Annotated in this window: 54 protein-coding genes (2 of these 54 running past the window's edge); 26 read left to right on the top strand and 28 right to left on the bottom strand. The window is 61.4% G+C overall.

Annotated features, from left to right (window positions below; translation table 11 throughout):
- From AC1DUY_RS06000 to AC1DUY_RS05990, 3 genes are all read right to left on the bottom strand, one after another.
- Positions 1–49, bottom strand: the start of a protein-coding gene (locus tag AC1DUY_RS06000; RefSeq protein WP_068734514.1) for a CinA family protein. It extends 440 nt beyond the left edge of the window; the window shows 49 of its 489 coding nt (coding positions 1–49); it begins with the start codon at positions 47–49; its stop codon lies beyond the left edge, outside the window.
- Positions 46–1,017 carry an MBL fold metallo-hydrolase gene (locus tag AC1DUY_RS05995; RefSeq protein WP_478112992.1) on the bottom strand — a complete coding sequence of 324 codons (972 nt, stop codon included), beginning with the start codon at positions 1,015–1,017 and terminating at the stop codon, positions 46–48. Before AC1DUY_RS05995 ends, AC1DUY_RS06000 begins: the two co-directional genes overlap by 4 nt.
- A gap of 86 nt (positions 1,018–1,103) precedes the next feature.
- On the bottom strand, positions 1,104–2,018 hold the full coding sequence (locus tag AC1DUY_RS05990; RefSeq protein WP_478112990.1) for a transcriptional regulator GcvA: 915 nt from the start codon (positions 2,016–2,018) through the stop codon (positions 1,104–1,106).
- 136 nt (positions 2,019–2,154) lie between these two features.
- Here AC1DUY_RS05990 and AC1DUY_RS05985 point away from each other — a divergent pair, with 136 nt between their 5' ends.
- Both AC1DUY_RS05985 and AC1DUY_RS05980 read left to right on the top strand, forming a co-directional pair.
- The gene (locus AC1DUY_RS05985) at positions 2,155–2,358 is read left to right on the top strand and encodes a DUF1127 domain-containing protein (protein WP_120287053.1); all 204 of its coding nucleotides are present in this window, start codon (positions 2,155–2,157) and stop codon (positions 2,356–2,358) included.
- Positions 2,359–2,388: 30 nt separating this feature from the next.
- Positions 2,389–3,000 carry an N-acetyltransferase family protein gene (locus tag AC1DUY_RS05980; RefSeq protein WP_478112988.1) on the top strand — a complete coding sequence of 204 codons (612 nt, stop codon included), beginning with the start codon at positions 2,389–2,391 and terminating at the stop codon, positions 2,998–3,000.
- A gap of 108 nt (positions 3,001–3,108) precedes the next feature.
- Here the strand turns inward: AC1DUY_RS05980 and AC1DUY_RS05975 are convergent, their stop codons facing one another.
- Positions 3,109–3,948 carry an oxidoreductase gene (locus AC1DUY_RS05975; protein WP_093757049.1) on the bottom strand — a complete coding sequence of 280 codons (840 nt, stop codon included), beginning with the start codon at positions 3,946–3,948 and terminating at the stop codon, positions 3,109–3,111.
- 118 nt (positions 3,949–4,066) lie between these two features.
- Here AC1DUY_RS05975 and AC1DUY_RS05970 point away from each other — a divergent pair, with 118 nt between their 5' ends.
- Complete coding sequence (locus AC1DUY_RS05970; protein ID WP_478112985.1) at positions 4,067–4,957, top strand: LysR family transcriptional regulator; 891 nt, start codon at positions 4,067–4,069, stop codon at positions 4,955–4,957.
- A gap of 131 nt (positions 4,958–5,088) precedes the next feature.
- Here the strand turns inward: AC1DUY_RS05970 and AC1DUY_RS05965 are convergent, their stop codons facing one another.
- Together AC1DUY_RS05965 and AC1DUY_RS05960 are read right to left on the bottom strand one after the other, a co-directional pair.
- Complete coding sequence (locus AC1DUY_RS05965) at positions 5,089–5,922, bottom strand: enoyl-CoA hydratase (RefSeq protein WP_478112983.1); 834 nt, start codon at positions 5,920–5,922, stop codon at positions 5,089–5,091.
- Positions 5,923–5,943: 21 nt separating this feature from the next.
- Positions 5,944–6,645: an SDR family NAD(P)-dependent oxidoreductase gene (locus tag AC1DUY_RS05960; RefSeq protein WP_478112981.1), complete on the bottom strand. Its 702-nt coding sequence runs from the start codon at positions 6,643–6,645 to the stop codon at positions 5,944–5,946.
- Between the two features lie 90 nt (positions 6,646–6,735).
- Here AC1DUY_RS05960 and AC1DUY_RS05955 point away from each other — a divergent pair, with 90 nt between their 5' ends.
- Complete coding sequence (locus AC1DUY_RS05955; RefSeq protein ID WP_478112979.1) at positions 6,736–8,493, top strand: acyl-CoA dehydrogenase family protein; 1,758 nt, start codon at positions 6,736–6,738, stop codon at positions 8,491–8,493.
- A 14-nt stretch (positions 8,494–8,507) separates the two neighbouring features.
- Here the strand turns inward: AC1DUY_RS05955 and AC1DUY_RS05950 are convergent, their stop codons facing one another.
- The 8 genes from AC1DUY_RS05950 to AC1DUY_RS05915 form a co-directional block, all read right to left on the bottom strand.
- Complete coding sequence (locus tag AC1DUY_RS05950; RefSeq protein WP_478113380.1) at positions 8,508–9,653, bottom strand: alpha/beta fold hydrolase; 1,146 nt, start codon at positions 9,651–9,653, stop codon at positions 8,508–8,510.
- Between the two features lie 76 nt (positions 9,654–9,729).
- A complete protein-coding gene (locus AC1DUY_RS05945) occupies positions 9,730–10,968 on the bottom strand; it encodes a class I SAM-dependent RNA methyltransferase (RefSeq protein WP_478112977.1) in 1,239 nt (412 codons plus the stop codon).
- Positions 10,961–11,716 (bottom strand): TlyA family RNA methyltransferase, encoded by a 756-nt coding sequence (locus AC1DUY_RS05940; protein ID WP_478112975.1) that lies wholly within the window; start codon positions 11,714–11,716, stop codon positions 10,961–10,963. Before AC1DUY_RS05940 ends, AC1DUY_RS05945 begins: the two co-directional genes overlap by 8 nt.
- Before the next feature lie 2 nt (positions 11,717–11,718).
- On the bottom strand, positions 11,719–12,261 hold the full coding sequence (locus AC1DUY_RS05935) for a nucleoside 2-deoxyribosyltransferase (RefSeq protein WP_439064957.1): 543 nt from the start codon (positions 12,259–12,261) through the stop codon (positions 11,719–11,721).
- A 134-nt stretch (positions 12,262–12,395) separates the two neighbouring features.
- A complete protein-coding gene (gene dxs, locus AC1DUY_RS05930; RefSeq protein WP_089265987.1) occupies positions 12,396–14,321 on the bottom strand; it encodes a 1-deoxy-D-xylulose-5-phosphate synthase in 1,926 nt (641 codons plus the stop codon).
- 343 nt (positions 14,322–14,664) lie between these two features.
- A complete protein-coding gene (locus AC1DUY_RS05925; protein ID WP_478112973.1) occupies positions 14,665–15,972 on the bottom strand; it encodes a hypothetical protein in 1,308 nt (435 codons plus the stop codon).
- A gap of 101 nt (positions 15,973–16,073) precedes the next feature.
- Positions 16,074–16,325, bottom strand: coding sequence for an exodeoxyribonuclease VII small subunit (locus tag AC1DUY_RS05920; RefSeq protein WP_068734542.1), 252 nt, complete (start codon positions 16,323–16,325; stop codon positions 16,074–16,076).
- A 91-nt stretch (positions 16,326–16,416) separates the two neighbouring features.
- Positions 16,417–17,352 carry a histone deacetylase family protein gene (locus AC1DUY_RS05915; RefSeq protein ID WP_089265990.1) on the bottom strand — a complete coding sequence of 312 codons (936 nt, stop codon included), beginning with the start codon at positions 17,350–17,352 and terminating at the stop codon, positions 16,417–16,419.
- Between the two features lie 309 nt (positions 17,353–17,661).
- Here AC1DUY_RS05915 and AC1DUY_RS05910 point away from each other — a divergent pair, with 309 nt between their 5' ends.
- The gene (locus tag AC1DUY_RS05910; RefSeq protein ID WP_478112970.1) at positions 17,662–19,737 is read left to right on the top strand and encodes a putative bifunctional diguanylate cyclase/phosphodiesterase; all 2,076 of its coding nucleotides are present in this window, start codon (positions 17,662–17,664) and stop codon (positions 19,735–19,737) included.
- A 1,060-nt stretch (positions 19,738–20,797) separates the two neighbouring features.
- Here AC1DUY_RS05910 and AC1DUY_RS05905 read toward each other — a convergent pair.
- The 3 genes from AC1DUY_RS05905 to AC1DUY_RS05895 all read right to left on the bottom strand — a co-directional run bounded on the left by AC1DUY_RS05905 (position 20,798) and on the right by AC1DUY_RS05895 (position 25,404).
- Entirely contained in the window at positions 20,798–22,573 is a 1,776-nt protein-coding gene (locus AC1DUY_RS05905; protein WP_478112968.1) for a bifunctional metallophosphatase/5'-nucleotidase, read from the bottom strand.
- 180 nt (positions 22,574–22,753) lie between these two features.
- Positions 22,754–23,515 (bottom strand): crotonase/enoyl-CoA hydratase family protein, encoded by a 762-nt coding sequence (locus tag AC1DUY_RS05900; RefSeq protein ID WP_439087744.1) that lies wholly within the window; start codon positions 23,513–23,515, stop codon positions 22,754–22,756.
- Between the two features lie 107 nt (positions 23,516–23,622).
- Entirely contained in the window at positions 23,623–25,404 is a 1,782-nt protein-coding gene (locus tag AC1DUY_RS05895) for an acyl-CoA dehydrogenase (protein ID WP_478112965.1), read from the bottom strand.
- 218 nt (positions 25,405–25,622) lie between these two features.
- On the opposite strand from AC1DUY_RS05895, the gene AC1DUY_RS05890 reads away from it, so the two are divergent.
- Complete coding sequence (locus tag AC1DUY_RS05890) at positions 25,623–26,006, top strand: YkvA family protein (RefSeq protein WP_478112963.1); 384 nt, start codon at positions 25,623–25,625, stop codon at positions 26,004–26,006.
- Between the two features lie 13 nt (positions 26,007–26,019).
- On the opposite strand, the gene AC1DUY_RS05885 is transcribed toward AC1DUY_RS05890, so the two are convergent.
- Together AC1DUY_RS05885 and AC1DUY_RS05880 are read right to left on the bottom strand one after the other, a co-directional pair.
- Positions 26,020–28,437 (bottom strand): TonB-dependent receptor, encoded by a 2,418-nt coding sequence (locus AC1DUY_RS05885; protein WP_478112961.1) that lies wholly within the window; start codon positions 28,435–28,437, stop codon positions 26,020–26,022.
- Positions 28,438–28,543: 106 nt separating this feature from the next.
- Entirely contained in the window at positions 28,544–29,965 is a 1,422-nt protein-coding gene (locus tag AC1DUY_RS05880; RefSeq protein WP_478112959.1) for an ATP-binding protein, read from the bottom strand.
- Between the two features lie 206 nt (positions 29,966–30,171).
- Here AC1DUY_RS05880 and AC1DUY_RS05875 point away from each other — a divergent pair, with 206 nt between their 5' ends.
- Positions 30,172–30,792 (top strand): response regulator transcription factor, encoded by a 621-nt coding sequence (locus AC1DUY_RS05875; RefSeq protein WP_068734560.1) that lies wholly within the window; start codon positions 30,172–30,174, stop codon positions 30,790–30,792.
- 71 nt (positions 30,793–30,863) lie between these two features.
- Complete coding sequence (gene fghA, locus AC1DUY_RS05870; protein ID WP_478112957.1) at positions 30,864–31,709, top strand: S-formylglutathione hydrolase; 846 nt, start codon at positions 30,864–30,866, stop codon at positions 31,707–31,709.
- A 13-nt stretch (positions 31,710–31,722) separates the two neighbouring features.
- Here the strand turns inward: fghA and AC1DUY_RS05865 are convergent, their stop codons facing one another.
- A complete protein-coding gene (locus AC1DUY_RS05865; protein WP_478112955.1) occupies positions 31,723–32,202 on the bottom strand; it encodes a DUF3280 domain-containing protein in 480 nt (159 codons plus the stop codon).
- 163 nt (positions 32,203–32,365) lie between these two features.
- Between AC1DUY_RS05865 and AC1DUY_RS05860 the strand changes: the two genes are divergently transcribed.
- The 5 genes from AC1DUY_RS05860 to AC1DUY_RS05840 are packed head-to-tail and all read left to right on the top strand — an operon-like array spanning position 32,366 to position 36,804.
- Complete coding sequence (locus AC1DUY_RS05860) at positions 32,366–33,547, top strand: ABC transporter substrate-binding protein (protein WP_478112953.1); 1,182 nt, start codon at positions 32,366–32,368, stop codon at positions 33,545–33,547.
- Complete coding sequence (locus AC1DUY_RS05855; RefSeq protein ID WP_478112951.1) at positions 33,544–34,536, top strand: YVTN family beta-propeller repeat protein; 993 nt, start codon at positions 33,544–33,546, stop codon at positions 34,534–34,536. The genes AC1DUY_RS05860 and AC1DUY_RS05855 overlap by 4 nt, the downstream gene beginning before the upstream one ends.
- Complete coding sequence (locus tag AC1DUY_RS05850) at positions 34,533–35,354, top strand: ABC transporter ATP-binding protein (RefSeq protein ID WP_478112949.1); 822 nt, start codon at positions 34,533–34,535, stop codon at positions 35,352–35,354. Before AC1DUY_RS05855 ends, AC1DUY_RS05850 begins: the two co-directional genes overlap by 4 nt.
- Positions 35,351–36,199: an ABC transporter permease gene (locus AC1DUY_RS05845; RefSeq protein ID WP_478112947.1), complete on the top strand. Its 849-nt coding sequence runs from the start codon at positions 35,351–35,353 to the stop codon at positions 36,197–36,199. The genes AC1DUY_RS05850 and AC1DUY_RS05845 overlap by 4 nt, the downstream gene beginning before the upstream one ends.
- Positions 36,196–36,804 carry a hypothetical protein gene (locus AC1DUY_RS05840; protein ID WP_478112945.1) on the top strand — a complete coding sequence of 203 codons (609 nt, stop codon included), beginning with the start codon at positions 36,196–36,198 and terminating at the stop codon, positions 36,802–36,804. Before AC1DUY_RS05845 ends, AC1DUY_RS05840 begins: the two co-directional genes overlap by 4 nt.
- Positions 36,805–36,946: 142 nt before the next feature.
- On the opposite strand, the gene AC1DUY_RS05835 is transcribed toward AC1DUY_RS05840, so the two are convergent.
- The 3 genes from AC1DUY_RS05835 to AC1DUY_RS05825 form a co-directional block, all read right to left on the bottom strand.
- Entirely contained in the window at positions 36,947–37,447 is a 501-nt protein-coding gene (locus AC1DUY_RS05835) for a GrpB family protein (protein WP_478112943.1), read from the bottom strand.
- A gap of 139 nt (positions 37,448–37,586) precedes the next feature.
- A complete protein-coding gene (locus tag AC1DUY_RS05830) occupies positions 37,587–38,141 on the bottom strand; it encodes a PQQ-dependent catabolism-associated CXXCW motif protein (protein WP_478113378.1) in 555 nt (184 codons plus the stop codon).
- 2 nt (positions 38,142–38,143) lie between these two features.
- The gene (locus AC1DUY_RS05825) at positions 38,144–39,040 is read right to left on the bottom strand and encodes a substrate-binding domain-containing protein (RefSeq protein ID WP_478112941.1); all 897 of its coding nucleotides are present in this window, start codon (positions 39,038–39,040) and stop codon (positions 38,144–38,146) included.
- Positions 39,041–39,196: 156 nt separating this feature from the next.
- Here AC1DUY_RS05825 and AC1DUY_RS05820 point away from each other — a divergent pair, with 156 nt between their 5' ends.
- Together AC1DUY_RS05820 and AC1DUY_RS05815 are read left to right on the top strand one after the other, a co-directional pair.
- Positions 39,197–40,123, top strand: coding sequence for a quinoprotein relay system zinc metallohydrolase 2 (locus AC1DUY_RS05820; RefSeq protein ID WP_478112939.1), 927 nt, complete (start codon positions 39,197–39,199; stop codon positions 40,121–40,123).
- A gap of 55 nt (positions 40,124–40,178) precedes the next feature.
- Positions 40,179–41,009 (top strand): quinoprotein dehydrogenase-associated SoxYZ-like carrier, encoded by an 831-nt coding sequence (locus AC1DUY_RS05815; RefSeq protein WP_478112937.1) that lies wholly within the window; start codon positions 40,179–40,181, stop codon positions 41,007–41,009.
- Between the two features lie 26 nt (positions 41,010–41,035).
- Here the strand turns inward: AC1DUY_RS05815 and AC1DUY_RS05810 are convergent, their stop codons facing one another.
- Entirely contained in the window at positions 41,036–41,377 is a 342-nt protein-coding gene (locus AC1DUY_RS05810; protein WP_175366352.1) for a hypothetical protein, read from the bottom strand.
- A gap of 103 nt (positions 41,378–41,480) precedes the next feature.
- Here AC1DUY_RS05810 and AC1DUY_RS05805 point away from each other — a divergent pair, with 103 nt between their 5' ends.
- Positions 41,481–41,837 carry a hypothetical protein gene (locus AC1DUY_RS05805; protein WP_089266005.1) on the top strand — a complete coding sequence of 119 codons (357 nt, stop codon included), beginning with the start codon at positions 41,481–41,483 and terminating at the stop codon, positions 41,835–41,837.
- A gap of 3 nt (positions 41,838–41,840) precedes the next feature.
- On the opposite strand, the gene AC1DUY_RS05800 is transcribed toward AC1DUY_RS05805, so the two are convergent.
- Together AC1DUY_RS05800 and AC1DUY_RS05795 are read right to left on the bottom strand one after the other, a co-directional pair.
- Positions 41,841–42,050: a hypothetical protein gene (locus AC1DUY_RS05800; RefSeq protein ID WP_478112935.1), complete on the bottom strand. Its 210-nt coding sequence runs from the start codon at positions 42,048–42,050 to the stop codon at positions 41,841–41,843.
- Between the two features lie 79 nt (positions 42,051–42,129).
- Positions 42,130–43,002, bottom strand: a complete 873-nt coding sequence (locus AC1DUY_RS05795) for a hypothetical protein (protein WP_478112933.1) — start codon at positions 43,000–43,002, stop codon at positions 42,130–42,132.
- Positions 43,003–43,184: 182 nt separating this feature from the next.
- Here AC1DUY_RS05795 and AC1DUY_RS05790 point away from each other — a divergent pair, with 182 nt between their 5' ends.
- Entirely contained in the window at positions 43,185–43,493 is a 309-nt protein-coding gene (locus AC1DUY_RS05790) for an EthD family reductase (RefSeq protein ID WP_175366351.1), read from the top strand.
- Positions 43,494–43,580: 87 nt separating this feature from the next.
- Here AC1DUY_RS05790 and pqqA read toward each other — a convergent pair whose 3' ends face one another.
- Positions 43,581–43,661, bottom strand: a complete 81-nt coding sequence (pqqA, locus tag AC1DUY_RS05785; protein WP_081421972.1) for a pyrroloquinoline quinone precursor peptide PqqA — start codon at positions 43,659–43,661, stop codon at positions 43,581–43,583.
- Positions 43,662–43,779: 118 nt separating this feature from the next.
- Positions 43,780–44,757, bottom strand: a complete 978-nt coding sequence (locus tag AC1DUY_RS05780; protein WP_170849575.1) for a helix-turn-helix domain-containing protein — start codon at positions 44,755–44,757, stop codon at positions 43,780–43,782.
- Between the two features lie 447 nt (positions 44,758–45,204).
- On the opposite strand from AC1DUY_RS05780, the gene xoxF5 reads away from it, so the two are divergent.
- From xoxF5 to AC1DUY_RS05735, 9 genes are all read left to right on the top strand, one after another.
- Positions 45,205–47,010, top strand: coding sequence for a lanthanide-dependent methanol dehydrogenase XoxF5 (gene xoxF5, locus AC1DUY_RS05775; RefSeq protein ID WP_089266008.1), 1,806 nt, complete (start codon positions 45,205–45,207; stop codon positions 47,008–47,010).
- A 107-nt stretch (positions 47,011–47,117) separates the two neighbouring features.
- Positions 47,118–47,609, top strand: a complete 492-nt coding sequence (locus tag AC1DUY_RS05770) for a c-type cytochrome, methanol metabolism-related (protein ID WP_244628663.1) — start codon at positions 47,118–47,120, stop codon at positions 47,607–47,609.
- Positions 47,610–47,706: 97 nt separating this feature from the next.
- On the top strand, positions 47,707–48,816 hold the full coding sequence (locus AC1DUY_RS05765) for an S-(hydroxymethyl)glutathione dehydrogenase/class III alcohol dehydrogenase (protein ID WP_478112930.1): 1,110 nt from the start codon (positions 47,707–47,709) through the stop codon (positions 48,814–48,816).
- A 76-nt stretch (positions 48,817–48,892) separates the two neighbouring features.
- Positions 48,893–49,456 (top strand): S-(hydroxymethyl)glutathione synthase, encoded by a 564-nt coding sequence (gfa, locus tag AC1DUY_RS05760; RefSeq protein ID WP_478112928.1) that lies wholly within the window; start codon positions 48,893–48,895, stop codon positions 49,454–49,456.
- 444 nt (positions 49,457–49,900) lie between these two features.
- Positions 49,901–50,767 (top strand): ABC transporter substrate-binding protein, encoded by an 867-nt coding sequence (locus AC1DUY_RS05755; RefSeq protein WP_244527955.1) that lies wholly within the window; start codon positions 49,901–49,903, stop codon positions 50,765–50,767.
- A gap of 49 nt (positions 50,768–50,816) precedes the next feature.
- Complete coding sequence (locus AC1DUY_RS05750) at positions 50,817–52,427, top strand: amino acid ABC transporter permease/ATP-binding protein (protein WP_478112926.1); 1,611 nt, start codon at positions 50,817–50,819, stop codon at positions 52,425–52,427.
- Between the two features lie 45 nt (positions 52,428–52,472).
- Entirely contained in the window at positions 52,473–53,714 is a 1,242-nt protein-coding gene (locus tag AC1DUY_RS05745; protein ID WP_478112924.1) for an acetamidase/formamidase family protein, read from the top strand.
- Between the two features lie 128 nt (positions 53,715–53,842).
- Positions 53,843–56,203: an acetamidase/formamidase family protein gene (locus tag AC1DUY_RS05740; RefSeq protein ID WP_478112922.1), complete on the top strand. Its 2,361-nt coding sequence runs from the start codon at positions 53,843–53,845 to the stop codon at positions 56,201–56,203.
- 18 nt (positions 56,204–56,221) lie between these two features.
- On the top strand, positions 56,222–56,400 hold the 5' portion of the coding sequence (locus AC1DUY_RS05735) for a RidA family protein (RefSeq protein WP_478112920.1). 208 nt of this gene lie beyond the right edge of the window; the window shows 179 of its 387 coding nt (coding positions 1–179); the start codon lies at positions 56,222–56,224; the stop codon falls past the right edge of the window.

Genomic DNA, 56,400 nt, shown 5'->3' with positions numbered 1-56,400 from the left:
CGATCAGCTCAATCGCGATCTTCTCGGCGAGGGGAATGAGATCTCTCATGACTTCTTCCCCCAAGGTTTTGACCAGGGCCTGATCCAAGGCTTCTTCGCCATTGATCCATAGACAGCGCGAATGAAATTCTTGCTGGCGGTTTCGTTCGGCGCCCATTTGGCGTCGAGATCGGCGAATGGCTTGGCCGCCAGAACCTCGTCCTCGGTCTTGCCGTCCTTGATCAGCTTGGTCATGCGATCGCGCGCCGTCACCAGCATGGTGCGATAGTCGACCAGCGCAGCCTTGTTCGCGAGTGGACCGTGGCCGGGAACGATCTTGGTGGTGTCATTCGCCAGTTTCAGATAGGCGTCGGTCGCCGCGATCATGCCCTTGATATTGCCGCCGTTGAGGACGTCGATATTGGGATAGCGGCCGTTGGTGAATGTATCACCGGTCGCAATGACATTGGCGCTCTTGAAGTAGACATAGGTGTCGCCATCGGTATGCGCGTTGTCGGGATGGCGCAGTTCAGCGATGCGGCCGCGCAGGCTGAGCTTGAGCTGATGCGTGTAGGTGTTGGTCGGGAGCGCCGCCTTCGGCGCAGGCGGATTCTGTGCACCGGTCAGGAAGTTCGTGGTGCCTTTTTTCAGGCGGGTTCTGACCTTGACGTTGGCGACGATGGTCGCGCCTTCATTGGCAAAGGCCTCGTTGCCGCCGGTGTGGTCACCGTGGAAATGCGTGTTGACGAGATACTTGACCGGCTGCGGTGTCACCGCGGCGATGGCCGCCTTGATCTTGTCGTGCAGCGGCGCGAATTGGCTGTCGACGAGGATCGCGCCCGACTTGGCCGTGGCCAGCGTCATGTTGCCACCCTGGCCTTCGAGCATGTAAACGCCGTCACCAAGGTCGGTGGTCTTGATCTCGACCTTTGAGAAGTCGGGCGGCGGCGGTGCTGCCGGCGGTGTGGACGCCTGCTGTGCGAGCGCAGGCGCCAGCGCCAGAAGGGTGAAAACCGCAGCCAGTGTCGTCCGATTCATCGCAAGCTCCATTTCGAAACAGGCCAGACTTCTAGCATGTTTCGGATGGCGATCTGCTCGCGAACACGTGATGTCGACAATGCCGATCAGCGGCCAGGACGGTCACGTTCCGGCGGGACCTGGGAGAGCAGCCAGTCGCGAAAAGCCTTGAGTTTTCGCGAGTCCGAAGAGGCCTCGGGCGACACCAGATAGAAGCCGGCATCGGCGGGCATGCGCATGTCGAAGGGCACCACCAGCCGGCCCTTGGCGAGATCGCCCTCCACATAGGTGGTGCGGCCGATGGCGACGCCGAGGCCGTCGATCGCCGCCTGCAACGTCATGAAAATCATGTCGAAGGTCAGGCCCGGCTGTTTCGAAATATCGGCCGGCAATCCAGCTGCGGTGAGCCAGAGTCGCCAATCATCGTCATAGCCGCCGCTCGAATGCAGCAGCGTATAGTCCGCGAGATCCTGCGGCTTCAGCAGCGCGTTCTTTCCGGTGCGAAGCGCCGGGCTGCAGACCGGAAACAGATCATCCGCCGTCAGCCAGTCGGCGCGGAGGCCAGGCCATTGGCCGCGACCGTAACGGATCGCGGCATCGACATCGCCGCTCTTGAAATCGACCATGCTTGTCGACGTGGTGATGCGCACATCGATATCGGGATGGGCTCTCTGGAACGCTGAGATGCGCGGCAGGAGCCATTTCGATGCCATCGATGCGAGCGTGCTCACCGTCAGCACGTGGTCATTGTCGCGGCGCTTGAGCCGGTCTGTGGCAAGACGCAGATCGTTGAAGGCCGCGCGTACGCCCGGCAGATAGTCGTGTCCTTGCGGGGTGAGCGCGAGGGCGCGATTCTGCCGAATGAACAGTTTGAGACCGAGCTCTTCTTCCAGCCGCTTGATCTGATGGCTGATCGCCGTCTGCGTGACGTTCAGCTCGCTTGCCGCATTGGTGAAGCTCAGATGGCGTGCGGCTGCTTCGAAGGCGCGCAGTCCGTTGAGTGACGGCAACCGGGTGCTCATCCACGCTCTCTCCCTGGCCACTCACTCCTCGGCCTATCCATGAGTTTGTCTCATGTGACGCGGTGCACAATGTCGTTTGTGCAATGTGAGAATGAAGCCGATATTTCCTAAGTAAATTTAGCTTCAGGAGAGCAAAATGTCTACTTGCACCCATGAATCGATGACAAATCATCATGCTCCGCTCAGCGTGGCGGCCATCGCCGAGACGTTCCACGTCTGGCGGGAGCGCGCCCATCAACGCCGCGAACTGGCCCATTGGAGCGAGCGTGACATTCACGACGCCGGCCTTTCGGTGGGCGACGTGATGGCCGAGGCCAGCAAGCCGTTCTGGCGCGCGTAAGGACGGTCCGATCGTCCGGGAGCAACTGTCATGCAACATCTCAACCTCGATGACCTCGGTCAGTATTCCGATGTGGTGTTGTCACGCAGCGGCGCTGCGGTGACGGTTCGGTTTGTCGAGCTTCACGATGCGGACGCGTTGCAGGCCTATTTCCGAGGCCTGTCGGTGCGGTCGCGCTACAATCGCCTGATGGGCGCCGCCAGCGAATTGCCGGCCGGGCAACTCGACAAGTTCATCCATGTCGGCGAAGCCGACAGTTTCTCGGTCGTCGCGACGATCTCGCGCGATGGCTCGGAGATCATTGTCGGCGAGGCCCGCTACGCGTTCGATGAAGCGACGTCCCGTTTCGAATTGGGCCTGTCCGTAGCCGATTCCATGCAAGGGCAGGGCATCGGTGTGGCACTTATGTCCAATTTGGAATGCCGTGCTGCTGCGCTCGGAGCCGACCAGCTCTTCGGGGATACATTGCGCTCAAACGAGGCAATGCTCGCACTGGCCCGCAAGGCCGGCTTCACATTCGCGCCGACGCCGGGCGATTGGAAGCAGGTGCGCTTCGTAAAGCAGATCGATGCGGCGCCAACCGCAAACCCATGTGCGGTCTGGCGCCTCGCAGCGCAATCCCTGCAGCAGATACTTGCCTAAGCGCGGCAACGCTCGCCACGTTCAGGCAAGGTATGATGCGACGAAGCAATTCAATCCCTCTCTAGCTCAGGATTGCTTCGTCGCATCTGCGTGTCCTGAAGACGGCGCCTATGCCGTTCCTTTCGCGAAGTCTGTTGATGTGGCCACGTCGCGCCACGCAGCCAGTTCCTTTTCGACAAAAGCATGCTTGCTCTCAATCCGCGCAACCGTGTCGCTGCCCAGCGGCAAGCGGACTGGAGGGGTCTTGGCAGCCGCGAGCTGCATGAAGGCCTTTGCCAGCTTGCTGGGATCGCCGGGCTGCGCATGATTGGCGTCGGCGGCATGGCCGCGAGTCTTGCCGACGGTGGCGTGATAGTCGCTGATCTCGAGTGCGGTGCGCACCAGCGAGTTATCGTCCAGAAAGTCGGTGCGGAAGAAGCCGGGCTCGACCACGGTCACATGGATGCCGAGCGGCGCGACTTCGGCGGCCAGTGCTTCACTGATGCCTTCGACCGCGAACTTGGTCGAGCCATAGACGCCCCAGCCCGGAAAGCCTGCATATCCGCCGACGGATGAAATGTTCATGATGTGACCGGAGCCCTGTCGGCGCATATGCGGCAGCACGGCGCGGGTGACGCCGAGCAGGCCGAATACGTTGGTGGCATAGAGACGTTCGACTTCCTTGGCACTGGCTTCCTCGATCGCGCCGAGCAGGCCATAACCGGCATTGTTGACTAGCACATCGATGCGGCCGAATTTCTTCACGGCCTGACCTGCGGCCTCATGGGCCTCGGTCTCGCTGGTGACATCGAGCCGCGTCGCCAGCAGGCGCTCATGGGTGCCGAGACGTGCAGTGACAGCATTGGGATCGCGGGCCGTTGCCACGACGGCATCGCCCTGGGCCAAGGCTTCTGCCGCGATGAGGGCGCCGAAACCGCGGGATGCTCCTGTGATGAACCAGACACGCATGGTGGTCTCTCCTGTGTTGGCCCCGCGTTAGTGCAGGGCTGATGGGAGGAAACTAGCGGCTCGCCAGAACTGAAATAATCCTCTATTTGTTCCATGTGTTCATGAGTTGGATTCAACAATGAGCCTGATCGGCCCGGCCGACCTCGCCACCTTTCTGGCGATTGCCCGGCATCGCAGCTTTCGCAATGCCGCCATTGAGCTGGGCGTATCCGCCTCCGCGCTGAGCCACGCCTTGCGCGGCATCGAGGAGCGTCTTGATGTCCGGCTGGTCAATCGCACCACCCGCAGCGTCGCGCTGACGGAGGCGGGCGAGCGGTTGTTCGCGCGGGTCAGTCCGGCGTTTCAGGACATCAATGATGCGCTGGAGGACCTCAACCATTTTCGCGGCAAGCCGGCGGGGACGTTGCGCTTCAACGCCGCCCGGCAATCCGCACAGCTCGTGCTGCTGCCGATCGTCACGCGATTTCTGAAAGCCTATCCGGAGATCAATGTCGAGATTGCCGTGAATGACGGTCTTGTCGACATGGTCTCGGCCGGTTTCGATGCGGGCATCCGCTTCGGCGAAACTGTTGCGGCGGACATGATTGCCGTGCCGATCGGCCCGCGGCAGCGATCGGCGGTCGTTGCGTCACCCGGCTTCTTCAAGCAACACAAGCCGCCGCAGACGCCGCACGAGCTGAAAGACCTGCCGTGTATCCGCTATCGCTTCTGGGGTGGCGCGCTGTATCGCTGGGAGTTCGAGCGCGGTGGCATCGAGGTCGAGATCGATGTCGCGGGCACGCTCACTTTGAACGATCAGGACCTGATGGTGGACGCTGCGCTGGACGGAGCCGGACTGGCTTACGTGTTCGAAGGGCAGGTCGAGGAGTTGATCGCCAAGCGCAAGCTGGTGCGGGTCCTCGCTGACTGGTGCCCGGCCTATCCCGGCTTCTTCATGTATTATCCCAGCCGCCGACAACTGCCGGCGGCATTGCGGGCGTTTGTCGATTTCGCCAAAACGGTGGGTTGAAGTTTCATGCGCTTTGCTCTCAGTCGTCATACGCGGGCTTGACCCGCGTATCCATCTTGACCGCATGCGCGCCGTTCCGACAGGTGGATTGCCGGGTCAAGCCCGGCAACGACGTGGGAGAGGCTATTCCCCTAGTTGCCAGAGAAGTTTGGCTTACGCTTCTCGATGAAGGCTTGCACCGCCTCGCGGTGATCTGCCGTCATGGTCGTGCGGATCAGCCGCTCGGCCTCATGGTCCCGCGCCGTCGCAAAATCGAAGGCCAGTGCCTCATCGAGATTGTCCTTCATGTAGCGCAACGCCAGCGTCGGCCCCTGCGCCATGCCGCGCGCCAGTGCGAAAGCCTCGTCCTGCAGCCTGTCGTCCGGCACCACGCGGTTGAACAGCCCGATGGCTTCGGCGCGGGTTGCCTCGACTTTGTCGGCAGTGAACATCAGCTCGCGCGCGCGGGCCGTGCCGACAAGACGCGTCAGCAGCCAGGCGATGCCGTAATCGCCGCTGAGGCCGACGCGCAGATAGCCGGTGGAAACGAAAGCCGATTGCGCCGCGATGCGGATGTCGCAGGCCATGGCTATGGCAAGGCCGGCGCCTGCAGCGGGGCCGGGCAGGGCGGCAATGGTCGGCTTGCGTACGGCGACCAGCGCACCGGTCAGCAGGCGCTGGCGCTCCTGCAGGTCGGCAACGCGTTCGTCGAAGGACATATCGAGCGTGGACTGCTTGCGATGAGCGCCCATGCCCTTCACGTCCCCGCCGGAGCAGAAGGCCGTGCCGGCGCCTGTAATCAGTAGCGCGCCGACATCGGGGTTTTCGCCGCAGGTGCGGATCATTGTGCGCAATGCGGGCGTGAGATGGTCCGACAGCGAGTTGCGCGCTTCCGGCCGGTTCAGGGTGATGACGGCAACGCGCTCGCGGATCTCACACAGCAGTTCACTGGTGCCGGTGTCGATGACCTTTACGGCTTCACTCATGTATCTCGCCCCGTTCTCGCGTCAGAATTTCTCGACCCATGGACGGATTTCGAGCTCCGAACTCCAGGCACTGCGCGGCTGCTGTAGCACGTTCCAGTAATTCATGGCGATGGCATCGGGGTCGAGCATCGAATCCGGCCTGTCCACGGGCTCGATTCGCACCGAACTGCGAATGCCGCCATCGATGACAAAGTGGGCGATGTGGATCCCTTGCGGTGCAAACTCGCGGGCCAACGACTGCGCCATGCCGCGCAAAGCGAACTTGCCCATGGCGAAGGGAGCCGATTGCGCAAAGCCCTTGATACTCGCGGAGGCACCGGTGAACAGGATGGCGCCGTGCTTGTTGGGCAACATGCGCTGCAATGCCTGTTGCGCGACCAGAAATCCGCCGAAGGCGCTAACTGCGATGGATTGTGCAACATCGGGAGGTGCGAGCTCGATGAAAGGTCCGCGGGCGCGCTGGCTGGCATTGTAAACGACGATATCGGGCGCGCCGATCTGGCGTTCGACATCTGCAAACAATTTGGCGACATCTCCAGCCTGGGTCGCGTCGCAGGCAAAGGCCTTGGCGCCGGTCTCCTGGCACAGCGCATCCAGCTTGACGGGATTGCGGGCGGCGAGTGCGACGCGGATGCCCTGTTTGGACAGCAGCCTCGCCAGCGATGCGCTGATGCCCTCACCGACACCGACGATCAAAGCGGTTTCGTAATGCGGAATTTCCATGGATCAAATCTCCGGCTGGGCACTTTATTCGCTGGCGCGGTAGGCGCATGATGAAGATGGAAACGCAACTGCAAAACACAAGAGGCCGTCATGAACGCCCATGCCCAGATCGCCGCCAATCTGATCGCACCCGACACGTCCGGCATGAATTTCTACCGCGCCGATCCGGCGCTGACCGATCTGCTGCGCATTCATCTGCCGGAGGATCTGTTCAAGCATATCGAGCCGCATCTCGATCGGCTGGGTGGCCTTATCGGTGGTCCGCTCGATGAAGCCGGGCGGATGGCCGACAAGCATGGGCCCGTGCTGCATCAGCGCGACAAGTTCGGCCAGGACGTTCAGTGGGTGGAATATCACCCGGCCTATCGCGAACTGGAGAACGCAGCCTTCGGCGAGTTCGGCATTCACGCGCTGTCGCACCGCAAGGGCATTATGGGCTGGCCCTCGACCTATCCAGTGGCGGCCAAACACGCCTTTACGTTCCTGTTCAACCAGGCCGAGTTCGGCATGGGCTGCCCGATCAATGTCACCGACGGTGCTGCGAAGCTGCTGTCGAATTACGGCGACGATGCGCTCAAGGCGAAATATCTCGACGGGCTGACGCAGACCGACATGAGCAAGCTGACCCAGGGCGGCCAGTTCATGACCGAGAAGGAAGGCGGCTCCGACGTCGGCAAGCTGACGACGCGGGCCGTGCAGGAGGGCGATCACTGGCGGCTGTATGGAGAAAAGTGGTTCTGCTCCAATGCCGATGCGAAGGTCGTGATGCTGCTGGCGCGGCCGGAAGGTGCGGTCGGCGGCACCAAGGGCGTCGGCCTGTTCCTGATGCCGCGGACGCTCGATGACGGCACGCCCAATCACTACCGGATCGTGCGCCTGAAGGACAAGCTCGGCACGCGGTCGATGGCATCAGGTGAGATCAAGCTTGAGGGCGCTATCGCTTATGCCGTCGGCAAGCTCGATCGCGGCTTCGTGCAGATGGCCGAGATGGTGAATTCGTCGCGCCTGTCGAATGGCGTGAAGTCGACCTCGCTGATGCGCCGCGCCTGGCACGATGCGATGGCAGTCGCGCGTGGACGTGTCGTGTTCGGCCAGCGCATTATCGACATGCCGCTGGCGCGGCGGCAGTTGATGAAGATCGTGGTGGCGACCGAGCAGGCGCTGTCGATGAGCTTTCTCAGCGCGGATGCGCTGGACCGTGCCGAGGCCGGCAGCCAGGATGCTGCAGCACTGCTGCGGATCCTGACGCCGACTCTGAAATTCCGTGCGACGCGTGACGCGCGCAAGGTCTGCGGCGACGCGATGGAGATGCGTGGCGGTGTCGGCTACATCGAGGAATTCGCCACCGCGCGGCTGCTGCGCGATGCGCATCTCGGCTCGATCTGGGAGGGCACCGGCAATATCGTTGCGCTCGATGCGCTGACGCGTGCGGTTGGGCGGCATGGCGCGGAAGCCGCGCTTGCCGCCGATTTGCATGCGCGGCTGGACGATTCTCCGAGCGTACCGCAGGCATGGCGGGATCGTCTGCGCGGTCTGACCGACAAGGCCATTGGTTTCGCGCGCGAGGTTGCCGCGCGGTCGGATAACGAAGGAGATGCGCGCCGCGCAACGAGTTCGCTGTATCATGTGGCCAGTGCCGTGGCACTCACTTGGGAAGCGCATCGCATTCATGCACGACGCGGCGATGCGCGGCGCCTGTTGATGTCACGTCTCGTAATTGAGCATCGCCTGATGGTGCCCGATCCGTTTGCGGTCATCGAAAGCGAAACCCAGAAGCAGATCGTCGCGCATCTGCTGGGTGAGCGCGATGTCAGCATGGAGGAGGCCAGTCGGCTGATGCTGGCCTGACCTGATCGCAGGGACTATGAGCGCGGACCGTTATCTTTCAGGAACTTGAGCAGCAAGCGGCCGACCTCTTGTGGTTGTTCCTGCTGCACCCAATGGCCTGCGCCGTCGATCAGGTGCACCGCGCGCATATTCGTGCAGGCGCTGTTTTGCATCGTCTCGATGGCGCCGGGACGCTGATAGATGCCCCAGTCCTGCTTGCCCGAAATGAAAGCTGAAGGGACGTCGATGGTGCGACCGGCAAAGGTCTCGTAGTCGGCATTGAACGCGCCTGTCGTGTTACAGCGGTACCATTGCAATCCGCCCTGGAAGCCGGTGCGGGCATATTCACCGGCATAGAAGGCCAGTTCATTGTCCGGCAGCCATTTGCATGATGCGATCTGTTCAGGCGTCGGCATCTCTGCCGCGACGGTCTCGGCCATGGTCTGGTCGCGGTCCATCACATAATAGGTCGGCAGTTTCGCAAGTTCATTCGCCGTCCAGCCCTGCAATGGAGTGGGCGTGTTGCCCGGCCAGTCCGCACTCTTGTGATGATAATAGGCGCGCAGGAAATCATGCACGCCTTGCGGTGCGTGTTGCATATGAGCGTTGGCAGCACGCGTCGCGTAGTACCACTGATAGTGGATACGCGGCCGCGGCAATGCTGCGAGGTCGCGATGCACGGGATCATCGGTCTTTGGCGGTGCCGGCTGATCGGCGGTGCCGAAAGGCAGCGATGGAGGTCCGGCAAAGGGCGCGCTCATCAGGGCAACGGATCGGAATACATCCGGCCGCACCAGCGCGCACCAGGCTGCGACTGAGCTGCCATAGTCGTGTCCGACCACCGCATCGACATGGCGATAGCCGAAGGCGGCGACGAGGCCGACCGCATCGCGCACGAGGTTGAGCAGATTGAAGGGACGCAGATCGCCATCATAGTCTGCGCTCCAGCCGGTGGTACGACCATAGCCGCGTTGGTCCGGCGCAATCACGTGATAGCCGGCGGCGGCGAGCTGCGGCATTACCTTGCGCCAGCTGAAGGCCAGCTCGGGAAATCCGTGCACCAGCAGGATGCAGGGCCGGCCTTTGGTTTCAAAGCCGGCCTCCAGCACGTGGACACGCAAACCGTTGATGCCCTCGACGAAGCGCGAGCGAATTCCGGCCGGCAGAATGTTGGGATCGATGGGTGTCACGTCGCCTCCATGCTGCACTTGTCTGGCAGCGTGGGCGCACTCCAGCGCAAGCACCGTGAAAAGACAACTAGCGTTTGAAGCGGGCCACCAATTCGATATGGGGCGTATGCCGGAACTGGTCCACGGGTGTGACGCTGTCGAGCTTGTAGCCGCCATCGATCAGGATCTTTGCATCGCGTGCGAAGGTCTGGACGTTGCACGACACGGCGACGACGACGGGGATCTTGCTGGCCGCGAGCCGTTCGACTTGTGCCTGCGCGCCCTGACGCGGCGGATCGAACACGACAGCGTCGAAGTCGCGCAATTCCTGCGGCACCAGCGGACGGCGAAACAGGTCGCGCATCTCCGCCTTGATCGGCTTCAGGCCCTTGGTGTCCTTGATGGCCTGCTGCAGCGAGGTGATGGCGCCTGCATCGCTATCGAAAGCTGTAATCTTCGACTTGGTGGCCAACCGCAGCGCGAAGGGACCGATGCCGCAGAACAGGTCGGCAATGTTCTTCGCGCCTTTGCAGAGTTGGAGCACAAGCGCCGCCAATGTCTCTTCACCGGCGGCCGTGGCCTGCAGGAATGAGCCCGGCGGCAGTGTAACCTGCGCGCTGCCCATCGTGACCACAGGCGGTACGCGCATCAGCACGAGTTCACCATGCCGCGTGAGGCGTGCCAGTTTGTGCGCCTCGGCGATGCGCGACAGCGCTGTGATGATAGCGGTCGGCAATGGCCCGGTGCCGCGGACGTCGATATCGAGTCCGTTGGTGGCCGCTGTCACCTGAATGTCCAAGGGCTTGCTGACCGGCTTCAACACCTCGGCCAGCGCGCGCGCGGCATCGAGCGCGCCATCCAGCGCGGGATCCAGAATCGGGCACGCGTCGATAGCGATGATGGCGTGGCTTGCCGATGCCGCGAAGCCGACACGCAGTCCGCCATCGCTGCCACGCCGGGCATGCAACGTTACGCGGCGGCGGCCGGCGCCATGAGCATCGACGATCGGATCGACCGGGCAGGTGATCTTCGCCTGCGCCAGCGTGTCGATCACGATCTGGCGCTTCCAGGACTGATAGGGATCGGGCTGCCAGTGCTGGATGGCACAGCCGCCGCAGCGCGTGAAGTAGGTGCAGAACGGATCAATTCGTTCCGGGCTGGCGCTGTCGATCTGCAGCAGTCGTCGACGCTCCGGATGTTCGTCGTCGCGTTCCGTCTCGACGATCTCATGCGCCAGCGTGTAGGGCACGAACAGCGACGCGCCACTGGTGAGGCTGACGCCGTCGCCGCGCTGGCCGACATGATCGATGGTCAGGTGTTCAGCCACGCCGAGCACCCATGAAGAACTCGATATTGCCGTCACCGCCGGTAATCGACGACGGGAAGACCTCGATATCGGTGCAGCCGAGCGTCCTGGCAAAATCCGTGATGTCGTCGCAGATGGCCTGATGCACGGCAGCGTTCTTGATGATGCCGCGCTTGGATTGCTTCCGGTCGGCCTCGAATTGCGGCTTGATCAGCGCCAGCAGGCTCATCGGCGCCGCGGCGAGCGACAGCGCGACAGGCAGCACCGCCTTGAGCGAGATGAAGCTGACATCGATTACCACGACGTCGGGCCGCGCCGGCAGGCGCTTGTTCTCATAGTTGCGGATATCCGTTTCTTCCATCGAGATGATTTTCGGATGGCCGTGCAGCGATGGATGAAGCTGACTGTGCCCGACATCGATGGAGAACACCATGCTGGCGCCGTTGGCGAGCAGCACTTCTGTAAAACCGCCGGTGGAGGCGCCGACGTCGAGGCAGACGTGGTCCTCGATCTCGATCGGATATAGCTCGAGCGCGCCGGCCAGCTTGACGCCGCCGCGCGAGACCCAGGGATGCGCCGGTTCAGCCTCGATCGCGGCGTCGAGCAGCAGCGGTTCTGACGCTTTGGCGACCGCTTTGCCGTTGGCCTTCACAAGCCCCGCTTCGATGGCGGCTTGCGCACGCGCGCGGCTTTCGAAAATTCCGCGGTCGACGAGAAGCGTATCGGCGCGTTTGCGCGGCGCGGCAGCAGTGTTCTGAGATTTCATCATGGTCAGTACGATGCAGCAAGTTTCAAACAGGCTTCGAAGCTCGTCAGATCCTGCCAGAGATCATTGGGTGCTTCGCGGGGGACGATCATGGGCGCGCCATAGAGATCGAGCGCATGGATCATCATCAGATTGTCGGCGAGGCCGAAATTTTCGACGGTGAGCCCATCCGCATCCACCAGATGTCCGTCCCGATCGGTGACCTCGGTCATGCGGCGCACGCGGTCGATATAGAGCGTCGGGTCATTGCAATAGCCAAAGCAGAGCTTGCCGTGGCCCGCCATATAGCCGAGCTCGAACACCGTACCGGCGTCGGCGCTTGGACCGCGGAACGGCGTGAGATTGGCGATGATGATGTCGCAGTGATTCATCATCGCCTCGTTACCGTGAAAAATCTGGCGCGAGGCGTCGCCGGCATTTATGTCGATGGCGTTATCGAGCGGGAAGAACCCGTGCGCGCCGTAGCGCTTGCAGAGCGCGACCTTCTGCCGGCCGATCTCGGCGGCATTGGGCAGGAACACGTCGGGGCCTGCGAGATAGATATTCATGAAGTCCCCGTCTCATGGTGAGCCGCGCCGACATTGACGAGCCAATTCAGACGAGAACGAGGCAATCCGGCGGTTCCTGCCGAATTGCCTCGTTGTATTCTCTTCGCAATTGCAAACGCGATGTCGCGTTTAGATCAAGCGAGCTTGACGGTCTCGGCCTTGAAATCCTTGCCGAGGGTCTCGAACACCTTCTTGACGATCCCCTTGGAGTCCAGACCCGCTTGGGCATACATCGCTGCCGGCGTGTCGTGATCCTGGAACATGTCGGGCAGCACCAGCGAACGCATGCGCAGACCGCCGTCGAGCATGCCGTTGTCGGCGAGCAGCTGCATCACATGCGAGCCGAACCCACCAATCGAACCTTCTTCGACGGTCAGCAGGATCTCGTGATCGCGGGCGAGTTTGAGGATCATGTCAGTGTCGAGCGGCTTCATGAAGCGTGCGTCGGCAATCGTGGTCGACAGGCCGTGGGCGGCGAGTTCGTCGGCGGCCTTCTCACATTCGGCGAGGCGCGTGCCGAACGACAGAAGAGCAACCTTGCTGCCTTCGCGGACGATGCGGCCCTTGCCGATTTCCAGGGGGATGCCGACTTCAGGCATCTCGACGCCGCGGCCTTCGCCGCGGGGGTAGCGCAGGGCGCTCGGTGAATCGTTGATGGCGACCTGGGTCGCGACCATGTGCACCAGTTCGGCTTCGTCGGAGGCGGCCATGATGACCATGTTCGGCAGGCAGCCGAGATAGGCATTGTCGAATGAGCCCGCATGGGTCGCACCATCCGCACCGACCAGTCCGGCGCGGTCGATAGCGAAGCGCACAGGCAGGTTCTGGATCGCCACGTCGTGGACGATCTGGTCGTAGCCGCGCTGCAGGAAGGTCGAGTAGATCGCGCAGAACGGCTTGTAGCCTTCGGTCGCAAGACCGGCGGCAAAGGTCACCGCGTGCTGCTCCGCGATGCCGACGTCGAAGGTGCGGTTCGGGAACGCCTTGTTGAAGATGTCGACGCCTGTACCCGACGGCATGGCCGCGGTGATGGCGACGATCTTGTCGTCCTTCTCGGCTTCCTTGACGAGGCTCTGGCCGAACACGTTCTGATAGGCCGGGGCGTTGGGCTTGGACTTCGATTGGGTGCCGGTGGCGACGTCGAATTTGACGACCGCATGATATTTGTCAGCGGCGGCTTCGGCCGGGCCGTAGCCCTTGCCCTTCTGGGTCACGACGTGAAGCAGGATCGGGCCGGTCTCCATGTCGCGAACGTTCTGCAGCACGGGCAGCAGATGATCGAGGTTATGACCGTCGATCGGACCGACATAATAGAAGCCGAGTTCTTCGAACAGCGTGCCGCCATTGACCATGAAACCGCGCGAATATTCTTCGACGCGCTCGGCACGGTCGGCGATCAGCTTCGGCAGATGCTTGCCGAGCTGCTTGGCGGCATCGCGCAGCGAGCGGTAGGTCTTGCCCGAATACATGCGCGACAGATAGGCCGACATGGCGCCGACCGGCGGCGCGATCGACATGTCGTTGTCGTTGAGGATGACGATCAGGCGGGAATTCATCGCGCCTGCGTTGTTCATGGCTTCATAAGCCATGCCGGCCGACATCGAACCGTCACCGATCACGGCGATAACGTTGTTCTTGCCGCCGGAGAGGTCGCGGGCCACCGCCATGCCGAGACCAGCGGAAATCGAGGTCGAGGAATGCGCGGCGCCGAACGGATCGTATTCGCTCTCGCTGCGCTTGGTGAAGCCCGACAGGCCACCGGCGGTGCGGAGCGTACGGATACGGTCGCGGCGACCGGTGAGGATCTTGTGCGGATAGGCCTGATGGCCGACGTCCCAGATGATGCGGTCGCGCGGCGTATCGAAGACGTAGTGGAGGGCGGTGGTCAGTTCGACAACGCCGAGGCCGGCGCCGAAGTGGCCGCCGGTGACGGACACCGCATCGATGGTTTCCTGACGAAGCTCGTCGGCAACCTGACGAACCCGCTCGATCTTCAGCTTCCGGAGATCTTCCGGAGTCTTGATGGTATCGAGCAACGGTGTCTTACTAAAATCGGTCACGGCACTATTCCAATTTTACATGTCCGGGACTGCGTCTGGCTTCGGGGCCGTCGCGTTTCCGCGCGCCCACCGGACAACCGCAGCCTCCAGAACCGGGAAGCCTGTTTCGAGGCCTTATAATGGGCTTCGATTTTTCAGTGTGATATCTAACATGCTTGGCGGCGACTTCATCTGATCATTTTTGCCAGATGAATGAAGCGCTTATCTACGTTAACGGCCGGCGTTTCAGCCTGCTCGTCAGCGCATAGTCCTAGTCCCTTTACACCAAAGCGATGGCCAAAGCCAACCGCTGTGCCTGCGGGGGTGGCAGCACAAAGGCGCTATGGACATTCGCGCGGTGTGCCTAGCGCATGCGCCGGGCGACCGGTTCCGTCTCATGGGAACCCGTGTGGGTAGGGCTCTTCGCGCCCAAATCGAGCTTTTTCCATGCGTTTTCGCGGGTAGTGGGGGTGCCGTCCACCAACGCCAAAGTTGTGGCCGGCTGACTGACACGCCCCCTGAGAGGCACAGGCCCGCAAACGATCATGAAGAAATCGTAGGCATGCGGCCGCTCATTGGCCATGACGAACTGGAAGTGCACCCGGAAGAACTTCCAGCGGAACCGGTTGTAATGTTCCGGGCGGATGATTTCGCGGAACCGGACGGGGACGATGGTGGGATTCCGCCGGGCCGGGCCGGCGTCGATCCCGTGACCGGCGATGGGATCGAACGGAAAGAAGTTCATCACGTCCTTGCGGGATTGGCAGTCGATCCAGTCGATGGAAGGCTCCACGGCCAGCAGCCGCAAATTGTCGCGAAAGCCTTGCGCGACTCTATGGAAGCCGACGATCGGCATATTGCCGCCGAGCGTCAGCAGCACGACGCGAGGGCCGTGGCTACCGAGTTCCGGATCGAGTTTCAGCGCGCGGGCGAGGATTTCGGAGCCAAGGAACGAGCCGGAGCTGTGACCGACCAGCACGATTTCCTGCGCTTTGGTTGACTTGGCGACCTGGACCAGATGCTGCGCGAAGCGGTCGATCCGGGCGTCCCAGTCCGGCCGGTTGCCGTGGGAGAACTGCCAGGTGAAGATCGTGTCGGCCATCAGATAGAGCAGATAGGTGTGCTTTTCGGTGTATTTCAGCAGCGAGCCAAGCACGGCCACGAACACCGCCGCAGCGCCGCAGCCCACCAGAAATCCGTGTATTCCAAGCGCCTGCAGCCCTAACGCGAACAGCCAGGCGATGCCCGCCGACCAGATAGCGCCGTTGAGCAGCAGGACGTGGGGCCAGCTGATGAAGGTGGCGAAGCGCCAATGCGCCTTCCAGAACCGGCCCATCGTGCCGGAGAAGACCAGGCCCCAATAGATGGCGATGGCGTGGATCAGCGTGCGCCAGATCGGCACGGCCAGATCGCGCTGAATCATGTCTTCCCAGCGCAGGAAGTCGTAATCGGTCGTGGTCTGCCAGCCGTCGCCGGAGGTTTCGATGCGCCAGGAGGCGGATTCATGGGCGAATTCGCCGTCGGTATGGCCTTTCGGCCGGCTGACCGAGGTGGTCAGGCCATAAAGGCGGCCGAACTTGCGCAGTTCGGTCCGAAACATGCGGTAATACTGCGAGAGTCCCCGCGGATCGTATCCCTGCACATAGATGACATGACGGTGCTGGACGCGCACGCTGGTTCCCCGGACTGACGGCGGACTATAAACAGGCCGCGCCATGCGCCAAGCGCTAATTCGGCCGCGGGGTGGTGCGAGGTCTCAGCCCGCGCGATTTCCTACTGGACGTCCAGCGGTTCGGTGCCGATCGCTTTGCCGTTCGAATCCGTGGTGATCTTGTCCACGCGCGCTTCGGCCTGACGCAGCAATTCATCGCAGCGCCGCTTCAGCGCCTCGCCGCGCTCATAGATGGCGACCGACTCTTCCAGCGGCACCTTGCCGTCTTCGAGGCGCTTCACGATCGATTCCAGTTCTTCGATCGCGGTCTCAAACGTCAGCTTCTTGACGTCAGCATGGGTGTTCTCGGCCATTCGGTTTCCCGTGTGCGCATTTTGGAAGGACGGAGTCAAAGATATGTTTGAGGGCGTATTGTGGCGGGTACGTTTTCCGACCTGCCCCCTTTCAGCGCGATGCCCCCATCAGCGCAGAGACATGGGCCGCGGCCGATTCTTTCAAGCCCTGCAGATCATAACCACCCTCGAGTACCGAGACAATGCGGCCACCGGCGGTGCTGTCGGCGAGATCCATCAGCTTGCGCGTCACCCAGCCGAAATCCTCGGCGTCCAGATTAAGCGACGCGAGCGGATCGCGGCGATGCGCATCGAAGCCGGCGGAGATGATCAGCAGTTCCGGTGCGAATTTCTGCAGTTGCGGCAGGATGAGATTGTCGAAGGCAGAGCGGAATTTTGCACTGCCGTCGCCGTCATGCAGCGGTGCATTAACGACCGTGTCGTGCTCGCCGCGCTCCTGGGATGCACCGGTACCGGGAAACAGCGGCATCTGATGTGTCGAGCAATACATCACTGTGGGGTCGGCCCAGAAAATGTCCTGCGTGCCATTGCCATGGTGGACGTCGAAATCCACGACGGCCGCGCGGGTAATGCCGTAGGTGCGCTGCGCATACCGCGCTGCAATCGCGGCCTGATCGAAGAAGCAGAAGCCCATCGGCTTGTTGTGCTCGGCATGATGGCCGGGCGGGCGGGTCGCGACGAAGGCATTGCTGTGCTCGCCTTTCATCACCGCGTCGGTCGCCGCGATTGCGCCGCCGACGCCGCGCATCACCGCTTCCCAGGTGCCGGGGGACATCGACGTGTCGCCGTCGAGATAGACGAGGCCGCTGCTCGGCGCGACATGGCGCAATTCATCGATGTAATGATTGTCATGACAGAGGCTGACGACGTCGAGATTGCCCTCCGGCGCTTCGCCCCGCACCAGCGCGTTGAAGCGGTCTTCGCTGAGTGCCTGCGCCACCGCGCGCATACGGTCGGGGCGTTCAGGATGGCCGGGCGGGGTGAGGTGATCGAGCGAGGCCGGATGGCTCAGAAGAAGTGTCGTCATGCAAATGGTCCGCAAGCGCAGGGGGCGCTGGTATGATGAGACGATAACCTAGCCGGTCAGGTCAGGTTCCGATAGGGGGGCATCGCTGGTGCGGTCGTCCCCTAACAGAGCTACCGATCAGAATTATGGATCGCTTTCTTCACATTCGATTCATGTCGTTTCATCGACACCGCCTGACGCCGCGGAATTGAAACGCGCGTTAAGTCGCGGCTGCTATCGGTGGAGGCCGCGGCATTCTGCGGAGAAGGTGCGCATATTCCATCGTCGGACTCCGCAGTTGCGCTCGCGTCTGGGGTGGGTTCGTACGCGATGAGTGAATCGAAATATCCAAGGCGCGTACCCCATCTCTTGCGTTCGGTGTGGCCGTTCGTTGCCATCGTCTTGCTGCAGGCATTTCTCGCCGGCACCAGCATCCACATCCTGTCGTCGGTCCGCGCCTATGTCACCGGCGAAAGCCGATGGTCGAAGGGGCAGATGGAGGCGGTGCATGCACTCAGCCTCTATGCCGAGACCGGCGACGACAGATATTATCGCCGTTATCAGGCGAGCATCGCCGTGCCGCTCGGGGATCTCATCGCGCGCCGCGCGCTCGAACAGCCGGTGCCGGATCTGCGGGCTGCCTATGACGGATTCCTGCAAGGCGGCAACGATGCCGCAGACATCCCCGGCATGATCTCGCTGTTTCGCAATTTCAGCAAGGTCGTCTATCTCGCCCGAGCCATCGAGACCTGGCACGCCACCGATCCCGTGATCCAGAGTTTGGTCGATACGGCCGACGCCATTCACGCCAGCGTCATCGATGGCAAGGTGGGATTGATGCGCCTCGCAGCCCTGAAGGCGCAAATCGACCAGATCAATGAACAGACCTCGCCGCTGGCAGTGGAGTTCTCCCGGCGCCTCGGCATCGGCTCCCGCGCCATTCAAGGCATTCTGCTGGTCGCCAATGTGTTCACCGCGGCGCTGTTGATCCTGCTCGGCATCTGGCGGACACGTAATCTGCTGATCCAGCGTCAGCGCTTCGAGACGGCGCTGAAGATCGAGAAGGAGCGTGAACAGAAATACATCTCACGTCTCGCGTTCCAGGCCTCGCATGATGCACTGACGGGGCTGGCGAATCGCCGCGAATTCGAGCGTCGGGTCCAATACGCATTGCCGCGGATCGACGCCGATGCGCGGCCGCATGCGCTGATGTTCCTCGATCTCGATCAATTCAAGATCGTCAACGACACCTGCGGCCATGCTGCCGGCGATCATCTGCTGCGGCAGGTCTCGGGCATACTGAAAAAACATCTGCGCCCGGACAATCTGTTGGCCCGCCTTGGTGGCGATGAATTCGCCGTGCTGCTGGAGCGCTGCGAGCCGGATCGTGCGGCGGCGACCGCCGAGCGATTGCGGCGGACGGTCGAAGAGCTGAACTTCGTCTGGAACGGACGTTCGTTCAACGTCACCGTCAGTATCGGCCTCGTCTGTATCGCGCAGCCCGAGGTGACGCTGGAAGAGGCGCTGCGCGCGGCCGATGCAGCTTGTTACATGGCCAAGGAGAAAGGCCGCAATCGCGTTACACTGCATCAGCCCAGCGATTCCGAATTGCTGCAGCGGTTCGGCGAAATGAACTGGGTGCAGCGCATTCACGATGCGCTGGAGCAGGATCGCTTCTGTCTCTATGCCCAGAAGATCATTCCGCTCAGCGAGCGCGAGGATGGCACTCTGCATGTCGAACTGTTGTTGCGGCTGCGCGACGAGGCGGGGCAACTGGTTGCGCCCGGCCATTTCATTCCCGCGGCGGAACGTTATGGTTTGATGACGCTGATCGATCGCTGGGTGGTCAGGAATGCGTTCATCATTCTCGCCGCGCGATTGGTCGAAGGTGCGACGCCGGTCTCGACCTGCGCCATCAATCTGTCCGGCGCGACATTCAAGGATGAAAGCTTTCTGGACTATGTCCGCGAGCAGTTCCGCATCTATCGGATACCGCCGACCATCATCTGCTTCGAGATCACCGAGACAAGCGCCATCGCCAATCTCGCCGACGCCAATAAATTCATCCAGGCGCTGCAGCAGATCGGTTGCCGCTTCTCGCTGGACGATTTTGGCAGCGGCATGTCGTCCTTCGCCTATCTCAAGCACCTGCCTGTGGACTATCTCAAGATCGATGGCTCCTTCGTCAAGGACATGCTCACCGATCCGATCGACCGCGCCATGGTCGAGATGATCAGCCATATCGGCAAGATCATGGGCAAGCGGACGGTGGCGGAATTTGTCGAGAGCGACGAGATCATCACGGCGCTCACGCAGATCGGCGTCGACTTTGCGCAGGGCTATGCGGTGGGCAGGCCGGAGCCGTTCGATGTCCATAGCGAGATCGACCGGAGGAACGTGGCGTAGAAGGTGAAGGCCGTTCAATTTCATGATCGTCATGGCCGGATGGCGCGAAGCGAGCTTGGCAATAATCCCAGGCTTCTCCCCACGTCATGGCCGGGCTTGACCCGGCCATCCATCTTTCTTGTGCGACGGTGTGCGGGCCAAGCTGGATCCCCGGGTCAAGCCCGGGGATGACACCTGTGGGTGCGGCGCCGATAGCGCGTCGCGCCGTCGCAGATTCAAATTTCAAACAGCCACGGCTCTTCAGACATGCGTCATAACCCCTGTTGTTTGCGGCGCGGGGGCGCCGTCGTCGCTTGCATCCCCGCCCCCTTATGAGAGGGCGTGCGGAACGCCGGGTGCCCGTTGCACCCTTGGGCCTGATGCGAATGCGGTCTTCCGCAATTGAGAGTGCATCAGGACTTTCGGAGGCGCCGAGCAAGTGCCCGACGTTCCGCCTGCGGTGTTTTTTCGGTTGCTTGCACTTTGCCTCGACGAACGCTCCGATCGCGAATTAAAGTCCCAAGGCGATGGGAAGGGAGCCTCAAGCGAGTAAGCCGAACGCGTTTTGACTTGGTCGTCCGTCACACTGTCCAGGAGTCTTTCCATCCCAAGGCCGGCCGTCTCCTTGCCAGTGGCAGTGCTGGCGCAGATCCGTCCTGCCCGAAGACAGACGTCCCCCATGAACCGCGTGACGCCGCATCTCCGGCGTCCACCGCATCCCACCCCGCGAACGTGACGATCGCGATCGCCCCTCTCGGTGGGGCAGGACGGAGGGGAATATAAACCTGATGGAGATGCTGTCAACGGGATTTAGGAATAAATGTTTTGGTGCGTTCCGCGCGGGTCTATCTCACACTCGTCATTCCGGGTCGCGGGCGGCTCTCGCCGAACGCGAACCCGGAATCTCGACATGGGACTCTCTGATCGTGCCAAACACACCGGGATTCCGGGTTCGCGCTCTGCCGGCTTCGCCGGCGACGCACGCCCCGGAATGACGAGCTTGGGTCGAGATCCCGGGCCGGGGAATGAAGAGCCAAGATGATCGCTTCAGAATGACAGCTTCCGGCAGACAGGCGTTCCGCTAATCCACCCGTGCAATCCGCCCCAGCGGCATCGGCGACACCGGGCTGTTGGCCTTCATGTAAGCGTTCAGCGCATCGACATCGTAGACGCCGACCAGCGGCTCCTTGCCCTCTTTCAACACGGTGAAGCCATCGCCGCCGACGGCGAGAAAGCCGTTCACGGTGACGCGATAATTTGCTGCGGGATCGATCACCTTGCCATCCAGCATCATGCGCCCGGGCGGGACGCGCTGGCCTGCTGCCGCCGTATTATCCCAGGCATAGCTGAAGCCTTTCGAGACCTGCAGGATGCGCGGCCGGCTCGGCGTGTTCCATTGCTGCTCAAGCATCGCCTTGATCTGCGCGCCTGTGAGCGTCAGCGTCACCAGCTGGTTGCGGAACGGCTGCGCTGCGAAGACGTCGCCATAGGTCACGCTGCCGTCGGCCGATTTGGTGATGTCGGCGCGGATGCCGCCGGGATTGGTAAAGGCGATCACGGCAGCGCCGAGATTGCCGGCCGATGTCGCGGCGAGATGTGCGTCAGCGATGATATCGCCCAGCGGGCTTTCGCCGGTCGTCATGTCGGGCATGCGCGATAGCGTTGCGGTGACCGATCCGGCAGGGCGACTGGCAATGGGCGCGGCTACCTTGTCATAGGCCGCAAGCAAGGCCGTCTGTGCGGGATCGGCGGGATAGGTTGCCGTGCGCACGATGACGTTGTCGGCTTTCGAGCTGATGACGTCGTGGGTGGTGCGGTCGAGCTTGAGGTCGATGGTGGTGACCAGCGTGCCGTATTTGTCGCCTGACGTGACGAGGCGTCCGTCGATCTGGCAGGTGTAGGCGCGGTGCGTGTGGCCGCTGACGACGACGTCGACCGCCTTGTCGAACTTCTTCACAATATCGACGATTGGTCCGGAAATACCCGGGCATTCATTGTAGTCGCCGGTGGAGAAGCCGCCTTCATGGATCAGCACCACGATGGCCTCGACGCCTTTGGCCTTCAGTTCCGGCACCAGCGCATTGACCGTGTCGGCTTCGTCCCTGAATTCCAGCCCGGCGATTCCCGGCGGCGCCACGAGGCCGGGCGTACCTTTCAGCGTCAGGCCGATGAAGGCGACGGGAATGCCGTCGAATGTCTTGATCTGATAGGGCGGCAGCAGCGGCTGGCCGGTCTTCGTATCGATGGTCGAGGCGGCGAGATAGTTGAACGTCGCGCCGGCAAAGGGATGCGGGCCCTGGCAGCCATCGACGGGATGGCAGCCACCGTTCTGCATGCGCAGCAGCTCCTCGCGCCCTTCGTCGAATTCGTGATTGCCGACCGAGGCGATCTCAAGGCCCATCATAGACAGTGCCTCGATGGTCGGTTCGTCATGAAACAGCGCGGAGAGAAACGGGCTGGCGCCGATCAGGTCGCCGGCAGCCACGAATACGCTGTTCGCCTTGCCGGCGCGGAGCTGCTTGACCAGCGTCGCCATATGCTCGGCGCCGCCGGCGGGCACGGTGATCTTCTTCGTTTTGTCGGCGGGATCGTCGATCACGATGCCGCCGGGGGCAGGGCGCAGATTGCCGTGGAAGTCGTTGATGGCAAGGACGGTGACGTCGACGGGGGTGGGGGATGTCTGGGCGAGGGCGGCCGATGCTACACACAATAGTGCGCCAGCTAGAACACTGCACGCAGCGAGCGCTGCATTCTTAACCTCTCCCCGTTCTTTACGGGGAGAGGTCGGATCGCTCTTGCGATCCGGGTGAGGGGCGGCGCAAGGGCATTGCCATTCGGGAGAGCTATCGGGTCGCATGATTTTGAGCATCTTGTATCGATGATTGAGGACTTTGGCGTCTCAGTGCGACAGCGATGTGATCCGCTAGATCTCCATCGATGCTGGCATGGTGCCATGCCCCTCACCCGCCGCGAAGACGCGGCGACCTCTCCCCGCCTAGCGAAGCTGCGCTTCGCATGGACACGGGGAGAGGTTAGATTACGCCTTCTTGCGCGCGAAGAACGCCTTGAACGCCGCGCTCGCTTCCTGCGACTTCATGCGCTCGCCGAACAGATGGCTCTCCTGATCGATGCGCCGCGTGAGATCCTCGGGCGGGAGCTTCAGCAGCCGGCGCGAGATTGCCACGGCTTCCACCGGCAGTGCGCAGATTTCGCGGGCGACCTTGCGCGCTTCGACTTCGGTGTGACCGGGCGGCACGATTTCGTTGATGAAACCGGCGGCCTGGCCATCTTCCGCCGTCATCGTGCGGCCCATCACCAGCGCGGCGAAGGCCCGCTGATGACCCATGGTGCGCGGGAACAGCAGGCTGGAGGCGGCTTCCGGCACCAGGCCGAGATGAATGAACGGCGTTGAGAAGGTTGCGGTGGTCGAGGCCAGCACATAGTCGCAGTGGAACAGCATGGTCGTGCCGATGCCGATGGCAATGCCATCCACCGCGGCGATGATCGGCTTGGTGTTCTGCGCCAGCGAATACAGAAACTTCACGGCGTTCGACGCGCGTGGGGACTCGGCCTTTTCGGCGCTGTCCTTCAGAAAATCCTGCAGGTCGTTGCCCGCGGTGAAGGCGCCGGAGCCGCCGGTGATGATCATGCAGCGGATATCGGGATTGTTCTGCGCGGTGTCGATCGCGTCCGACATGGCGTGATACATGTCCTGCGTCAGCGCGTTCTTCTTTTCCGGCCGGCGCAGCGTGATCACGCGCGTGGCCTCTTCGTCGGTCACGATCAGATGTTCGGTCATGTCAATTCCCTGGCATAGCCCATAGCGCCCCGCAAAAAGCGCGGCTGGCACGTTTCCTCTGCCGGATATTACATCAATCCGCTGCGGCCGATATGGCGGGCGATGGTTTATGCCAGCAAAACGGCGTCGGCCGACATTACGGATTCACTGGAGTCCATCACGGTGCGTTCAAGCGAACCAGCCTGCACCGCAACATTCTCGGCGAAGAACCGCGCAACTGTCACATAGCGTGCAGCGTCGCCGTCGCCGTCGCGATCGCGTGCGGCAAGGGCTTCATTGGCCAGCATGCAGCCGCCGAGCGCGGAGCCGAACAGCCGCAGATAGGGCGTCGCGCCGGAGAGCGCGTCGTTCGGTGCCGAGGCCAGCTTCTCCAGCAGCCACTTGCTTGAACGCTCCAGCGAGCCGAGCGCGTCGCGGAGTTTTGCGCCGGTGGTGCCGAAGGCGGGATCGTTGGAGGCCTCGACGCGCGACACGATGCCGCCGAGTTCGTCCAGCAGTGCCCATACGGATTCGCCGCCCGATGCCGCGAGTTTGCGCGTGACGAGATCGATCGATTGGATACCGTTGGTGCCTTCATAGATCGCGGTGATGCGCGCATCGCGGTAGTGCTGTGCCGCGCCGGTCTCTTCGATGAAGCCCATACCGCCATGGATCTGCACGCCGAGTGACGTCACTTCATTGCCAATATCGGTGGAGAAGGCCTTGGCGATCGGTGTCAACAATGCGCCGCGCGCGGCCGCTTCGGTGCGCACCTTGGCGTCGGGCGAACGTGCGGCGATGTCGAGCGCCACGGCGGTGGCGTAGCAGATGGTCCGCGCAGCGGCGGTGAGGGAACGCATCTGCATCAGCATGCGCTTGACGTCGGGATGCACGATGATCGGGTCCATGCCGGCCGTCTTGCTGCCGATGCCGCGGCCTTGTTTGCGCTCCTGCGCAAAGGCCAGTGCCTGCTGATAGGCGCGGTCGGCGATGCCGACGCCTTCAAGGCCAACGCCGAGCCGGGCCTGGTTCATCATCGTGAACATGCACAGCATGCCGCGATTTTCCTCGCCGATGAGGTAGCCGACCGCGCCGCCCTTGTCGCCCATGGTCATGGTGCAGGTGGGGGAGGCGTGCATGCCGAGCTTGTGCTCGACGCCGGAGGCATGGATGTCGTTGCGTTCACCGAGCGAGCCGTCGGTATTGACGAGAAATTTCGGAATCAGGAATAGCGAGATGCCCTTGGTACCGGCGGGGGCATCGGGCAATCGCGCAAGCACGAAATGCACGATGTTATCGGTCATGTCGTGATCGCCATAGGTGATGAAGATCTTGGTGCCGGAGATGCGATAGCTGCCGTCGGCCTGGCGCTCGGCGCGCGAGCGCAGGGCGCCGACATCGGAGCCGGCCTGCGGCTCGGTGAGCTGCATGGTGCCGGTCCATTCGCCGGTGACGAGCTTTTCCAGATAGATCTTCTTGAGCTCATCGCTGCCATGGGCGTCGAGCGCTTCGATGGCGGACAGCGTCAGCAGCGGGCAGAGGCCGAAAGCGATATTCGACGCGCTCCAGATCTCGGTGCAGGCGGCATTGATCGCCAGCGGCAGGCCCTGGCCGCCGAAGGCTTCGGGGCCGGAGACGCCGTTCCAGCCGGCGGCAGTCCAGCGCGCATAGGCATCGGGCCAGCCGGGGGCGGTGGTGACTTTATTATCCGAGAGCTTGATACCGTTCTTGTCGCCCACGGTATTGAGCGGCGCCAGAACGTCCCTGGCAAAGCGGCCGGCTTCTTCGAGCACGGCAGCGGTCATATCGGCGTCGAAATCGCCGTAATGGCCGGCTTTCAGGGCCGCCTGCAGGCCGGCGCCATGATTCAGGGCCAGCAGCATGTCGTTGATCGGTGCTCGGTAGGTCATGGCATCTCGCTCCCAGCAATTCTTTGGGTAAACTTTTTCAGCTTTCCGCCGTCTTCCCACGAAACGGGCAGCTCCTCAACACGCCAAAGGGCGCATCCGGGGCCCTCTGTGGCTGGGGCGGCAAGATCCGAGTCTTCGTATGGGGAAACGAAATCCGCCAACTTCTGCTGCAATATCAATGGCTATCTTGAAGCTGATTTGTGCGATACGACGCCTCCATGTTGATGCGGATCAAAAGCTGGGCCCGGAACATCAAGACGGACACGCATGCCGTCTATCTCGCCGCGCGCGATCCGCGGGTGCCATGGTTTGCGAAGGTGCTCGCGATCGCTGTCGCCGCTTATGCGCTGTCGCCGATCGATCTCATTCCGGATTTCGTGCCGGTCCTCGGCTATCTCGACGACCTGATCATCGTGCCGCTGGGTATCTGGCTCGTGGTGGCGCTGGTCCCGGGCGAGGTGATGGCCGAGTACCGGATCAAGGCGCGCGAGGCTGCGGAACGCCCGACCAGCAGATCGGGCATGATCGCCATCATCGTATTGTGGCTCGCCAGCGCACTCCTGCTCGGGTGGCTCGGCTATCGCTACTGGACGCAGACCTGATCGCCCGCGCCCCTCAGAACCTGACCTTCACACCGGCATAGAAGGCGCGGGGCCGCGCCGGGCTAACCGAACGTGCGTCCGTGAACTGGGCGCCGCCATTGGCAAAATTCGGCACCGAGTCGGTCTCGAAGAAAGTCCCGTATGTCGAATAGCGCCGGTCGAGGATGTTGTCGACGCGGGCGAAGACCTGCACGGATTTGTCGATCTGATACGACGCGTGGGCGTTGAACACGGTATAGGCTTCAAGTTTGGGCGCCTGGTTGGAATCGTCACCGACGAAATACTGGCTGCTGACGAACAGCGCATCAGCCCCGACCTTGAAAGCGTCGGTCAGTGCATAGTCGAACCCGGCCTTGACGCGGTGACGCGGGATCGCCGGGATCTGGTTGCCGGGCAGGATCTGGACGTTGCCGTCGCCATCCTTGAACGGGCTGTTCGAGCCGATCGCGAGCGGATCAAGGAAGCGCGCATCGACGAAGGCATAGCTGGCATAGAGCTGCAGGGTCGGCGCGCGCAGTGTGACTTCCGCCTCGATACCCTGCCGGCGCGTCGAGCCGACATTCTGGAAATAGCCGTAGCCCTGCAGGACCGGGCTCGGGATTGCGAGAATGTCATCGGTGTTGGTGGCGCGGAAGGCACCGAGCTTCCAGCCCAGCGTGCCGGCATTCAGCTCCTTGGTGCCACGCAGACCAGCTTCTATCGTATGCGAAACCACCTGCTTGAGCGGCGGGTCGGAGATCAGGAAGGCGCCGACGATGCAGGGATTGGCGGGATCGGCACAGCCGAGTTCCAGCGGGGTCGGCGCGCGGTTGGCTTCCGAATAGCCGGCATAGGCGGTCAGCTCAGGCGTGATCTTGTAGGTACCGCCGATGATCGGATTGAAACGGTTGAAAGTGTGGTCACCGTTGAGCGCGGTGCCGATCTGATCCTCGAGCACGATCTGCGCCGTGTTGAAGCGACCGCCTCCGGTGATCGAAAACGCATTGGTCACATCGAATGTGTCGAGCGCGTAGATGCCGCCATATCGATTGGTGGTCCGCAGCGACACCGGACCGATCGCGATCGGATCGCCGGACTGACCGAGGGAAATCCCGCTGCCGGTGACGATGTAATCCGGGCCGATGGTGCCGAGTTCGGCGCTGGCCGTGAAGTGACTGGCGCTGGACGAATAGCTGGCGCCGACGACAAAGCGGTTGTTATGGCCGAACAGCTGATCGGTATTGGTCGCCTGCAGGGAGCCGCCCACCGTGGTCGAGCGCGTCGAGGTACGATCATTCTCGCCAAGAACCGCGCCGGGCGCGAAGGGATTGGCAATTTGCGCGCCGTTCAGGCCGTTGGCCGGCGTGTCGTCATCGCCGAAGCACAAGAGGGTCGGATCTTCGCAGGGCTGGGTGCCGGTTGGATTGCCATCCTGGGTCTTGTTCCGGAAGAATCTCAGATGCGCCGACGCCTCCACCGTCCAGGTCGGCGTCGCCTCGACCTTTCCTGTGAAATTGAGATAGCCGACGCGGTTGTTCGAGGTCTGCGGCGTCGTATAGGTGGCGCCATAATTCTGCTGCAGCAGCTCGACCGGAACGGTCGCCGAGGCGCCAAACTTGTTGTTGGCGACGCCCATATTCAGGTGAAGCTCGCTGCTGTCGCTGCGATAGCCGACATCGCCATAAAAGCGTCGGACGTCCGACGTCGCGAAGTTGCGGAAGCCCTTGTCATGCAGCCCTTCGAGCGCGCCATAGACGGCGAATCCCTCGACCTGCTTGCCCCATTGCGCCGAGCCCTGGATGCGGCCGAACGAGCCGCCCATCGTGCTGAGCTCGGCTCCCTGATAGTTGAAGCCGTCCTTCATCTGGATGTTGACCGCGCCGCCCAGCGCGTTGAGGCCGAAGGCGGGATTATTGGTGACCACGCTGACCGAGCGGATCGCCGCGGTCGGGATCAGGTCCCAGTTGACGGTGTCGCCGAAGGCCTCGTTGATACGCACGCCGTTCTGATAGACCGCGAGCCCCTGCGGCGTACCGGCCACCGGCGACGCCACGAAGCCGCGAAATTGCAGATCGGGCTGGAAGGGATTGCCCGCGACTTCGTTGATCAGAATGCCGGGCACTTGCTGCTGCAGCGCATCAGTGACGTTCAGGGAATTGGCACGTTCGATCGCGCGGGCATCGACATAATTGATACTCGCCGTGACCTTGTCGACGTCGATGCCGGAACGCGACGTCGGCGTGGTCGGATAGACGTAGACCGTACGCGGCCGCTCGGCGACCCGCTGGGTGGTCTGACGCCGCGGGCCGCGTTTGCTGGCGGTGGCGGGGGCGGACACGACCACGGGAGGCAGCACCTGCGGCTCTCCAGGTGGACTTTGCGCAAAAGCCGTTTCGGAAACCGGTAGAAAACCCGTCGACAGCGAAGCCACGACCAGCACTCTTACGCGCATCTGTTTCACCCCATTCCGCGTCGGCGCTCTGATGGCACCGTTCGGTAGCGTGATACTAGCGAGTGTGAGAGGCTGCGCTATCTGCAAATGTCGAAATCCGTCTCAGTTATTTTCCCGATAAAGTCGGGACAAATTCCCGATCGCGCGTAACAGGCGGATTTGGCAGCGGCTCCGTCACGGGAATGATAGCCTCGACAGTCACACCGTCCACATCAGATCTGACCGTGAGCGTCCCGCCCAGGGCCCAGACCCGCTCTCTCATGCCGACCAGACCAAAGCCGCCATTGCGATCGGGATCGAGGCCGCGGCCATTGTCACGCACGCGGACCAGCACGTTGTCATATTCAGGCTTCGCCGCCGTTCCCATCACCGGTTCGATGATCACGCTCACGGCAGAGGCTTGCGCGTGGCGGAACACATTGGTGAGTGCCTCCTGAACGACGCGATAGGCGGTTAGTTCGGCAACCTCACCAAGGGGAGCAAGCGTTGGCGATACCAGGCTCTCGATCATGACCTCCGGATGGGATTCACGCCAGAGACGCAGCAAGACCGTAATAGCACCGGACAAACCGAGATCCGTCAGCCCGACCGGCCGCAACCGCTCGAGAATGCGGCGATTGAACTGCTGCAAGACATCGACCTGCGCCAGAATGGCAGTGCCATGCCTCGACAAGGCACCCGTGCCCGACGGATCGTGATCGGCGAGGCGCATCACTGCGCCCGCATGGGCGCGCAGGGCGAACAGATACGGCCCGAACTCGTCATGCAGTTCGCGTGCGATATCCTTGCGCTCGATATCCTGCAGCGAGACGGCCCGTTGCGCCAGACGCCGCCGGTCCTCGAGCACATCGCCCAATGTGGCTGCGAGATGATTGAGCCGGATGCAGAGTGCGGCAAGTTCCGGCGCGCCCGCGGGGGCGACGCGCGCCTGATAGTTCCCCGCTTCGATATCGACCATGGCCTGCGACAATGCATCGAGCGGCGCCAGCGCCCGCCTGACGACCAGGCTCGTGACGACGAACAACACCATTGCAACGATCAGACTGAGTGTCAGCTGGGTGACGATGCCGTCCCATATCTCCCGCATCTCGTCATCGGGATGCGAGGTGATCAGCAGCGTCTGCCGCTTCTCGCCAACCATCACCGATGCCGACTCCGATATCCGCTCCGGGTGAATCAAGGATACGAACCACGATGGCGGAGAGCCTGCACCGTCGCTTCGATCCTGACCGTCACTCTTCGGGGGCGGCATGTTCCCATCGCTTTGCCTGACGATACTGACATGTCGCAATCGATTGAGATCGGCGACAATTTTATCGAGCCGCGCATTCGGATCCTGCGCTTCGCTCAGGCCAGTTCCAATACTTTCGATAACTTCACGCGTTAGCCGGATAACGCTCTGGTCCTCGGCCTGGACGCGCGGGCCAGCTTCCAGTGCGAGCCGCACGACATTGGCGATCAAGCCAAGCGCGAGCACCAGCGCGACCAGGAGATTGATCCGCGCGCGCAGCGAAAGATTCTGCCACATGACCATGCTTTCACTCGCATCTCGCCTGCATGCCGCGACTATGAACTTGACAGCGAAATTCGACGGCGATCATATCGGATCGAGGCGACCTTCGATTGTCAATCATGTCACTCCAAAGGCGCGCGGCTGATGCAGCGCAGCAATCGAGGAGCAGGTCGAGACTTGCTGACAGAGTTTCTGGCCGACAGAGTTTACGGGGTTAACCCATGCGCGTTCTGATCGTCGATGATCACCCCATCGTCACATCGGGCTGCCGCGCGGTGTTCGCGGACGATCCGGAGATCGAACTGCTGGAAGCGTCCGATGCCGCCAGTGGGGAGCAGGTTTTCCTGACCGGGGACCCCGATATCTGCATCATCGACATCAATCTGCCGACCGTTTCCGGATATGAACTGGCGCGGCGCATCCTGCTGCGCGACGATACGATGCGCATCATCATGTTCAGCATGAATGACGACCCGATCTTCGCGGCCCGCGCGATCGAGAGTGGCGCCAAGGGCTATGTCTCCAAGACCGGCGACCCACACGACCTCCTGGAGGCGGTCTATGAGGTTGCGCGCGGCGGCGTGTATCTCCCGCCGGCGATGGCGCGAAGCCTTGCTTTTGCCGGACCTGCGCTGACGCAAAGTCCGCTGTCGAAGCTGAATTCGCGCGAGATGGAGATCCTGCGACTGCTCGGTGCCGGCAAGAGCCTCGCCGAGATTGCATGGATGGTTCACGCCTCCTACAAGACGGTCGCCAATACATCGTCACTCATGCGGCAAAAGCTCGGCGTCCGCAGCTCGGTCGAACTGGTCCGCTTCGCCATCGAGCGTGGCATCGCCTGACCGGGCGTTCCTGACCAGACGTCACTTGTTTCGGCGATGTCGCATCGCTGCCGCATCCAACCTGTAAAGTCATGACCATGCAGACAGTTTCGCTCAATCGATCATATGGCGGCACACAGGGTGTCTACAAACACGCCAGTCGCGCGACCGGAACTGACATGACATTTTCGGTCTATGTGCCGCCGCATCAGGATGGCGCCAGGCTGCCTGTGGTCTGGTATCTCTCGGGCCTCACCTGCACCCACGCCAATGTCACCGAAAAGGGCGACTTTCGCGCCGCATGCGCCGAACTGGGGCTGATCTTCATTGCGCCGGACACCAGCCCGCGCGGTGCCGATGTTCCCGGTGACGCCGACAATGCCTATGACTTCGGGCTGGGCGCCGGCTTCTATGTCGATGCCACCCAGGAGCCGTATGCGCGCAACTATCGCATGTGGAGTTATGTGACCGAGGAGCTGCCGCAGCTCGTGGCCGACCAATTCCCCATCGATAGCAGTCGTCAGTCGATCCTCGGCCATTCCATGGGCGGGCATGGCGCGCTGACCATTGCGCTGCGTCATCCTGATCGCTACCGCGCGGCCAGCGCTTTCGCGCCGATCGTGGCGCCGTCGCAAGTGCCGTGGGGAATCAAGGCGCTGCGCGGCTATCTCGGCGACGACAAGTCTGCCTGGCGAAAGCACGATGCGGTTGCCCTGATTGAGGACGGCGCGCGATTCCCCGAATTTCTGGTCGATCAGGGCGACGCCGACAATTTTCTGGCCGAACAATTGCGGCCCGAACTGTTGCAGAGCGCCTGCGACAAGGCAGGCATTCCGCTGACGCTGCGCCACCAGCCCGGCTACGATCACAGCTACTATTTCATCTCGACCTTCATGGCCGATCATCTGCGCTGGCACGCGGCGCGCCTCAAAGGGTGAGCAGCGGCTTGCGTTACTGCGGCTGCGGGGCGCCGTAATTCGGTGCGAGCAGGCGGTTGCGCACCAGATAGCTCGTCGCGCGCGACCAGCTTTCATCGGTGTTGCCACGCAGGTCAGCGCTCATCGTGGCGACCAGCCGCCCGGTGTGAACATTTCGCAGAGTGATGTTCATATTGAGGATCAGGTTCGAGACCTTCTGTACGAGCCCCGTAATGACGAGGTCGGCACCGATCTGCTGCGCGAGTTGTACGTCACAGCCTCCGCATGCCTGCAAGTTCCGGCCTTGCGCCGCAACATTGAGTGATGACATGTCCAGCAGCTCGAAACGGCCGGACTGTTTCATCTCCTCGCGAAGCTGGTCGGCAGCATGGAGCAGTCTTGCCTGCTCGTCGCTGCGCCGTCCCCTCACCTCGCCTTCGAGGCTCGTATCCAGCCATTCGAAATTGAATACCGCCACTTTAGGCGCTGCGGCGTGAGCCGTCGCTGTCATCATCAGTAACAGCACGGTGATCGATAGGGCTCTCATCGCGGACCTCGCATCATTAAAATGCAACGCGTCGGCAGAATCCGAGGTTGCAAGCTACGATAATTGGTTCATGTTTCAAGCACGAGACCCTTTACCAGCGCCAAGCCGGGAAGGAGTAGCCGGAGGGAACATGATACGGTGGTTGATCGGCGCGATCAGTCTCTGCGCCGTGACGTCGTCTGCGTTGGCGGCCGAACCGCTGACGATCAGCATCGGTTATCTCGGTCAGGCCGGTATCAAGGCAACTCTTTCGCTGGTCGAATTACCGTCCGAGAACGATGGCATCGCCGGCGCGCGGCTCGCCATCGAGGACAACAACACCACGGGCAAGTTCCTGAAGCAGCAGTTCGGGCTGGACGAGGTCCGTGTGAAGGGCGGTGACGATGTCGCCGGAGCCGCACGCGATCTCGCTCGCCGCAGCACCTTCATCATTGCCGACCTGCCGCCCGATGCATTGCTGCAGGCGGCCGACGCGGTGCGTGACCGCGGCGGCATCCTGTTCAATGTGGGTGCCACCGACGATCGGCTGCGCGAGGCGGACTGCCGTGCCAATGTGATCCATATCGCGCCGACGCGATCGATGCTGGCGGATGCGCTGGCGCAGTATCTGGTGTGGAAGCAGTGGAAACGCTGGCTGCTCGTGGTCGGCTCGCATGACGACGATCGGCTTGAAGCCGACGCCTATCGCCGTGCCGCCGCACGGTTCGGCGCAAAGATCGTGCAGGAACGTGTCTTCGAAGACACTGGCGGCGCGCGGCGCACCGATAGCGGTGTCACGTTGATCCAGCGCCAGATCCCGGTCTTTACACAACAGGCACCGGCCTATGACGTCATGATCGCCGCCGACGAGAGCGAAGTCTTCGCCTCCTATCTGCCGTATCGCACCTGGGACCCGCGGCCGGTGGCGGGATCGGCGGGGCTGGTGCCGACCAGTTGGCACGCGGCACAGGATCAATGGGGCGCCGTGCAGATCCAGAACCGCTTCACCAAACTGAATGCGCGCCGCATGACAGCGCGCGACATGCAGGCCTGGCTCGCGACCCGCATGATCGGCGAAGCCGCGTCCCGCACCAATTCGGGCGATGGCAAAGCCATTCTGGCGTTTCTGAAGTCGCCCGATTTTTCCATCGCCGGTTTCAAGGGGCAGCGGCTCACGATCCGCGACTGGAACCTGCAGCTACGCCAGCCGATCCTGCTGGTTGACGGGCGCATGGTGATTTCGGTCTCGCCGCAGGAAGGCTTCCTGCATCAGGTCTCGGAGCTCGACACGCTCGGTATAGATCGTCCGGAAAGCAAATGCAGGCTGCAATGATGATGAACAGATCGAAGATGCTGTGTCGTGTCTGGCTGTGTGGAGCGGTGACATGGCTTGCAACAGCGGCGCCTGCATCGGCCTTTCTCGCTTATGTGTCGAACGAGAAGAGCAACACCGTCTCGGTGATCGACACCGACAGCTGGACCGTCACCGCGACCATCAAGGTCGGTCAGCGTCCGCGCGGCATCGAACTGACGCGCGATGGCAAATCGGTACTTGTCGCGGTCGGCGACGACGACACCATCCAGATCATCGACGTCGCCAGCCAGAAGGTGGTCGACTCGCTGCCGTCCGGTCCTGATCCTGAGCTTTTCACCCAGGATGCCGCAGGCAAGGTTCTCTATGTCGCCAACGAGAACGACAACACGGTGACCGTGATCGATCTCGAAAAACGCGTGCGCATGGGCGACGTGCAGGTCGGTGTCGAGCCCGAAGGCATGGCGATCAGCCCTGACGGCAAGATCCTGATCAATACGTCCGAAACCACCAATATGGCGCATTTCATCGACACCGCGACGCGCGAGATCGTGGCCAATGTCCTGGTCGACGCGCGTCCGCGCTTCGCCGAATTCAAGCGCGATGGCTCGGAACTGTGGGTGTCCTCCGAGATCGGCGGCACGGTGTCCGTGATCGATCCCGCCAAGCGGGTCGTGACCGACAAGATCGAGTTCAACATTCCCGGTCTGCGGCGCGAAGCCATTCAGCCGGTCGGCATCGGCATGACCCGGGATGCCAAAATCGCTTTCATCGCGCTCGGCCCCGCCAACCGGATCGCCATCGTCGATGCGGCGACCCACAAGGTGATCAAGTATCTGCTGGTGGGCCAGCGGGTCTGGCACATGGCGTTTACCCCCGACGAGAAATATCTGTTGGTCACCAATGGTGTCTCCAACGATGTTTCGGTCATCGACGTGGCGGCACAAAAGGTCATCAAGACCATTCAGGTCGGCGAATTGCCCTGGGGCGTCGCCATGGCACGGCCATGACCACCATCGACACATCCCGCCCCGAACAGGTCGCGCACGACGCGCCGGAGCCGATTGACGAGCCGGCGGTGACACCCGCTCTGTCGGTCGCAGGCATCGGCCATTGCTATGGTCGTCGGCAGGCGCTGTCGGATGTCTCCTTCAATGTCGCGCCGGCGAGTTTCACGGCTCTGCTCGGCCTCAATGGCGCGGGCAAGAGTACGCTGATTGCGCTGATCACCCGGTTGTTCGGCATTCAAACTGGACGGATCAGCGTATTCGGCCACGACATCAGCGATACGCCGAGCGATGCCTTGCGGCTGCTTGGCGTGGTGTTTCAACCACGTACGCTCGATCTCGATCTGTCTGTCATGCAGAACCTGCTCTATCATGCGGCACTGCAGGGTATCGCGCGGCGCGAGGCCCGGCTGCGCGGCGACGAGGTGATCGCGCGCATCGGTCTTGCCGACCGGGTGAACAGCCGGGTGCGCGATCTCTCCGGCGGACAGATGCGACGTCTCGAGATCGCCCGCGCACTGCTGCATCGGCCGCGGCTGCTGCTGTTGGACGAAGCGACAGTTGGTCTCGACGTGCAGGCGCGCGCCGATATTCTTGCGCATGTCCGGATGCTGGTCGCGGAACAAGGCATCGGTGTGCTGTGGGCAACTCATCTGTTTGACGAGATTACTGCCAGCGACGATCTCGTCGTGTTGCATCACGGCCACGTGCTCGCGCAAGGTCCCGTGACGCAGATCCTCGGCGAAACCGGCGCTCCCAATTTTGACATGGCTTTCCGGAGCATGACCGAGGCGGCCGACCGGCACGGGAGGTCATCGTGAGTACGACATTCGTCGCGCATGAGCGTCGCAAGCTGGGTTTCGGCAACTATGTCACCTGTCTCAACGGCATCCTGTGGCGGGAGGCGTTGCGCTTCCTGCATCAGCGCGAACGTTTCGTTTCGGCGCTGGTGCGTCCGCTGGTCTGGCTGTTCATTTTCGCCGCCGGCTTTCGGCAGGTGCTTGGCATCTCGATCATCCCGCCTTACGAGACCTATATTCTCTATGAGGTCTATATCGCGCCCGGTCTTATCGCGATGATCCAATTGTTCAATGGCATGCAGTCCTCGTTGTCGATGGTCTATGACCGCGAGATGGGGAATATGCGGACGCTTCTGGTCAGCCCGCTGCCGCGCTGGTTTCTGCTGGTGTGCAAACTGCTGGCCGGGACAGTCGTCTCCCTGCTGCAGGTCTATGCGTTTCTCCTGATCGCCTGGTTCTGGGACATCGCTCCGCCGCTCATTGGCTATCTCACTGTTCTGCCGGCACTGATCCTGTCCGGATTGATGCTGGGATCGCTGGGCATGCTGATCTCGTCGCGCATCAAGCAACTGGAGAATTTTGCGGGGGTTATGAACTTCGTGATCTTCCCGATGTTCTTTGCGTCGTCCGCACTCTATCCTTTGTGGCGCGTGCAGGAGGGCAGCCCGATGCTCTATTATCTCTGCCTGTTCAATCCCTTCACCCATGCGGTCGAACTGATCCGCTTCGCGCTCTATGACAAGGTCAACTGGGTCTCCCTTGCCGTTGTCGCGGGCTGTACCGCCGTATTCATGATCGGTGCAATCATTGCTTACGATCCCGGCCGCGGCCTTGCCCGGCGGGCACCAGCCGGGGGCGAGACATGAACAGACCGATCGGCATCATCACAGCACTCTTGTTGATCTGGTCGGGCACTGCGCAGGCAGCCGATCCGCGTTATCCCGATTGGCCGTGCGTTCAGGCCAAAGTGCCGGAAATCTCGCTGGCTGCCGTCTGGGCCGGACCGCCGATCGACGATGTCGCCAGCGCCTGGAAGGACGACGCCGAGGTCAGCGCGCTGGTCGAACGTCTGGCGACACGGCGCGTACCCGTTGAGGAAGCGCAGAAGGCGATCACGGATTTTCTGTCGCGATCGCCGGACAAGGCCAGGTCAGGCAAACTGATCTTTGCCGGGCTGTTCGACAGTTTGAACGCGCAGCGCGCGACGGTGCTGGCCGGTCTCGAACGCGTCACGCGTAAACAGCGTGAAGCCGCCGACCGGGTCCGCGCCGACACGGCCGCGCTGCAGACATTGCAGAGCGCATCGCCGCCCGATCAGGCGAAGATCGACGAACTCAACAACAAGCTGCTATGGGAAGCCCGCATCTTCGACGACCGGCGCCGCGTCGTCACCTTCGTCTGCGAGGTGCCGACGCTGATCGATCAGCGGCTGTTCGCACTCAGCCGCACCATCCAGCAGGAGATGGAATAATATCGCGCGCCAGGGCGTGGACTCATTAGCCCGTATCCATAGATGGATCGAAGTAAGCTTGATGAAGGCAAATTAGTTGGCGGCGAGCTTGTCACAGCGGGTAGCACTATGTCAGCATTGCTTGATCTCGTTAAAGAACCACTCAATCAAGCTTGGCCAGGACGTCTCGGATGAACGGGTCTTTCGCAGCTAGGTATTGTTGAATACCCGAGGCATTTTCGTGCTCCAGCCTTAGCTTCAACTCCTGATATCTCGAACGGTCCCCTCCATCCCTGCGCAGATGGTCTCGAAATTTCAGCATCCGTCCAATCTGTCGGTGCCCGTCCAGGCAAACATGAAGCTTGTGAGTGCGGATTCCGTTCAAGTCCCGCTTGAAGAAATGGTGGCCCAGCGAGAGGTCGCCTCCACGACGATAGCCTAGTTCCGCCAACGATCGGCTCCAATTTTCCACCCCCCTATCTGACTTCACTACGGCAAGCACGTCAATTTCTCCCTTGGCCGCTAAATCGGGTACAGCGGTGCTGCCCACATGATGAATTTCGATCAGCACGAGACCGAAAATGAGTTTCAACCGCGCCTCTTCTTCGGCGTACTGCTGAGGCCATGTTGGATCATAAGGCTTGATAGGGCTGGTGAGCGACATTCTATATATTAGGCACAAACACGATTTCCGCATAGATCGCACCGAGAGGCAGGAGCTTCGGCCTCGCCGCTAATTATCTTGCCTTCGTCTAGCTTGCATCTATTCGGCTGTGGCTGGCTGCGCGTTATGAGTCCACGCCCTAGTTCGCCGGCGGCCGCGGTTCAGGCTGCGCATCCGCCAACGGTAGATCCTCCAGCTCCCAACCGTCGGTGCCTTCCGGATACCAGACGACATTGCTGTAGCCATAGGACACCGCGCGCTTTGCGGCATTCCAGGACATCCAGCAATCGGCCTGACAGTAGATCACCAGAAGGGCAGCACGGTTGCCGGCCGATGCGCGCGCGAGACCATCCCGCAAATAGGCCTCAGTCTCGGTGGCCAGCCTGCCGTAGCCGGTGTCGGGCAGCCACAGGCTGCCCGGAATGTTGTGCCGCGGTTTGTCGCGCCAGACTGTTTCCGGCGGCAGATTGGCCGGCTTCGGCGGACGCGGCATGACATCAATGAAAGTGCCGCGTTTGTCGCGCCAGATCGCCTCCGCGTCTTTCGTCGTGATGACGCGTCCGCCTTTCAGCGTCGCCGGCACCGGCGTGCGATAATTGTCGGTGCGATAGTCATCGGGCTCGGGGACGATATCCTGGGCCCGGGCCGACGTGACCATCACCAGTGCCATCGCGAGAAGGATGGCGTAACGCATGGTCACGGCGACTTGGCTGCCGCCTCCGGCCCGATCGGACGATTGTTCTCATCGAGAATGGGAACGCCGAAATCGAGCAGGACCTTGTTGATGGCCGGCTGGTTTTCCTGAATCAGCCGGTTGAGCTGCCGCTTCCAATTCTGATCCGCGGAGCGCACGCCCATGCCGATGCGATAGACGAGGCGGGGGCCCGTGGTTTCCTTGACCAGCGGCGTGACATGAAGCGGAGGATTCGCGTTCTTGGCGTAGAAGCCCGCCATAGGCCCCCACAGGATCGCTGCGTCGATATCGCCAGATGTGAGATCTTTGATCATGGCCAGTGCTGATGAATCAATGCGGGTATCGATCACCAACGGATAGGGCTTCGCATTCACCATCAGGCCGTTGACCGCCATATTGGTGGCCGGCGGCGTCCCCGCCACGATGCCGATATGCTTGCTCTTCAACCTGGCGTCATCCAGTGTCGTGACATCATCGAGACCGGCGCCGGTCTTCGACACCAGCGCATAGGCCGTCCGGTAATAGGGATTGGTCCCCTGGACGAGGTCGTCGCCCTGCGGGAAGCCCATGATGACATCGCAACGATGCGCGCCGAGAGTCATGCGAACGAAACCCGTCGCCTGCGGAAAATAGACGTAATCGAGCTTCTTGTTCAGTTTGGCTGCGAACAGCTCGGCGAGCTTGTTCTCCAAACCCTCGCCCTTCTCATTCGAGAACGGCATGTTACGCGGATCGGCGCAAACGCGCAGCGACTGCGGGTCGACCAGCTCGATCGAGAGATCGTCGGTCGCAGCAGTCTGGCTAAGCGCGGTGCATATGCCCTCAAGCAACAGCGCACTCGCAAAGAGCGACGTGAGTAGCGCGCGACGTTTTCCGGATCGTTCCGCTCTGTGGTGCATGCGCTACCTGCCGTTCACATTTGATGGGTGACACGACAAAAACCTAGGCCTCTCGTTTTAAGCGTGCAAGATGCAATGGGGCGCTTCCGATGTTGCGCCGCACTTTCCGGGTGATTGCAGAATCGCTGCTTGCCCCGGAGTGATATGGAGATGCAAATGACATCTCGCTTTGCGATGCATGTAGCGCTCATCATGCTGGCAATGCTCGCATCTGCTCGCGCGCAACAACAGACTTTGGCGATCAGTGAAATCGCGCCAAGCGTCTTCATGCATCAGGGGCGCATCGCCTTGATGTCGTCAGATAATGACGGCGCCATCGCCAATATCGGCGTCGTGATCGGTGATCGGGCGGTTGCCGTGATCGACACCGGGGGCAGCGTGCGGGAAGGGCGACAATTGCTGGCTTCCATTCGCGCACATACAGACAAGCCCATTCGTTACGTCATCAACACCCATGGTCATCCCGATCATATGTTCGGCAACGCCGCCTTCGTCGCTGACGGAACCGAGTTCGTCGGCCATATCAGGCTGCCGCAGGCACTGGCCGTACGCGGGCAGTATTATCTCGACGCATTCAGGCGCAGCATGGGCGACGCGCTGATCGATGACGTCCGTATCGTACCGCCAACCCGGCTTGTCGATGGAGAGCTCGTCCTCGATCTCGGCGGGCGCACACTTATCGTGAAAGCCTGGCCCACCGCCCATAGCGATAGCGACGTCACGGTATTCGACACGGCGACGAAGACGTTGTTCGCTGGAGATCTGGTTTTTCTCCGCCATATTCCCGTGCTCGATGGCAGCATCCAGGCGTGGCTCAAGCTGCTGGACGATCTCGCGGCGCTGCCGGCCGAACGCGTCGTTCCCGGCCATGGTCCGGTGAGCATTTGGCCGCAAGCCCTCGCCGCTGAACGCCGGTATCTCGAAACACTCGCGTCCGGTATCCGGAAGGACGTCATCGATGGCAAACCGATCGCGGAAGCTACGAAACACGCGGCAGAAGCCGAACGCGGCAAATGGGAGCTTTTTGATGATTATAACGTCCGCAACGCAACTGCAGCATACTCACAATTTGAATGGGAATGACTGCCGGTTGGGGTAGTATCAAGCGCGTCGCTTCTTCCCTTGCGAGGGCCGTACCATGCCGGAATTTGCAATCCGCAGCGTCTGTGCCGCCATCCTGCTGAGCGCTTTACTCAGTCCGCATTCTGTGTCCGCGGCCGGTCCGGAGCCTTACGATCCATGGCCGGGGCTGGTGCAGGATATTTTCGACAGCCGACCGATGGAAGACGGCAGCAACCTGATCGCACTCGAAATGCCGACGCGCGCGGAGGATGCCGCGATCGTGCCGGTGACGTTGCGCCTCAAGCCGATATTCGACGCGCGCCCGCGGGTGGTGACGATCACACTGGTGATCGACCAGAACCCGGCGCCCATGGCGGCGAAATTCAAGCTCGGAGCGGACGCAAATGTCTCGGAGATTTCCACCCGTGTTCGAATCAACAATTACACCAACGTCCATGCCGTCGCGGAGACCAGTGACGGCAAACTCCATGTGGTGCAAACCTATGTGAAGGCATCCGGTGGCTGCTCTGCGCCTGCGGCGAAGAATGCCGAAGAGGCCAAGAGCCGGTTGGGCCAGATGCGCTACAGGGAGTTTGCCGGAGCGCAAAACGAGGAAAAAAGCGGTACGCGCGAGGCGCAGGTCATGATCGGCCACCCCAATAATTCCGGCCTGCAGATGGATCAGGTCTCGCAACTCTATATTCCGGCCCTCTATGTCGACCGGCTCCAGCTTTGGCAGGACAACAGCCCGGTCCTGTCGGTGGAGGGCGGGATCTCGATCTCCGAAGACCCGAATATTCGATTCACTTACGTCTCAAATGGCGCAAAGACGTTCCGCGCCGAGGCCAAGGACACCGATGGACATCAGTTCAGGCATGAGTGGAAGGTCAATGGCTCCGGCATGTAACGCAGCGCATCATGCAGAGCATAGCGCTAGAAGCAGCGCACTTCAGCCTCGGCCTGGGCACGCCTGACGTCATTGATGGCGCTGTTAGCCTGTTCCGAGGTCCGGAACTGGGCGCTCAGATTGCCGCGCACCTGCGACATGCTCAGCGCCGTTTCCGCCGTAATGTAGCGGGTATAGGGCACCAGCGACGCCACGACATCGATCGAGCATGAGCATTGCTCGATCGATTGCCGGGTCTCGCCATTCGCTTTCATGCAGCCAAACACATACTCGGCGCGGGCGGAGGTTGGATAGTCGTTGACCTCCGCCGCCCTTGCCGACCCCGACAAAACGGTAACGGCCGCAAACGCGACGAGATATCCTGTCATTCGATCGGGTCCCACGAGAGCCTCGCAAAGCTGGCGAAGACGACTGGCAAACTATACTAAGAAAACGAAACGGCTCAATAAGCCGAACAGATATGGAGGGGACATGTCACGCGCATCTCTATCGATGGCTGTCATACTGCTGCTCATCGCAGGCCATGCTCATGCCCAGGGCAAAGCCGGCAAGGGCATCCGGCTCTGGAACCTGACGACATCAACCATTACCGGGTTCCAGCTATCTCCAGCTGGAAAGCAGCAATGGAGCGCCAACCTGACATTGGCGGACAAGGATAAGGAAGTCGATCACGACGAGCGGCTGCGCATCACGGGGATAGAGCCCGGCAGTTACGACGCCAAGGTCAGCTATTCCGAGGCGCGCCAGTGCGTGGTCAGGAATATCGAGATCAAGGCCGATGCGGTATTCTCGATTGCGGACAAGGACCTGCAGGACTGCAACAAGTAACGATCATGCCTTGTCATGGCTATGCGGATATTCGCAGCGCCATTTCACCGCGGTCCATTTCGGGTGTTCGCCGACCCACTGGGCGATGTAGGGCGGCGCTGCCATGGCGCATTGATGCAGCGAGAAGTCTGCCGTGAACGACAGGTTTCGCTCTTCGCAGGTGTTCGGCGACATTACCGCGCAGACTGTCAGGACCAGATTGATCATATTCATGTCGGCATCCCAGATCGTTCACCGGACGATAACATCTGAAATACGCGCCCGTCAGCGCGAAGTTTCGGCGATTTCCAGGCTAAAAATTGATCCCATAAACCAGACGGGCCTGGTGACGCTCAAAACTGACCAGATCCAGCGACGATCCCGGCACCTCGGAGCGGCCCCATACCTGCGTGCTCCAGCTTGCGGTCAGCCGTGATCGCTCCGAAAGCTGGACATAGGCCGTTGGCCCGACGAACAGCGCCTGACCAGCCAGTTCGCCAAGGCCGATCCCTTCATATCGGCGCATATAGCGCGCTTCGCCGCCGAGAAGGATGCCGGGGCGCACCTGCATCATGACGCCGAGCGCCGCTCCGATGCTCGCCTCGCGTTCCCGCGTTCCGGTATCGACATAGCGCGTCCATTCCGGCTGATAGATCAGATTGAGTGCCGCAACAGCAACGTCAGGGACGATCTCTCGATCGAAGGCCAGCGTCAGCCCAGTGCCGTAGCTCCTGACCCGCGCTGCGCTCGTTTCGTCGATCCCGTTGAACTGCGCGTCGATCGCGAGCGTCATGCCGACGGGGGCCGTCTCGCGATCAAGAAATCTGTAGCGAAAGTCCAGCGATGCCCCCTGCCAGGCCAGCGTGCGCTGATCGGCGAATCCGGGAACACCAGTGATCCGATGGGCTGAGAAACTGCTGCCGATCTCGATGCGGATGTCCTTGGCGGGAACGAACTCCAGTTCGAATTCTTGCTCGCCCGCGCGATAGCGACCGCCGGATTTGCCGAATCGCCCGGTCGTCTCGCTCTGGAATTCCCGCTCGCCCACCCGGCCGACGTCACTGCCGATCATGAAGCCGAAAATATGCTCGGTATCGATGTCACCGGCCTGTGCGCGCGGCACGGCCAGCGTGCTGAATGCAAGAATCGCCGCGTAGACTGTCCTGACGCCGCGCTGCACCTGCATCCAATCCTGTCATCGAAGAGAGGCGTATATATTATATATAGAGATAATGCACCGCGCGAGCCTAGCCGAAATTGGCTCAGCCGCGAAGACGTCCTGCGATTGACTTGAACATCGCATCAGGATCGGCATGCTATACGCATGCGGCGCGCCGTTAGTGCCAATAGTCAGGGAAGGATATGTCCATGGCGAGACTCCTGGTCCTCTACAAAACACCGAAGAAGCCCGCAGCCTTCGACAAATACTATCAATCTGTACATATCCCGCTGGCAAAGAAGATTCCGGGGCTGAGACACTATGGTGTCAGCACAGGGGGCGTCACAACGCCGACGGGAGACAGCGATATTCATCTGGTCGCGGCGCTGGATTTCGAAACGGTTGCGGCGCTCAAGCTTGGCCTGGCCTCGCCGGAAGGGCAGGCTGCAGCAGGCGATCTCGCGAATTTTGCGGATGGCGGCGTAGATCTTCTGATCTTCGACACGAAGGACGTCTGACAGCCGCAACGCGCGTTCATCGGCCTCTGCCCGGCTCACAAACCGCAGTCTGCGAGCCGGGAGAGATCGATTAAGACGATCAATCTGTCACTTACGGGCCGCGCAGGCGTACATGTTGATTTCCATGCCGACCTGCACTTCCACGATCTTCGGAGTCTTCCAGCTCATCTTGGTCTCCTCAGAGTTTGCGCGATGATTGCGCCGCCGCACGATAAGCAGTGAGGCGGCGTCTTTCAACTTAACTCCTCAGGTTGCGGCGCAAAATGTGCAGGCAACCGAAGTGTAACTACACTTCCTCGGTGAGAGCAGGCCGCTGATGGCCGTGATGCGCCTTGTGTATCGCGGATGGAGCCACGCCAAAATATTTCCGGAACACGCGACTGAAGTGCGAGGAACTTGAGAAGCCCCAGGAAAATGCGACGTCCGTGATCGTCTTTCCGTTCTGCGCTTCCAGTTCCTGCCGGCAATTCTGCAGACGCGCTTGCCAGATATAGTCGCTGACGGTTATCCCGCGGTCGCTGAACAGCATATGCAGATAACGTTTGGTGCAGTGCAGTGCAGACGAAATCTGATCGATGCTGAGCTCGGGGTCCCGCAAGTGTTCCCGAATGAAACCCTGCGCACGGACATACATGGCTTCCGGACCGACACGATCGAGCGTCATGTCGACTTCCCGCAACGGCAACAGCAACAGATCAATCAGTGAATCGGCAACACCGATGGCACTATTTGGCGATAGTCTGGTCGCTTCGTGGAAGGCGGCCTGTACAAATTCGTGTGCGATGCGCCCGGTGCCGGCGCGCGCCGACAGCTTACAAGCGGCCAGATTTCCCGCTCCGAGGCCGCGCTCATGCAGCAACTCCTTGGGCACGATCACGACGTCATGGCGTGTAAAGGCCGGGCTGACGATGGTATGCGGGCACGACACATCGTAGACGAGGCAATCGCCGGGCCCGATATCGATCCGGCGACTGTCCTGTTCGAAATGCGAGACGCCATAAGTTTGGAACACAATCTTTACGTATGGATGATCGCTTTGCCGAATTCGCGGGGCAGCGTGGCCGATTCGATGCTGACTTGCCTCGATGTGACACAATTTCAGCCGCGAAACCGATGTGCAGCTGATCAGTGCATCGAATGTGGATGCTTCCAGCGGATCGATGTCAAAACGCCCGCACAGATCGGTCAGGGCATCTGACCAAACCTGGATCTGCCTTGTCGGCGTCAATCCGGATGTGCTGAGAGAACTAAGCGTATCGGACATGAACAATTCACCGATGAAAGGTCATCACGTAACAATTCGTCACGAGACGGAACTATACTTACAGAACGAAGCACATATCGAACGAAGCACATATGGAAAAATGTGCGAAACAATATGTAACGGCACAGCCCGCAGCTCGTGAATTGTGGTCAGAGTAACTCACTTCTCCTTGTCGATCCTCTGACTCGATACCAGCCCCGTCAAGTGAAACATCACCCTTAGGTCGCAGTGCGGCGATCCGTGTGCAGTGCGAAAGGCGCGAGCTTTCCAGATACCGTTCAGGTTTTTCGTCAATGTACGAGAAAATTATCTTGCACGGGTTCTCTGTCGAGCAAGCCTGCTTCGCTCTTGGGCAAGTATGCAGCAGCGGATCTTGCTACTCATAGATACCAAAATGAAGCTGGGCCGCTTGACGAGACCCGGCATTATGTCTGGGAGGACATCACGATGCGAAAGGTGCTGCTTGCGACCTGTCTTGGCACAATGGCGGCCTCTGCCGCGAGTGTTGCCATCGCCAATGATGAACTGACAAAGATGGCGCAGAACCCGAAAGACTGGGTCATGCCAGCGGGCGACTACGCCAATACGCGCTATTCGAAGCTGAACCAGATCACGGCGGCTAATGTCGGCAAGCTGCAGGTGGCCTGGACCTTCTCTACCGGTGTTCTGCGCGGCCACGAAGGCGGTCCGCTGATCATCGGCAACATGATGTATGTGCATACGCCGTTCCCAAACAAGGTCTACGCAATGGACCTGTCGCAGGACAACAAGATCGTCTGGAAGTATGAACCGAAGCAGGATCCGAACGTCATTCCGGTGATGTGCTGCGACACCGTCAATCGCGGCGTTGCCTATGCGGATGGCAAGATCTTCCTGCACCAGGCCGATACCACGCTGGTCGCACTCGACGCTAAGACCGGCAAGGAAGTCTGGACCGTCAAGAACGGCGACCCTGGCAAGGGTGCAACCGGCACGTCGTCTCCGCTCGTGGTCAAGGATAAGGTCCTGATCGGCATCTCGGGCGGCGAATTCGGCGTTCAGTGCCACATGACTGCCTATGACCTGAAGACCGGCAAGCTCGCTTGGCGCGCCTTCTCGGAAGGACCGGACGACCAGATCATGGTGGATCCGGAGAAGACCACCGCACTCGGCAAGCCCGTCGGCAAGGACTCCAGCATCAAGACGTGGCAAGGCGATCAGTGGAAGATCGGCGGCGGCTGCACCTGGGGCTGGACCTCCTACGATCCGGAGCTGAACCTCGTCTATTACGGCTCGGGCAATCCCTCGACCTGGAATCCGAAGCAACGGCCGGGCGACAACAAGTGGTCGATGACCATCTTCGCGCGCGATGCCGACACAGGCATGGCCAAGTGGGTCTATCAGATGACTCCGCATGACGAATGGGACTATGACGGCGTCAACGAAATGATCCTCAGCGATCAGCAGATGAACGGCCAAAACCGTAAGCTGCTGACGCATTTCGATCGTAACGGCCTCGCTTACACCATGGACCGTGTCACCGGCGAATTGCTAGTTGCCGAAAAATACGATCCGAAGGTGAACTGGACCACCGGTGTCGACATGAACAAGTCGTCGCCGACCTATGGCCGCCCGAAAGTGGTCGATCAGTACTCCACCGAGAAGCAAGGTGAAGACGTCAACACCAAGGGCGTCTGCCCGGCGGCACTCGGCACCAAGGATCAGCAACCCGGGGCCTATTCGCCGGATACCCAGCTGTTCTATGTGCCGACCAACCATGTCTGCATGGACTATGAGCCGTTCAAGGTGAACTACACCGCCGGTCAGCCTTATGTGGGCGCGACGCTGTCGATGTATCCACCTCCGGGCGAAACCCATATGGGCAACTTCATTGCCTGGGACAACAAGACCGGCAAGATCGTCTGGTCCAACAAGGAACAGTTCTCGGTCTGGTCGGGGGCGCTCGCCACTGCCGGTGGCGTGGTGTTCTACGGGACGCTGGAAGGCTACCTGAAGGCGGTCGATGCCAAGACGGGTAAGGAACTCTACAAGTTCAAGACTCCGTCCGGCATCATCGGCAACGTCACCACCTACGAAAACAATGGCCGGCAGTATATCGCCGTCCTGTCAGGCGTCGGCGGCTGGGCCGGCATCGGTCTCGCAGCGGGTCTGACGGATCCGACTGCCGGTCTCGGTGCCGTCGGTGGTTACGCAGCCCTGACCAACTATACCGCACTCGGCGGCGCGCTGACGGTCTTTGCACTCCCACAGTGAACTGACGCATCAGTCACCGGCGCATGGCTTCGTCCATGCGCCGGTCTTTTCTGAAATTGCATGTCGAGGACAAGCTATTGCGTCACATCTGGTCTGTCATTGCCACGATTGTTGTCGTGGCCTCCGGGAATACGAGCTTCGCCGAGAATGCCGGCGATCCGAAAGCCGTCAAATCCGAGGACGGCAAGTATCTGGACAAGGAGGGCAATCCGACCTTCAACGTTGCCGCCGATGGCACCATCGACTGGTACACATATTCGGGTTACCGGCGCTATCACTCGGAATGCCACGTTTGTCATGGCCCCGATGGGATGGGATCGACCTACGCGCCGGCGCTGAAGGACTCGCTGAAAACGATGAGCTACGGCGATTTCCTCGGCGTTGTCGCCAGCGGCCGCAAGAATGTCAGCACGTCGCAGGAAAGCGTCATGCCGGCCTTTGGCGATAATACCAATGTCGCCTGCTATATGGACGATCTCTACGTCTATCTGCGTGCGCGCGCCAATGATGCAGTCGGCCGCGTCCGCCCGGGCAAGCGTGAGGAAAAACCCGCAGCCTATACGGAGGCCGAGAGCGCCTGCATGGGGAAACCGCACTGATGCGGATCGCAAGCCGCTGACCTGCAATCCCGGATGACGCGAGCTCGGACCACACAGGACCGGATGACGCAAGATCAAACGACCGAGGGAGTTGAGAATGAAGACCCGCGCCGCAGTCGCCTTCGAAGCAAAGAAGCCGCTTGAGATCGTCGATGTCGATCTCGAAGGGCCGAAGGCAGGCGAAGTTCTGGTCGAGATCAAGGCGACCGGCATTTGCCACACCGATGCCTATACGCTCGATGGTTTCGACAGCGAAGGCATCTTTCCTTCCATCCTCGGCCATGAGGGCGCGGGTATCGTGCGTGAGGTCGGTCCCGGAGTCACCTCGGTCAAGCCCGGCGATCATGTCATTCCGCTTTACACGCCGGAATGCCGGCAATGCAAAAGCTGCCTGAGCCAGAAGACCAATCTCTGCACTGCGATCCGCGCCACCCAGGGCAAGGGCGTGATGCCGGACGGGACCTCGCGCTTCAGCTATCAGGGCAAGCCGATCTACCACTATATGGGTTGCTCGACCTTTTCGAACTTCACGGTGCTGCCGGAGATCGCGGTGGCGAAGATCCGCGACGACGCGCCGTTCGACAAGAGCTGCTATATCGGCTGCGGCGTCACCACGGGTGTCGGTGCCGTGGTCAATACGGCGAAGGTCACGCCGGGCTCCAATGTCGTAGTGTTCGGCCTTGGCGGCATCGGCCTCAACGTCATTCAGGGCGCACGGATGGTCGGGGCCGACAAGATCGTCGGCGTCGACATCAATGACGACAAGGAAGAATGGGGCCGCCGCTTCGGCATGACCCATTTCGTCAATCCGAAGAAGGTCGATGGCGACATTGTTCAGCATCTGGTGGGGCTGACCGATGGCGGCGCCGATTACACCTTCGACTGCACCGGCAATACCACGGTTATGCGCCAGGCGCTTGAAGCCTGCCACCGCGGCTGGGGTGTCTCCGTTGTCATTGGCGTCGCGGAGTCCGGAAAAGAGATCGCGACCCGGCCATTTCAGCTCGTCACAGGTCGCGTCTGGAAAGGCACAGCTTTCGGCGGCGCGCGCGGTCGTACCGATGTGCCCAAGATCGTCGACTGGTACATGAACGGAAAGATCGAGATCGATCCGATGATCACGCATGTGCTCAAGCTGGATGAGATCAACAAGGGATTCGATCTGATGCACGAAGGAAAGTCGATCCGATCAGTGGTCGTGTTCTGAATGCAGGCTGCAACACCAGAGTGCCAATACAACAATGCTTCACACAAGTGACGCATCATACCAGGAGGATAGACTGATGACTGTTCATATCCACCCGTCCGTTGACGGCGGTGTCAAACAAGGTTCGGGCCATTTTGCCGGCGGAACGCTGGTCTGCAAATGCAGCGACAAGCCGGTCAAGGTTGGCGTCAAAGGCGACGTCGCTCATAATCACGCCTGCGGCTGCACCAAATGCTGGAAGCCGAGCGGCGCGACGTTCTCTGTCGTCGCGGTCGTCCCGCGCGAAAACGTCACCATACTGCAGAACGGCGACAAGTTGCGCATCGTCGATCAGGCCGCAACCATTCAGCGCCATGCTTGCACCGGATGCGGCACCCATATGTTCGGCCGCATCGAGAACAAGGGACATGCGTTCTATGGCCTCGACTTCATTCATCCCGAATTGTTCGAAGAATCCGGCTCGGCCGCGCCGGGCTTCGCCGCCTTCGTCTCGTCGGTGATTGAATCCGGCGTGAAGCCGAGCGACATGACCGCCATACGGTCGCGCCTCAAGGAACTGGGACTTGAGCCTTATGATTGCCTTTCGCCTGCACTGATGGATGTCCTCGCCAATCACGTGGCAACGGCCAAAGCGGCCTGAGTCAACACAGCATATGAGCATCCGCCGGTGGCGACATGTCGCCACCGGCGTTGCTATTGGTAGATTTGCTCCGGCAAGGGGCTTCGACTTTGTGGGTCACCCGAATAATCGCGCTTCGGCGTCGCTGCGATCGGCCCGCTGCTTTGTGCGACAATACTCACAGCATTGACTGCACGGCGGAGTCGATGGCTCGACGACCGCTTCTGGCGGGCAGCCGACATGCGGCAGAGCCTCGCCGCCCATTAATGTGGCAGCTCTGCCCAAATCATGGGAGCGGACGAGCCAAATTATTGTACGTCCCGGGACAAGCTTTCTGCGGACATGCGCCCGTAGGCTTCTTCGAGGTTAGGAACATGGTTCAGGCCATGACAACGTCGAAGGAGCGATCGAATGGTCAAGTTGCATTTTACTGACATCCGTAGGCTTTGGCTTGAAACGGGCGCGATGATCGGATGGCGCGCGGCGGCAGTCGGCGCGCTATTGGCGGTCGGCACCTTTGTCCCGATGTCGGCGCAGGCGGCCGTGCCGGCGGCTTGCGCCGAGTTGCAGGCGAAATATCCGGACTGGAAAGGCAAGACACTCGTCAACGCCATTAATCCGCATACACCGGGCTATGAATCGATCGATCCCAAGGATCCCAACAAATATATCGGTTTCGATATCGATCTCGGTGAGCAGATCGGCGAATGCCTTGGCTTCAAGCTGACCTACAAAGCTGTGACCTTCGCGGCCTTGCTGACCACGCTGGCGTCGGGTCAGGCCGACATCGTGATATCCGACATCTATGCCACCGAGGAGCGCGCCAAGGCCGCCGATTTCATCACCTATTCCAAGGTGTTCGACGGCGTGCTCGTCGCCAAGGGTAATCCGAAGAAGATCACCGGTATCAACACCTCGCTGTGCGGCACGGCTGCGGCGGAAAACACCGGCTATGTCGAAGTGCCGCTGATCCAGGCGCTGGGGCCGGAATGCAAGAAGGAAGGCAAAGCGGAGCCGACCATCCAGCTCTATGACAACAATGCCAACTGCATCCAGGCGATCCTTGCCGGCCGCGCTGATACCTATATCAACGACGTCAACACCGTCGATAACGCGGTGAAAGCCTATCCGGACAAGCTCGAGAAGGCGGTCGCGGTGACGATCCCCTATCAGGTCGGCATTGCCGTGCCGAAGGACAAGCCCAAGTTCCGCGATGCAGTGAAGGCCGCACTCACCGAGATCTACAAGTCCGGTGATCAGCTCGCGCTGCTGAAGAAGTGGAAACTCGATCCGGAAAACCTGATGGAGCCCGGCCTGCTGACGGTGAAGTAACGCCGGTCCGCAAGCAAGGATCACTCTCACGTAAGGGCTTTCTGCCTCCATGGAGCTGTTCCTCCACTATCTCAGCATGCCGTATATGATCGAGGGCATCCAGGCGACCTTGCAGGTCACCGCCCTCGGTCTGTGCGGCGGGCTGGTCCTCGGTGTGATCCTGGCATGGATGCAGCTCAGCAGGTTCAAGCCGCTAGCATCCTTCGCCCGGGTCTATGCCGTGATCTTTCGCGGCACCCCGCTGATCCTGCAGATGGTGTTTGCCTATAACGCCCTGCCGCAGATCGGCATCAAGCTTCCCGCCATTCTCGCTGCCAGCCTAGCACTAGCCTGTAACGAAGCGCCGTTCATCGCCGAAATGTTGCGCTCTGGCGTGCTCGGTGTCGACCGCGGCCAGGTGGTGGCCGGCCAGGCGCTCGGCATGACCCCGGGCGTCCTGATGCGCCGGATCATCGCGCCGCAGGCGATCCGCTCGATGATCCCCGCTTTCGGCAACGAAGCGGTCAGCGCGCTGAAGAATTCGTCGCTGGCCTCCGTCATCGCCGTGCAGGAGCTGACGCTGCGCTCGACGCAACTGGCGTCCTCGACTTTCGATTTCTTTTCGATCTTCTTCGCGTCGGGTCTGATCTATCTGCTGCTCACAGCGGCGATCGCCGGCATCCAATTGCTTCTGGAATGGAAGTTCGACCTCGATCGCACGACCAGGCAGAACCAGTTCATGCGCTTCATGCCGTGGTATCGCGCGCCTGGCAGCGACGATCCGCTGGCGCCGCAGGCCGACATGTCGCCGGAAATCCTGCCCGACGGCGGTGTCGCCGAACTGCCGCCGCCGCGGATGCGGCCGGAACGCGCCGATCGCACCAAACGCGCGGAGATGCTGGCGCGCAACAATGTCGCCGTCGAGGTCTCCGATCTCCGCAAGAGCTACGACAGGAATGTAGTGCTCGACGGCGTCGACATCACGGTGCGGATCGGTGAAGTGATCGCGCTGCTCGGACCAAGTGGCTCCGGCAAGAGCACGCTGCTCCGCTGTATCAACAATCTCGAACTGTGGAACGGCGGCGCCATCAAGGTCGCCGGCCGCCAGCTCGGCTTCAACGAGCACGGTAAACCGTTGTCGCCGCGTTTGCTGGCGAATGCCCGCGCCGAAGTCGGCGTCGGCATGGTGTTCCAGCAGTTCAATCTGTTCGGGCATCTCACAGCCAAGGAAAACATCGCCGGCCCGCTGCGCTGGGTACACGGCGTAGCGCGTGCCGATGCCGATCGTCGGGCCGATGAACTCCTGGCGCGCGTCGGGCTCAGCCATCGCGCGGATGCGCTGCCACGGCATCTGTCCGGCGGCCAACAACAGCGCGTCGCCATTGCCCGGGCCATCGCGCCCAATCCGAGCGTGCTGTTGCTGGACGAGCCGACCTCGGCGCTCGATCCCGAACTGGTCAATGAAGTGCTCGAAGTGATCCGCCGCCTCGCCGTTGAGGACGGCCTGACCATGATCATCTCGACGCATCAGCTGCGCTTTGCCAGCGAAGTGGCCGACCGTGTGGTGCTGCTCGCCGGAGGAGCGATCATCGAGGAAGGCCCAGCGAGTGAAGTCCTGACCAATCCGCGCAATCCCGTCGCGCAGCGTTTCCTCAATGCGATGGAGGCGGAAGTCTCGTGATCGCTACGCGTCGCAAGTTCGTTCAATGTCTATGAGGGCCTCAGCATGAAGCATCATCTTCTTCCGGTGTCGCCGAAGACCGTTCACTGGGGCTATTTCAGCAAGGTGGTCACGCCCGCGCTAACGCTGAAGTCGGGCGACCGCGCTACCATCGAAACGCTGACGCATCATGCCAATGACGATTACGAGCGCATGATCGAAGGCGATCCCGGCGCCGAGAGCGTGTTCAAATGGACCCGCGAGCACAAGGCCATCGTCCGCCGCGGCTCCGGCCCGACGGAAGGTCCGTTCATTCGCGGCTCAGGCGAAGGCGTCGGCGTGCATCTGCTCACCGGGCCGGTGGCGATCGAAGGCGCGGAGCCGGGCGATGTGCTGGAAGTACGTATTCTCGACGTGCGCCCGCGACCGGCCTGCAAGGCCTGTTATGCCGGCAAGTGTTTCGGCTCCAACGTTGCGGCCAATTGGGGCTTCCACTATCACGACCTGATCGAGGAACCGAAGCCGCGCGAGGTCGTGACGATCTTCGAACTCGATACATCGGGCGAGCCGTTTGCCAAGGCGGTCTATAATTATGTCTGGACGCCGCAGACCGACCCCGATGGCATCCTGCATCCAACCATCGATTATCCCGGCGTGCGCGTCGATCACGCGACCATCAGGAAACGCGAAAACATCCTGCCCAACGTCAAGGTGCCGGCACGGCTGCATTTCGGCACCATGGGCCTCGCGCCATCCGAGGAGGATTTCGTGTCGTCGATCCCGCCGAGTTACACAGGCGGCAATATCGATGACTGGCGCGTCGGCAAGGGCGCCAAGATGTTCTATCCTGTGGCGGTGCCCGGCGCGTTCTTCTCGGTCGGCGATCCCCATGCCGCGCAGGGCGACAGCGAGCTCGGCGGCACGGCCATCGAGACCTCGCTGACCGGCGATTTCGAGTTCATCCTGCACAAGCATCGTGACCTCGGCGGTACGCCCCTCGAAGGCCTGACGCATCCGATGCTGGAAACCGCCGATGCCTGGTCGGTCTACGGCTTCACCTTCCCGAACTATCTCGCCGAACTCGGCGCCAATGCGCAGCTCGACGTCGCCAATCATTCCAGCCTCGATCGGGCCATGCGCGATGCGTTCCGCAAGCTCAGGCGTTTCCTGATGACCGTGCACAAGATGAGCGAAGACGAGGCGATCTCGCTGATGTCGGTCGGTGCGGATTTCGGGGTGACGCAGGTGGTCGATGCCAATTGGGGCGTCCATGGCACAATCCGCAAGAACGTCTTCCGCTGCGACTAAGCGGATGAAATTGCATTGAATTTGGCTATGAGGGTGATGGCGCGGTGATCCGGGAAGTTGCAGGGCAGGGCGCTGCGTCCTTCGGGATGGCACGGAGGTTGCTTCGCTTTGGCTATGAAGGTCGATGCATGAGCCTCCGTCCGTTCACCAGTGAATCCTACTCTGAAGACGACCGCCCCGAAGCATGGCGCGACGTCCTGGGTTCGATTGGCCTGCAGCCGACGGCTGCGACGACCACGCATCACGGCCACGCCACCGCAGTTCGTCGCACCTTCGAAGGTATTGCACTGGCCAAATTGTCTGCCGGCGCACAGGCGATCTCGCCATTGGCCGATCTCGCCAGCGACCATCCGCTGATGTTGCTGCCGCTTGAGGATGGCGTCGCGCTGAAGACCGCTGCGGGGCATCAGATCGTCGCCGTCGGGCATCTGCTGTTGCTGCCCCGCAAAGGGGACTGGAGCGTCGCATTCCAGCGCGACATGCGCGCGGTGGTGCTCTCGGTGACGTCCGATCCGCTGCACAGCCGCCGCGCCAGTGCACCCGCCATCGCCGATGTTCAGATCATAGGCCCCGGCGGCTTCGGCGACGTGTTCGCGCGTATGATGGAACAGGCGGCCCGCAACCTCGAAACATTGTCCGATGCCGAATGGTTGGCGATCGCACAAAGTCTTGCCGATCTGTTGCCGACCTTTACACGTCAACTGGCCGAGCCGACGGCCGATCTCAACAGCGGCACGGCGACCAAGGCGGCGACCTTGCATCGGCTGTGCCAAACCATCGAGCGACGCCTCTACGATGCGGATCTGACGCCGGCCAAGGTGGCGCAGGCCGAGGGCATCTCCGAACGTTATCTGCAGAAACTATTCGAAGGCACCGGCAGCAGCTTTACGCATTACCTGCGCGAACGCCGGCTGCAGCGCACCTGGGCCGATCTGTCGAATCCGTCCGAGGCGCATCACTCGATTTCCGAGATTGCCTTTCGTGCCGGCTTCAATGACTCCGCGCATTTCAGCCGCACGTTCCGTCACCGCTTCGGCCTGTCGCCGCGCGAATTCCGCCAGAATGAAGCCGAGCGCTTGACGGCGTCGGCCACGGCGGCGGGACAACGCGGATGGCCGCAGGAAGCGCTGGCGCAGTTGCGCAGCCAGCACGCGCCGTCGACCACGGGGAAGATTGCGCAGCCGGAGCCGGCCGCGACGATCACGCACGGCATCGCGGAGGCTTCGAAGAATCAGCGGCATCATCATCTCGCCGCCGATGCATCTCGCGTGCACTGGGGCTATTTCAGCCGCTCGTTGCCGCCGCAGATCGAGATCAATTCCGGTGACACGATCACCATCGAAACACTGACGCAGCACGCGTCCGACGATCCCGAGCGGATGATCAAGGGTGATGTCGGCGCTGAAAGCGTGTTCCGCTGGACGCGCGATCAGAAGAATGTTGATCGCCGCGGTGCCGGTCCGATGGACGCCTCGATCTATGGCCGCGGTGCCGGCGAGGGCTTTGGCGTCCACATTTGCACCGGGCCGGTGGCGATCAGGGACGCGCAGCCCGGCGACGTGCTTGAAATCCGCATCCTCGACATCGTGCCGCGCGCCAGTCGAAATCCGGATTTCGACGGTCAGGTTTTTGGCAGCAGTGTCGCGGCATGGTGGGGCTATCACTACAAGGAATTTCTCGCCGAGCAGAATGCGCGCGAAGCGGTGACGATCTACGAAATTCTCGATCACGACGACCTGCCATATGCGCGCGCGCTCTATTCGTATCGCTGGGAGCCGCAGACCGATCCGTTCGGCACCGTGCACAACACCTACGATTATCCGGGCATTCCGATTACGCCGGCCTCTGTACGGCGTCGGCATGACGTGCTCGACGGCATTCGCATTCCACTGCGCCCGCATTTCGGTGTCATTGCCGTGGCGCCGCGAGAGGCCGATCTCGTCGATTCAGTGCCGCCAGCCTATTTTGGCGGTAATCTCGACAATTGGCGGCTCGGCAAGGGATCGACGGTCTATCTGCCGGTGTCGGTGCCCGGCGCATTGCTGTCGGTCGGCGATCCCCATGCCGCGCAGGGCGACGGCGAACTCGGCGGCACGGCGATCGAATGTTCGATGACCGGAACCTTCCAGGTGGTCTTGCACAAGAAGGGCAATCTCGCCGGCCAGGCGTTCGCCGATCTCACTTATCCGCTGATCGAGACCGAGAGTGACTGGGTGCTGATGGGCTTCAGCCATCCGAACTATCTCGCCGAATTCGGCGCAAAGGGGCAAAGCGAGGTCTATGCGACCTCGTCGCTCGATCTTGCGATGAAGGATGCCTTTCGCAAGATGCGGCGCTTCCTGATGAACATCAAAGGTCTCACCGAAGATGAGGCGATCGCGTTGATGTCGGTCGCGGTCGACTTCGGCGTGACGCAGGTCGTCGATGGCAATTGGGGCGTCCACGCCATTCTGAGCAAGCGGGTGTTCGACCACACGTCAAAATCATAAGGTCCAGGAGACGCGCTGTTGCAATTTCACATGATCACCGGCGGGCCGAAGCCGGTCGCGCCGTTCAGCCATGCTGTGGAGACCGACGGCTTCGTGTTCGTCACCGGGCAGATGCCGGACACGCCGGCGATGCCGGGCGTGCTGCCCGATGGCATCGTGGCTCAGACCGAAGCGGTGATGGAAAATCTGCGCGTAGT

Source organism: Tardiphaga sp. P4_G1 (genome assembly GCF_056401215.1).
This window is presented reverse-complemented; position numbering and strand designations above follow the sequence as displayed.

Bases quoted from the DNA above. Each gene is read 5' to 3' on its own strand.
- xoxF5 (WP_089266008.1), top strand. From the start codon at position 45,205: ATGCGAAAGGTGCTGCTTGCGACCTGTCTTGGCACAATGGCGGCCTCT.
- AC1DUY_RS05900 (WP_439087744.1), bottom strand. From the start codon at position 23,515: ATGACCGAACATCTGATCGTGACCGACGAAGAGGCCACGCGCGTGATC.
- AC1DUY_RS05985 (WP_120287053.1), top strand. From the start codon at position 2,155: ATGTCTACTTGCACCCATGAATCGATGACAAATCATCATGCTCCGCTC.
- AC1DUY_RS05875 (WP_068734560.1), top strand. From the start codon at position 30,172: ATGCGCGTTCTGATCGTCGATGATCACCCCATCGTCACATCGGGCTGC.
- AC1DUY_RS05940 (WP_478112975.1), bottom strand. From the start codon at position 11,716: ATGATGAAATCTCAGAACACTGCTGCCGCGCCGCGCAAACGCGCCGAT.
- AC1DUY_RS05810 (WP_175366352.1), bottom strand. From the start codon at position 41,377: ATGACAGGATATCTCGTCGCGTTTGCGGCCGTTACCGTTTTGTCGGGG.
- AC1DUY_RS05970 (WP_478112985.1), top strand. From the start codon at position 4,067: ATGAGCCTGATCGGCCCGGCCGACCTCGCCACCTTTCTGGCGATTGCC.
- AC1DUY_RS05965 (WP_478112983.1), bottom strand. From the start codon at position 5,922: ATGAGTGAAGCCGTAAAGGTCATCGACACCGGCACCAGTGAACTGCTG.
- AC1DUY_RS05885 (WP_478112961.1), bottom strand. From the start codon at position 28,437: ATGCGCGTAAGAGTGCTGGTCGTGGCTTCGCTGTCGACGGGTTTTCTA.
- fghA (WP_478112957.1), top strand. From the start codon at position 30,864: ATGACCATGCAGACAGTTTCGCTCAATCGATCATATGGCGGCACACAG.
- AC1DUY_RS05980 (WP_478112988.1), top strand. From the start codon at position 2,389: ATGCAACATCTCAACCTCGATGACCTCGGTCAGTATTCCGATGTGGTG.
- AC1DUY_RS05955 (WP_478112979.1), top strand. From the start codon at position 6,736: ATGAACGCCCATGCCCAGATCGCCGCCAATCTGATCGCACCCGACACG.
- AC1DUY_RS05820 (WP_478112939.1), top strand. From the start codon at position 39,197: ATGACATCTCGCTTTGCGATGCATGTAGCGCTCATCATGCTGGCAATG.
- AC1DUY_RS05990 (WP_478112990.1), bottom strand. From the start codon at position 2,018: ATGAGCACCCGGTTGCCGTCACTCAACGGACTGCGCGCCTTCGAAGCA.
- AC1DUY_RS05815 (WP_478112937.1), top strand. From the start codon at position 40,179: ATGCCGGAATTTGCAATCCGCAGCGTCTGTGCCGCCATCCTGCTGAGC.
- AC1DUY_RS05860 (WP_478112953.1), top strand. From the start codon at position 32,366: ATGATACGGTGGTTGATCGGCGCGATCAGTCTCTGCGCCGTGACGTCG.
- AC1DUY_RS05765 (WP_478112930.1), top strand. From the start codon at position 47,707: ATGAAGACCCGCGCCGCAGTCGCCTTCGAAGCAAAGAAGCCGCTTGAG.
- AC1DUY_RS05790 (WP_175366351.1), top strand. From the start codon at position 43,185: ATGGCGAGACTCCTGGTCCTCTACAAAACACCGAAGAAGCCCGCAGCC.
- AC1DUY_RS05880 (WP_478112959.1), bottom strand. From the start codon at position 29,965: ATGTGGCAGAATCTTTCGCTGCGCGCGCGGATCAATCTCCTGGTCGCG.
- AC1DUY_RS05975 (WP_093757049.1), bottom strand. From the start codon at position 3,948: ATGCGTGTCTGGTTCATCACAGGAGCATCCCGCGGTTTCGGCGCCCTC.
- AC1DUY_RS05855 (WP_478112951.1), top strand. From the start codon at position 33,544: ATGATGATGAACAGATCGAAGATGCTGTGTCGTGTCTGGCTGTGTGGA.
- gfa (WP_478112928.1), top strand. From the start codon at position 48,893: ATGACTGTTCATATCCACCCGTCCGTTGACGGCGGTGTCAAACAAGGT.
- AC1DUY_RS05960 (WP_478112981.1), bottom strand. From the start codon at position 6,645: ATGGAAATTCCGCATTACGAAACCGCTTTGATCGTCGGTGTCGGTGAG.
- AC1DUY_RS05895 (WP_478112965.1), bottom strand. From the start codon at position 25,404: ATGACCTACCGAGCACCGATCAACGACATGCTGCTGGCCCTGAATCAT.
- AC1DUY_RS05835 (WP_478112943.1), bottom strand. From the start codon at position 37,447: ATGTCGCTCACCAGCCCTATCAAGCCTTATGATCCAACATGGCCTCAG.
- AC1DUY_RS05935 (WP_439064957.1), bottom strand. From the start codon at position 12,261: ATGAATATCTATCTCGCAGGCCCCGACGTGTTCCTGCCCAATGCCGCC.
- AC1DUY_RS05890 (WP_478112963.1), top strand. From the start codon at position 25,623: ATGTTGATGCGGATCAAAAGCTGGGCCCGGAACATCAAGACGGACACG.
- AC1DUY_RS05840 (WP_478112945.1), top strand. From the start codon at position 36,196: ATGAACAGACCGATCGGCATCATCACAGCACTCTTGTTGATCTGGTCG.
- AC1DUY_RS05825 (WP_478112941.1), bottom strand. From the start codon at position 39,040: ATGCACCACAGAGCGGAACGATCCGGAAAACGTCGCGCGCTACTCACG.
- AC1DUY_RS05910 (WP_478112970.1), top strand. From the start codon at position 17,662: ATGAGTGAATCGAAATATCCAAGGCGCGTACCCCATCTCTTGCGTTCG.
- AC1DUY_RS05740 (WP_478112922.1), top strand. From the start codon at position 53,843: ATGAGCCTCCGTCCGTTCACCAGTGAATCCTACTCTGAAGACGACCGC.
- AC1DUY_RS05795 (WP_478112933.1), bottom strand. From the start codon at position 43,002: ATGCAGGTGCAGCGCGGCGTCAGGACAGTCTACGCGGCGATTCTTGCA.
- AC1DUY_RS05850 (WP_478112949.1), top strand. From the start codon at position 34,533: ATGACCACCATCGACACATCCCGCCCCGAACAGGTCGCGCACGACGCG.
- AC1DUY_RS05750 (WP_478112926.1), top strand. From the start codon at position 50,817: ATGGAGCTGTTCCTCCACTATCTCAGCATGCCGTATATGATCGAGGGC.
- AC1DUY_RS05995 (WP_478112992.1), bottom strand. From the start codon at position 1,017: ATGAATCGGACGACACTGGCTGCGGTTTTCACCCTTCTGGCGCTGGCG.
- AC1DUY_RS05745 (WP_478112924.1), top strand. From the start codon at position 52,473: ATGAAGCATCATCTTCTTCCGGTGTCGCCGAAGACCGTTCACTGGGGC.
- AC1DUY_RS05805 (WP_089266005.1), top strand. From the start codon at position 41,481: ATGTCACGCGCATCTCTATCGATGGCTGTCATACTGCTGCTCATCGCA.
- pqqA (WP_081421972.1), bottom strand. From the start codon at position 43,661: ATGAGCTGGAAGACTCCGAAGATCGTGGAAGTGCAGGTCGGCATGGAA.
- AC1DUY_RS05905 (WP_478112968.1), bottom strand. From the start codon at position 22,573: ATGCGACCCGATAGCTCTCCCGAATGGCAATGCCCTTGCGCCGCCCCT.
- AC1DUY_RS05920 (WP_068734542.1), bottom strand. From the start codon at position 16,325: ATGGCCGAGAACACCCATGCTGACGTCAAGAAGCTGACGTTTGAGACC.
- AC1DUY_RS05800 (WP_478112935.1), bottom strand. From the start codon at position 42,050: ATGAATATGATCAATCTGGTCCTGACAGTCTGCGCGGTAATGTCGCCG.
- AC1DUY_RS05915 (WP_089265990.1), bottom strand. From the start codon at position 17,352: ATGACGACACTTCTTCTGAGCCATCCGGCCTCGCTCGATCACCTCACC.
- AC1DUY_RS05780 (WP_170849575.1), bottom strand. From the start codon at position 44,757: ATGTCCGATACGCTTAGTTCTCTCAGCACATCCGGATTGACGCCGACA.
- AC1DUY_RS05755 (WP_244527955.1), top strand. From the start codon at position 49,901: ATGATCGGATGGCGCGCGGCGGCAGTCGGCGCGCTATTGGCGGTCGGC.
- AC1DUY_RS05865 (WP_478112955.1), bottom strand. From the start codon at position 32,202: ATGATGACAGCGACGGCTCACGCCGCAGCGCCTAAAGTGGCGGTATTC.
- AC1DUY_RS05830 (WP_478113378.1), bottom strand. From the start codon at position 38,141: ATGCGTTACGCCATCCTTCTCGCGATGGCACTGGTGATGGTCACGTCG.